General features: G+C 72.8%; 37 protein-coding genes and 1 pseudogene (1 of these 38 cut by a window edge). 16 read left to right on the forward strand and 22 right to left on the reverse strand.

Annotated elements, in window-relative coordinates:
* Both AC5L34_RS26490 and AC5L34_RS26495 read right to left on the reverse strand, forming a co-directional pair.
* Positions 1-898 carry the 5' portion of an MDR family MFS transporter gene (locus tag AC5L34_RS26490; RefSeq protein ID WP_441176726.1) on the reverse strand. 743 nt of this gene lie to the left of the window's left edge, so 898 of the gene's 1,641 nt are visible here — the first part of the coding sequence; it begins with the start codon at positions 896-898; its stop codon lies off the left edge, out of view.
* Positions 895-1,362, reverse strand: a complete 468-nt coding sequence (locus AC5L34_RS26495) for a MarR family winged helix-turn-helix transcriptional regulator (RefSeq protein ID WP_441176727.1) — start codon at positions 1,360-1,362, stop codon at positions 895-897. The genes AC5L34_RS26490 and AC5L34_RS26495 overlap by 4 nt, the downstream gene beginning before the upstream one ends.
* A 109-nt stretch (positions 1,363-1,471) precedes the next feature.
* Between AC5L34_RS26495 and AC5L34_RS26500 the strand changes: the two genes are divergently transcribed.
* The 4 genes from AC5L34_RS26500 (at position 1,472) to AC5L34_RS26515 (ending at position 4,605) form a co-directional block, all read left to right on the forward strand.
* A complete protein-coding gene (locus tag AC5L34_RS26500) occupies positions 1,472-2,089 on the forward strand; it encodes a TetR/AcrR family transcriptional regulator (protein ID WP_494827452.1) in 618 nt (205 codons plus the stop codon).
* A 202-nt stretch (positions 2,090-2,291) separates the two neighbouring features.
* The gene (locus tag AC5L34_RS26505; RefSeq protein ID WP_494827454.1) at positions 2,292-2,960 is read left to right on the forward strand and encodes a HEAT repeat domain-containing protein; all 669 of its coding nucleotides are present in this window, start codon (positions 2,292-2,294) and stop codon (positions 2,958-2,960) included.
* A 6-nt stretch (positions 2,961-2,966) separates the two neighbouring features.
* Positions 2,967-3,971 carry a HEAT repeat domain-containing protein gene (locus AC5L34_RS26510; RefSeq protein WP_494827456.1) on the forward strand — a complete coding sequence of 335 codons (1,005 nt, stop codon included), beginning with the start codon at positions 2,967-2,969 and terminating at the stop codon, positions 3,969-3,971.
* A gap of 205 nt (positions 3,972-4,176) precedes the next feature.
* Positions 4,177-4,605, forward strand: a complete 429-nt coding sequence (locus AC5L34_RS26515) for a GNAT family N-acetyltransferase (RefSeq protein ID WP_494827458.1) — start codon at positions 4,177-4,179, stop codon at positions 4,603-4,605.
* Between the two features lie 106 nt (positions 4,606-4,711).
* Here the strand turns inward: AC5L34_RS26515 and AC5L34_RS26520 are convergent, their stop codons facing one another.
* Positions 4,712-7,270, reverse strand: coding sequence for a glycosyl hydrolase family 18 protein (locus AC5L34_RS26520; protein WP_494827460.1), 2,559 nt, complete (start codon positions 7,268-7,270; stop codon positions 4,712-4,714).
* A 175-nt stretch (positions 7,271-7,445) separates the two neighbouring features.
* On the opposite strand from AC5L34_RS26520, the gene AC5L34_RS26525 reads away from it, so the two are divergent.
* On the forward strand, positions 7,446-8,426 hold the full coding sequence (locus tag AC5L34_RS26525) for a GlxA family transcriptional regulator (protein ID WP_494827462.1): 981 nt from the start codon (positions 7,446-7,448) through the stop codon (positions 8,424-8,426).
* Entirely contained in the window at positions 8,423-9,187 is a 765-nt protein-coding gene (locus tag AC5L34_RS26530; protein ID WP_494827464.1) for an HD domain-containing protein, read from the forward strand. Before AC5L34_RS26525 ends, AC5L34_RS26530 begins: the two co-directional genes overlap by 4 nt.
* 144 nt (positions 9,188-9,331) lie before the next feature.
* Here AC5L34_RS26530 and AC5L34_RS26535 read toward each other — a convergent pair whose 3' ends face one another.
* Genes AC5L34_RS26535 through AC5L34_RS26560 form a run of 6 tightly spaced genes read right to left on the reverse strand, consistent with a single transcriptional unit; the run spans position 9,332 to position 15,234 of the window.
* The gene (locus AC5L34_RS26535; RefSeq protein ID WP_494827466.1) at positions 9,332-10,909 is read right to left on the reverse strand and encodes a hypothetical protein; all 1,578 of its coding nucleotides are present in this window, start codon (positions 10,907-10,909) and stop codon (positions 9,332-9,334) included.
* Positions 10,909-11,208 carry a YciI family protein gene (locus AC5L34_RS26540; RefSeq protein WP_101409390.1) on the reverse strand — a complete coding sequence of 100 codons (300 nt, stop codon included), beginning with the start codon at positions 11,206-11,208 and terminating at the stop codon, positions 10,909-10,911. Before AC5L34_RS26540 ends, AC5L34_RS26535 begins: the two co-directional genes overlap by 1 nt.
* Positions 11,205-12,527 carry a hypothetical protein gene (locus AC5L34_RS26545; RefSeq protein WP_494827468.1) on the reverse strand — a complete coding sequence of 441 codons (1,323 nt, stop codon included), beginning with the start codon at positions 12,525-12,527 and terminating at the stop codon, positions 11,205-11,207. Before AC5L34_RS26545 ends, AC5L34_RS26540 begins: the two co-directional genes overlap by 4 nt.
* A 40-nt stretch (positions 12,528-12,567) precedes the next feature.
* Entirely contained in the window at positions 12,568-13,329 is a 762-nt protein-coding gene (locus AC5L34_RS26550; RefSeq protein WP_441176739.1) for an SDR family NAD(P)-dependent oxidoreductase, read from the reverse strand.
* The gene (locus AC5L34_RS26555) at positions 13,326-14,306 is read right to left on the reverse strand and encodes an alpha-ketoacid dehydrogenase subunit beta (protein WP_494827470.1); all 981 of its coding nucleotides are present in this window, start codon (positions 14,304-14,306) and stop codon (positions 13,326-13,328) included. Before AC5L34_RS26555 ends, AC5L34_RS26550 begins: the two co-directional genes overlap by 4 nt.
* Entirely contained in the window at positions 14,299-15,234 is a 936-nt protein-coding gene (locus AC5L34_RS26560) for a thiamine pyrophosphate-dependent dehydrogenase E1 component subunit alpha (protein WP_441176741.1), read from the reverse strand. Before AC5L34_RS26560 ends, AC5L34_RS26555 begins: the two co-directional genes overlap by 8 nt.
* A gap of 130 nt (positions 15,235-15,364) precedes the next feature.
* On the opposite strand from AC5L34_RS26560, the gene AC5L34_RS26565 reads away from it, so the two are divergent.
* The gene (locus AC5L34_RS26565; protein ID WP_441176742.1) at positions 15,365-16,495 is read left to right on the forward strand and encodes a mandelate racemase/muconate lactonizing enzyme family protein; all 1,131 of its coding nucleotides are present in this window, start codon (positions 15,365-15,367) and stop codon (positions 16,493-16,495) included.
* A 62-nt stretch (positions 16,496-16,557) separates the two neighbouring features.
* Here the strand turns inward: AC5L34_RS26565 and AC5L34_RS26570 are convergent, their stop codons facing one another.
* Genes AC5L34_RS26570 through AC5L34_RS26595 form a run of 6 tightly spaced genes read right to left on the reverse strand, consistent with a single transcriptional unit; the run spans position 16,558 to position 22,376 of the window.
* A complete protein-coding gene (locus AC5L34_RS26570; RefSeq protein ID WP_494827473.1) occupies positions 16,558-16,998 on the reverse strand; it encodes an L-rhamnose mutarotase in 441 nt (146 codons plus the stop codon).
* Positions 16,995-17,828, reverse strand: a complete 834-nt coding sequence (locus AC5L34_RS26575; protein WP_363901345.1) for a carbohydrate ABC transporter permease — start codon at positions 17,826-17,828, stop codon at positions 16,995-16,997. Before AC5L34_RS26575 ends, AC5L34_RS26570 begins: the two co-directional genes overlap by 4 nt.
* A complete protein-coding gene (locus AC5L34_RS26580) occupies positions 17,825-18,784 on the reverse strand; it encodes a carbohydrate ABC transporter permease (protein WP_089000831.1) in 960 nt (319 codons plus the stop codon). Before AC5L34_RS26580 ends, AC5L34_RS26575 begins: the two co-directional genes overlap by 4 nt.
* A gap of 55 nt (positions 18,785-18,839) precedes the next feature.
* Positions 18,840-20,138, reverse strand: coding sequence for an ABC transporter substrate-binding protein (locus AC5L34_RS26585; RefSeq protein ID WP_441176745.1), 1,299 nt, complete (start codon positions 20,136-20,138; stop codon positions 18,840-18,842).
* The gene (locus tag AC5L34_RS26590; protein WP_441176746.1) at positions 20,125-21,156 is read right to left on the reverse strand and encodes a Gfo/Idh/MocA family protein; all 1,032 of its coding nucleotides are present in this window, start codon (positions 21,154-21,156) and stop codon (positions 20,125-20,127) included. The genes AC5L34_RS26585 and AC5L34_RS26590 overlap by 14 nt, the downstream gene beginning before the upstream one ends.
* Entirely contained in the window at positions 21,153-22,376 is a 1,224-nt protein-coding gene (locus AC5L34_RS26595; protein ID WP_494827475.1) for a M20 metallopeptidase family protein, read from the reverse strand. Before AC5L34_RS26595 ends, AC5L34_RS26590 begins: the two co-directional genes overlap by 4 nt.
* A 102-nt stretch (positions 22,377-22,478) precedes the next feature.
* Here AC5L34_RS26595 and AC5L34_RS26600 point away from each other — a divergent pair, with 102 nt between their 5' ends.
* From AC5L34_RS26600 to AC5L34_RS26610, 3 genes are all read left to right on the forward strand, one after another.
* Positions 22,479-23,375, forward strand: coding sequence for an amidohydrolase family protein (locus AC5L34_RS26600; RefSeq protein WP_441176749.1), 897 nt, complete (start codon positions 22,479-22,481; stop codon positions 23,373-23,375).
* The gene (locus tag AC5L34_RS26605; protein ID WP_494827477.1) at positions 23,372-24,352 is read left to right on the forward strand and encodes a DUF2804 domain-containing protein; all 981 of its coding nucleotides are present in this window, start codon (positions 23,372-23,374) and stop codon (positions 24,350-24,352) included. Before AC5L34_RS26600 ends, AC5L34_RS26605 begins: the two co-directional genes overlap by 4 nt.
* 99 nt (positions 24,353-24,451) lie before the next feature.
* Positions 24,452-25,693, forward strand: a complete 1,242-nt coding sequence (locus AC5L34_RS26610; RefSeq protein WP_441176751.1) for a MalY/PatB family protein — start codon at positions 24,452-24,454, stop codon at positions 25,691-25,693.
* A 102-nt stretch (positions 25,694-25,795) separates the two neighbouring features.
* Here AC5L34_RS26610 and AC5L34_RS26615 read toward each other — a convergent pair whose 3' ends face one another.
* Complete coding sequence (locus AC5L34_RS26615; protein WP_441176752.1) at positions 25,796-26,950, reverse strand: hypothetical protein; 1,155 nt, start codon at positions 26,948-26,950, stop codon at positions 25,796-25,798.
* Between the two features lie 193 nt (positions 26,951-27,143).
* Here AC5L34_RS26615 and AC5L34_RS26620 point away from each other — a divergent pair, with 193 nt between their 5' ends.
* Together AC5L34_RS26620 and AC5L34_RS26625 are read left to right on the forward strand one after the other, a co-directional pair.
* The gene (locus AC5L34_RS26620; protein ID WP_494827480.1) at positions 27,144-27,656 is read left to right on the forward strand and encodes a MarR family winged helix-turn-helix transcriptional regulator; all 513 of its coding nucleotides are present in this window, start codon (positions 27,144-27,146) and stop codon (positions 27,654-27,656) included.
* Positions 27,656-28,915, forward strand: a complete 1,260-nt coding sequence (locus AC5L34_RS26625) for an MFS transporter (RefSeq protein ID WP_494827482.1) — start codon at positions 27,656-27,658, stop codon at positions 28,913-28,915. Before AC5L34_RS26620 ends, AC5L34_RS26625 begins: the two co-directional genes overlap by 1 nt.
* A 60-nt stretch (positions 28,916-28,975) precedes the next feature.
* Here AC5L34_RS26625 and AC5L34_RS26630 read toward each other — a convergent pair whose 3' ends face one another.
* The 3 genes from AC5L34_RS26630 to AC5L34_RS26640 all read right to left on the reverse strand — a co-directional run bounded on the left by AC5L34_RS26630 (position 28,976) and on the right by AC5L34_RS26640 (position 33,125).
* Complete coding sequence (locus AC5L34_RS26630) at positions 28,976-29,884, reverse strand: hypothetical protein (protein WP_494827484.1); 909 nt, start codon at positions 29,882-29,884, stop codon at positions 28,976-28,978.
* Between the two features lie 37 nt (positions 29,885-29,921).
* Positions 29,922-31,955 (reverse strand): hypothetical protein, encoded by a 2,034-nt coding sequence (locus AC5L34_RS26635; RefSeq protein WP_494827486.1) that lies wholly within the window; start codon positions 31,953-31,955, stop codon positions 29,922-29,924.
* A gap of 315 nt (positions 31,956-32,270) precedes the next feature.
* The gene (locus tag AC5L34_RS26640) at positions 32,271-33,125 is read right to left on the reverse strand and encodes an alpha/beta fold hydrolase (RefSeq protein WP_494827488.1); all 855 of its coding nucleotides are present in this window, start codon (positions 33,123-33,125) and stop codon (positions 32,271-32,273) included.
* A 247-nt stretch (positions 33,126-33,372) separates the two neighbouring features.
* Between AC5L34_RS26640 and AC5L34_RS26645 the strand changes: the two genes are divergently transcribed.
* From AC5L34_RS26645 to AC5L34_RS26655, 3 genes are all read left to right on the forward strand, one after another.
* Positions 33,373-34,413, forward strand: coding sequence for a DUF4034 domain-containing protein (locus tag AC5L34_RS26645; protein ID WP_494827490.1), 1,041 nt, complete (start codon positions 33,373-33,375; stop codon positions 34,411-34,413).
* A gap of 372 nt (positions 34,414-34,785) precedes the next feature.
* Positions 34,786-35,919 carry an SMI1/KNR4 family protein gene (locus AC5L34_RS26650; RefSeq protein ID WP_494827492.1) on the forward strand — a complete coding sequence of 378 codons (1,134 nt, stop codon included), beginning with the start codon at positions 34,786-34,788 and terminating at the stop codon, positions 35,917-35,919.
* Between the two features lie 212 nt (positions 35,920-36,131).
* Positions 36,132-39,227 carry a hypothetical protein gene (locus tag AC5L34_RS26655; protein WP_494827494.1) on the forward strand — a complete coding sequence of 1,032 codons (3,096 nt, stop codon included), beginning with the start codon at positions 36,132-36,134 and terminating at the stop codon, positions 39,225-39,227.
* A 130-nt stretch (positions 39,228-39,357) separates the two neighbouring features.
* Here the strand turns inward: AC5L34_RS26655 and AC5L34_RS26660 are convergent, their stop codons facing one another.
* Together AC5L34_RS26660 and AC5L34_RS26665 are read right to left on the reverse strand one after the other, a co-directional pair.
* Entirely contained in the window at positions 39,358-42,543 is a 3,186-nt protein-coding gene (locus AC5L34_RS26660; protein ID WP_494827498.1) for a penicillin acylase family protein, read from the reverse strand.
* 225 nt (positions 42,544-42,768) lie between these two features.
* Positions 42,769-43,127 (reverse strand): annotated as a pseudogene (locus AC5L34_RS26665) (IS5 family transposase); the annotation flags it as partial.
* A gap of 135 nt (positions 43,128-43,262) precedes the next feature.
* On the opposite strand from AC5L34_RS26665, the gene AC5L34_RS26670 reads away from it, so the two are divergent.
* Positions 43,263-44,431 (forward strand): IS3 family transposase gene (locus AC5L34_RS26670; protein ID WP_494827495.1). Its coding sequence is split into 2 segments (ribosomal slippage): positions 43,263-43,547 and positions 43,550-44,431, totalling 1,167 coding nucleotides; the frame shifts between segments, so codons are not numbered across the junction.
* Positions 44,432-44,511: 80 nt separating this feature from the next.
* Here the strand turns inward: AC5L34_RS26670 and AC5L34_RS26675 are convergent.
* Entirely contained in the window at positions 44,512-44,970 is a 459-nt protein-coding gene (locus AC5L34_RS26675; protein ID WP_474609444.1) for an immunity protein CdiI family protein, read from the reverse strand.
* Between the last annotated feature and the right edge of the window lie 297 nt (positions 44,971-45,267).

The raw sequence follows: 45,267 nt of genomic DNA on the forward strand, positions 1-45,267 counted from the left end.
CGAGGAAGACGGCGCCGCCGAACATCGCCATGCCGACCGCCAGACTGCCCAGGATGGCCAGGGCGGTGGTCCGCTGCCGGACGAGGTCGAGCGGGACGACCGGCTCCTCGGCCCGGGACTCCACCCGCACGGCCAGGGCGAGCAGAGCCACCGAGCCGCCCACCATGGCGGCCGACTGCCAGGAGAGCCAGGCGAACGAGTCGTCGACGAAGGAGATCCAGATGAGCAGCACGCTGACGCCGGCGGCGATCAGGGCCGCGCCCAGATAGTCGATCTTGACGTTCTCGCGGCGGGCCGTCGGCAGGCGCAGGGTGAACTGGAGCAGGACCAGCGCGATGGCGGCGACGGGGACCCCGACGAAGAAGCACCAGCGCCAGCCGAGCCAGGACGTGTCGACGATGAGCCCGCCCAGCAGCGGACCACCGACCGTCGCCACCGCCATGACGCCGCCGAGGTAGCCGTTGTACCGGCCGCGCTCCCGGGGCGGGATCATCGCGGCGATGGCGACCTGGACGAGGGCCTGGAGGCCCCCGACGCCGATGCCCTGGAACGCACGGGCGGCGATGAGCTGGCCGGCGGTCTGGGCGAAGCCGGCGATCACCGAGCCGACCAGGAAGACGACGATGGCGATCTGGACCAGCAGCTTCTTGTTGAACAGGTCGGCGAGCTTGCCCCAGATCGGGGTGGTCGCGGTCGCGGTGAGCAGGGTGGCGGTGACCACCCAGGTGTACTGGGTCTGCGACCCGTCCAACGCTCCGATGATCTTCGGCAGCGCCGTCGAGACGACGGTGCCGCTGAGCATCGCGACGAACAGCACCAGCAGCAGGCCGCTGAGGGCCTCCAGCGTCTGCCGGTGTGTCATCGGCGCGTCGCCGGCCGTGGTGGTGGGTGCGCTCATCGCGCGGCCTCCAGGTTGTTGTGGTGTCCGAGGGCGGTCTCGACGTCGCGGGTGAACCGGCCGAGCGCGGCGGCGAACGCCGCCACCTCCGTCGGGGTCCAGTCGGCGAGCGCGGTGTCGAGGATCCGGCCGTACCAGTCGTAGGTGTCGGTCAGGGCGGCCCGCCCGGCCGGGGTGACGGTCAGCAGGCTCGCCCGCTTGTCGGCGGGGTCGGCGCGCCGCTCGACCAGCCCGTGGCTGACGAGCGAGGCGATGGAGCGGCTGACGGTCGACGGGTCCAGTCCGCTGCGGGCCGCCAACTCGCGGGCGTGACAGTCGGCGGGCAGCCGTTCGATCTGCATGAGGAGACCGGCCAGGCCGATCGGCACGGCCGGCCGGACGTCGGCCCGGTGCCGCCTGATCAGCCGCACGCTCCGGACCAGCTCCGACAGCCTCGTACCGAGTTCGCGACCGGCGTTCTCCACGCTGCCCTCCCCTGACGCAGATGGTTGCCGCACACAAGCATCTGCCGATCTTGCCCAGAGTGCAACTTTGCGCGATGAGAACTGAATCACGGACCCGTAGGCTGTCGCCATGGAGGAGACCACCGGGCTGCGGGAACGCAAGAAGGCGGCCACCCGCCTCGCCCTGCACGAGGCGGCCCTGCGCCTCGCCACCGAGCACGGGCTCGACCGCGTCACCGTGGAGGCCGTCGCCGACGCCGCGAACGTCTCGCGCCGGACGTTCTCCAACTACTTCTCCAGCAAGGAGGAGGCGATCTTCCACGGCGACGCGGTGCGGCTGCGCCGGCTGCTGGAACTGGTCCGCCGCCAGCCGGCCGACGCGCCGCCGTGGGCCGCGCTCAGCGGGGCCGCCGAGCGCCTCGCCGTCGAGGCGTACGGCAACGCCCCGCCCTCCTGGCTGGTCCACCGCCGTCAGCTACGCGGACACCCGGGCCTCGTCGCGCACCAGGTCGCGGCCTACACCGCCATCGAGCGCGAACTCGCCGACGACATCGCCCACCGGCTGACGGGCCCCGACCGGGTGCTGCGGTCCCGGGTCCTCGCGGCGACCTTCCTGGCGTCGCTGCGCGTCGCCATCCAGCACTGGATCGACCACCCCGACGGGCCGCTGCTCGACGTCCTGCGGACGGCGCTCGCCGAGGCCACCTCCGCCCGGCCCGGCGCCCCCACCCCGCAGACGGCCGGCTGACGCCCGGCAGGAGGCCGGGCGGCTCCAGGGTGGCCGGGGCCATGGTCCGTCGCCACGCCGCCGCGTACCCGCCGGCGTCGGCACGGGATGGGCCGCGGGGTCGGTCGGCACCGGGCTCGCCGCCCCGGCCGGTTCACGGCGCGGCGCCGCTTGACCTTGACACGGTGACAAGGTCTCCACTGTTGCCAAGGAGGTGGTCCCAATGACCATGCCGGACGAGGGCACGAACGCCTTGCGGGCTCTCCGCGCGCTGGAGAACACCAATTCGTCGGTGCGGCTACGGGCAGCGCTGGCGGTCGGCACGACCCCGGACCCGTGGTTCATCGACAAGCTCATCGAACGATGCGCGATCGAGCCCGAGTTCCACGTGCGCGAAATGCTCACCTGGGCCCTCACCCGCCACTCGTCGTCGATGACGGTCCCGAGACTCGTCGATGAGCTCCGCTCGGATCGTGCGCAGGCACGAAGCCAGGCGTTGCACACCCTGTCCAAGATCGGGGATCGGCAAGCGTGGCCGGCGATCACACGAGCGCTGCTGACCGACGCCGACGACGAGGTGGCGCGCAGCGCCTGGCGGGCAGCGGTCGTACTCGTGCCCGAAGGTGACGAAGCCGAGTTGGCCGGAGTGCTGGCGACACAGCTCGGGCGCGGCGAGCAGGGCACACGGTTGAGCCTCAGCCGGGCGCTGACCGCGCTCGGCGAGGTGATCATGCCGACCCTGCGCACGGCGATGACGGATGCCGACCCGCGCGTACGTCAGCACGCGAGCGCCACGGAACGGCTGCTGCGCGACCCGGATGCCGGATTCGAGTTCGCGTTCGAGGAGGCGAAACGCATCGTGGCCCTCGGCACGACCGGCCAGGAGGGGTGACAGGCGGTGTTGATCGGTGAGGTGGCACGACGGTCCGGGGTCAGCGCCCGCATGCTCAGGCACTACGAGTCGCTCGGCCTGCTGCGGCCGACGGGTCGTACCGGGGCCGGCTATCGGGAGTACGCCAGCGACGACATCCGGCGAATCTTCCATATCGAGAGCCTGCGGTCGTTGGGGCTGTCGCTGCGTGAAGTCGGGCGCGCGCTGGATGATCCCGGCTTCACGCCCTCGGACCTCGTCGGCGACCTGATCCGCCAGGCGCGAGAACGCATCGCGTATGAGACGGAGCTGCTCACGCGACTCCGTCGGATCGGTGCCTCGGAACCCGCCGGTTGGGAGGACGTCCTCCAGATCGTGGCGCTCCTCCAGGCGTTGGTGTCGGAGAGCGCCGGGAAGCGTCAGCGCGCGGCCCTGTCCTCGGTCAGGGAGGTTCCGGTGCCGGTGGAGGCTCTGGTCGAGGCAGCGTTGAGCGAGACGGACCCGAACGTCGCCGGAGCCCTCCGATGGGCTCTGGCGCGCTCGGGCGATGGCGGACTGGCACTGCTGGCGGAGGGCCTCGGCTCGCCGACAGCCGAGGTGCGGCAACGTGCCGTCCAGTCCATCGCCGAGATTCCGAACGGTGCGGCGACCGCCCTGCTGCGGGACACCCTCACCAACTCCGACCTCGCCGTCCGCAGGTGTGCGGCTCTGGCGCTCGGGGCCCGTGGGGTGGCCGACGCGGTCCCCACACTCATCGACATGATCGTCGAGCAGGCGAACGACGCCGATGCGGCGGATGCACTGAGCGCGCTGGCGAGTGATCCCGCGTTGGCGGATCAGATCGCCACCGGGCTCGTCGACCGCCTCGCTCACGGCGCCGTCGAATCGTCTGCACGTCGACGGCTGACACAGGCGCTCGCGGACATCCCGGGGACCACGACGTCACGCGCCCTCGCAGCTCTGGCACGGGACGAAGACCGTGCCGTCGCGCTCACCGCGACATACGTCCTCCAGCTACGCAACACGCCTTGACGGATCTTTCCCCGGAGTGAGCTCTCCCCCTGGCCGGAGGCCGGGGTTGCACGCTGTGCGGGTGTGCAGCGTCACCGGGCACCAGCCACCACCAAGCGGAACTGACGGTACGCACGAAGCCCCGTTCCTCGCCACGACGCGCTGCTGGCCGGCATGCCCCTCAAGGAGGTCAGTCCATGCCAGGACGTGCCGGTAGTGTGCCAACGTGTCGATCGAGATGGTGTCGCGCTTCCCTGTCGATGACGTGGAGCTCAGTGCTCTTCATGCCCGGGCCTTCGGTGGCACGGTCGGGCAGGTGACGCCGTGGGCCGAGCGGCTGGAGCGGCACGCGCTGACGTGGGTGGGTGCCTTCGACGCCGGTCGCCTGGTGGGCTTCGTGCAGGTCTGCTGGGACGGCGGGGCGCACGCCTTCCTGCTCGACACCGCGGTGGACCCCGGATCGCAGCACCGGGGAATCGGCGCGGGCCTGGTTCGGGCCGCGGTCGACGACGCTGCGACTGCGGGCTGCGAGTGGCTGCACGTCGACTATGAGGCGCACCTGGAGCCGTTCTACCTTGATCGGTGCGGGTTCCGCCCCACATCGGCAGGCCTGCTGCACCTCGCTGGGCGTCGACGCGCCGAGGGGACGTGGTGACCCGGCGGCTCATCGAGATGACGTAGCACGGCCACGGACCGCCTCCACCGGTACGCCGTCGCCGCTCGGGCGGGGCCGCCGCTCACCGGCGACCCCGCCCTTGGGTTCAGCAGGGACCGTTGTCGGTCCAGACGCCCTGTGCGTCGGCTCCCGGCACGTCGCCCCGGGTCCACCACCTCGCGGTCCACCGGTGCCGGTCGTGGGAGACCACCGCGCCGCCGGAGTACGCGGTACCCGCCGACCAGGCCGGCACGGTGCAGGCACCGCCGGTCGGGGTCGGGCCGACGGTCGGGGACGCGGTGGGCGAGGTCGTCGGGGACGGCGTCGCGGCGCACGCCCCCTCGTCGGCCCAGACGGCCGCGCTGCCCGGGGTGTCACCCTGGGTCCACCACTTCGCACTCCAGGTACGCCCGGCGTGGGACACCCGCGCGCCACCGGAGTACGCCGTGCCCGCCGACCAGGCCGGCGCGGTGCACGTCCCGCCGCCCGGCGGGGTGGAGCCGCTCGGGCTGGGCGTCGGGTCGACCGGCACGGCCCCACGGGCCTGGTCGCTGGCCAGCGAGTACGTCTGCCCGCCGAAGCTGAGGGTGAAGTTGGCCGGTCCGGAGATCGGCAGCTGGTAGTTGAGGGTCACCTCCGCGTACGCGCCCGGGGCGATGGCGGCCGGTACGGTGAGCCGCACCCGGTTGTAGTCGCCCCTGAGCCCGCCGACGTTGCTGCCGGTGTGCCCCGTGGACACGGTGGTCAGGGCCCAGCCGGACTGCTGGGTGAGGGTCGGTGTGGTGGTCGGGTAGTCGAACTCCAGCTGCGCGCCGGCCGGGATCGGGCTGCCGGTGTTGTTGGTGAGCCGCAGTTCGGGGTTGATCGGGTAGTTGTTGTCGCCGAGGGCGAAGCCCCCGACCGTGGCGGTCACGTCGATGGTCCGGGTCGGCAGGGTGACGGCGGCGCGACGGGCACCGTACGCGGGCGCCGTCCGGAACTTGTCGTAGAGCAGGGTGGTGAGCGTCTCGCCCATGCCGTACTGGCCCTTGGCCTGGTCGTACGCGTAGTCGCCGGCGAGTTCCCAGATCATCACGCCGCCGATGCCCTTGTCCACCACGTAGTCCGCCTTGGCGCCGAGGGACTGCTCGTCCTCGGTGGAGAGGAAGACGCCCTTCTGCGCGTTCCACAGCCAGGGCGCGACCAGCGCGGCGGAGTAGTGGCGGGCGTAGCTGCCGCTGATCCGGTCGGTCGGGTCGGTGGCCGGCGTGAGGCCGTACGCGGACAGGTAGTCCGGGGTGATGCCGCGTTCCAGGTTCTTGGCGTGCCACATCGGGTTGGCCCCGGCGGGCACCTCCCCGCCGGCGTCGTCCAGGTCGTGCCAGAGGTTGTCGATGCCGACCGCCCCGTTCCCGCAGGGGGTGGTGGAGCCGATCGAGGTGCCGGTGCCCGGCGGGCACTTGCTCTGGTCGGGCAGGGCGGCGCGGCCCCACAGCCCGTTGGTGCCGCCGGTGACGCCCTGCCAGCCCCGCGTGTAGTAGGGGACGCCGATGTTGACCCGCCCGCTGGGCAGCGCGCCACGGAAGTAGTGGTAGGCCCAGTCGGTGTTCAGGTAGCCGATGTTGCCGTACGCGCCGTAGACGCCGCCGGCGGCCAGCTCGGCGTCGTCGCCGTTGTCGTAGAGGGCCGCGTTCGGGCCGACGTGGTGGTTCCAGGACCCGTGCAGGTCGTACGACATGATGTTGACGTAGTCGAGGTACCGCAGCGCCTGCGAGGACTCCATCCCCCGCAGCAGCCAGCCCGAGGCGGGCGCGGCCACCGTGAGCAGGTAGTGCTTGCCGTCCGTGGCGGCAGCCGCGTCGAGCTTCTCCCGCAACGTCTTCATCAGCACCTGGTAGGAGGCGTTGAGCCCGGCCCGCTTGGCGTCCGCCTGCGCGAAGTCCAGCGGGTTGCCGGCCTTGTTGTTGGAGGTGGGGTACTCGTAGTCGATGTCCACCCCGTCGAAGCCGTAGGTACGCAGGAAGGCGACCACGGAGTCGGCGAAGGTGGCGATGCCGGCGGTGTTGACGGTGTTGCCGCCGGTGGTGGTCATCCGGTAGAAGCCGCCGGCGTCGACCCGGTCGCCGTTGTCGTCGAAGTAGCCGCCGGTCTCGGCCCAGCCGCCGACGCTGATCAGCGTACGGACGTTCGGGTTCTGCTTCTTGTACTTGTTGAGCAGGTTGAAGTGCCCGGTGTAGGCGTACTGCGGATCCATCTCGGCGCCGGCGACGCCCGGCCAGGTCATGTTGGTGGCCGGGTTGTCCGCCGCCGTCGGGTTGCCGACCGAGATCTTGTTGGCCGCGTCGACGTGGGCGAAGGCGTAGTTGATGTGGGTGACCTTGCCCCAGGGGATCTGGTTGGCCAGGTACGCCGGCGAGCCGTTGCGTCCGGTGCGCCAACTGGTGAAGTAGCCGATGATGCGCCGGGAATGGTCGGCGCCCAGCTTCTCCCGGCCGTCGGTGTCGTAGACGGTGCAGTACGGCACCGCCACGCCTGGCGTCCGGTACAGCCCGTCCGGGCGGCACGCCTCGTCCTGCCCGACGGAGGAATGTGCGGCGGGGGCCACGGTCAGCGCCGTCGCCACGGCCAGCAGAGCGACCGCGCCCCCGACGAGGAGCTTGCTCAACGGCTTCCGCAACGCGTCCACCTCCAATTCTAAAGAAACTTTACTATTTACGGTCCTGAATGTATACCTGTCCCTGGCCCCTCGGCGCAAGGGCGCGGCACGGCCGTACGGTCGTTCGTGGGCGGGGCCCCGGATGGCCGGATGTGCGGTGCGGCCGTCCTTGTGGCCCTCGGCAGGGGGTGACCAGACTTCTGGTGTGGAGATCCTCCGGACCCGCGAGGTGGTCGTGGTGGTGCACGACGGCGTCGTGCTGCTCGACGTGGCGGGGCCCGTGCAGGTGCTGCACGGCAGCGGCGGCTACCGGATCCGACTGGCCTCGGTGGACGGTCGCGCGGTGCGCACCGACGTGGGCGTACCGCTCGACGTGGAGCTGACCCTGCACCAGGTGCGGCACCGCTTCGACACGCTCCTGGTGCCCGGCCTCCCCCTCGCCACGGCGCAGCCGCCGCCGGCCATCGTCGCCGAACTCCCCCGCCTCAGCGCGCTCGCCCGCCGTACCGCGGCCATCTGCACCGGCGCGTTCCTGCTCGCGGCGGCGCGGCTGCTCGACGGCCGCCGGGCCACCACCCACTGGGCGGCCTGCGCGGAACTCGCGGCGCGGTTCCCCGCGGTCCGGGTCCGGCCCGACGCCCTCTACGTGCGGGACGGGCCGCTGTTCACCTCGGCCGGCGTGACCGCGGGCATCGACCTGACGTTGACGCTGGTCGAGGACGACCACGGCCCCGAGCGCGCCCGCACCACCGCGAAGTACCTGGTGGTCTTCCTGCACCGCCCCGGCGGCCAGTCCCAGTTCACCGTGCGGGGCAGCGCCACGGCCGCCCCCGGCAGCGCCCTGCGCCGCGTCCTGGACGCCGTCGCCGCCGACCCGGCCGCCCCGCACACGCTCGCCACGATGGCGGCGCACGCGTCGCTCAGCGAACGGCACCTCACCCGCCTGTTCCGCCGCACGGTCGGGACCACCCCCACCCGGTACGTCGAGCAGGTCCGGGTGGAGGCGGCGAAGACCCTGCTCGAGGCGACCCACGACGGCGTGGACCGCATCGCCCGCGTCTGCGGCTTCGGCTCGGACGACACCATGCGCCGCGCCTTCCTGCGCGGCATCGGCACCACCCCGGCCGAGTACCGCCAGCGCTTCCGCTCGGCACACCCCACCCCTGAGAGACGAGGTACCCCGTGACCCCTTCCTTCTCCCGACGCACCGCCCTCGGCACGGGCCTGGCCGCCGGCGCCGGCGTACTCACCGGGCTGGTGGCCGCCACCCCGGCCGCCGCGCACGACCAACCGGAGGCCGACCTGTCCTTCCCGTCCACCCGGCTGGCCCGCGAGGCGATCCGGCTGATCGAGGACGCGCAGGAGGCCTTCCTGCGCAACCACAGCCTGCGCAGCTTCCTCTTCGCCCGCGAGGCCGCCGCGCGGGCCGGCCGGCGCCCCGGGCGCGACTACGACGAGGAGGTCGTGTTCCTGATCTGCGCCCTGCACGACGTGGGCCTGACCGGGCACGCCAACTCCGACCAGCGCTTCGAGATGGACGGTGCGGACTTCGCCGCCCGGTTCCTCGAGGAACGGGGCGTCACCGACCGCCGGGTCGACACCGTGTGGGACGCGATCGCCATGCACACCACGCGCGGCTTCCGCGACTCACCGGTCTTCCAGCGCCGCCGACCGCCCGAGATCGGCATCGCCCAGACCGGGATCGGCATCGACCTCATGGGCACCGACAGCCCGGTGCCGCCCGCGTACGCCGAGCGCGTCCACCGACGCCACCCCCGCCTCGGCGGTGCCCGGGCCGTCACCGACGCGATCGAGGCGCAGGCGCTGGCGAACCCCCGCAAGGCGCCGGCCGCCACCCTGCCCGGCGAGATCCTGCACCAGCGCCACCCCGAGCTGCCCTACCTGACCTGGGACATGCTCCTGGATGCCAACGCCTGGGGCGACTGACCCACCGGGGCGCGAGACTCGACGGCCCTCGCACGACCCCCTCCCGCACGGCTTCGCCTTCCTCGACGCCCGGGGCCCCTTTACCGCGGTTCTCGGCCCGCGACCCGGTGCGCTCCTCCGGGCGCCGGCTCGGGCGTCGCCCGATCAGCCGGCGGAGTGGGCGTGGCGGGCGGCCCGCTCCGCCAGCCACAGCCACCGGCGCTGCACCTCGCCACCGGTGGCGGCGACCATCGCCAGGGCGTCCCCGCGCACCGCGGCGAGGGCGTCCGCCGTGGCCACGCCGTCGTCGAGCACGGCCGCCGCGTCGCGGAACGCCTCGGCCTCGGCCGCGCCGCCGAAGCGGGGAACGACCTCGTCGCGCCAGAAGTCGGCCCAGGCCAGGTCGGGGTTCCAGGTGAAGCGGGCGTACGCCAGGTAGCTGATCTCGTTGGTGGGGTGGTACGCGGACGCCTCGGCGAAGATCGTCAGCCCGCGCAGCCCGGCGTCGCCGGCCCGGATGCCCATGTCGGCGTACATGTCGGGCACCCAGGAGTGCCGCTGCCGGTTCCACTGGGAGCCGGCGTGGGTGCGCAGCACGTTGGTGGTGTGCGGGAGCTGCTCGACGTGCGCGGCGGTGAGCCGGTGCCGGTTGTCGTACCAGAAGCCCCGGTTGACGCAGTACTGGTAGGCCACGTCGTCGGGCAGCTCGGCCAGCGGCTTCTGCGCCTCCAGGTCGAAGATGTTGTCCCAGTAGACCTCGACCAGGTGCCGCAGCGGTACGCCCGCCGGGCCGGTGCGCCGAGCCGTCTCCAGCAGCGTCGGGTAGACCGAGCGCATCGCCTCGTACGACCAGGAGGTCCGCTCGCCGCCCGTGCGGGCGGCGCAGCGCCGGCAGGCGCAGCTGCCGTAGTCGCCGGTCTCGAAGTTGATGCCCCCGACGGGCAGGGTGTCCAGCAGCCAGTCGACGGCGTCGCGGTGCCAGGCGAGGTTGTCCGGCTGCGAGGGGCAGGCGGCCATCATGTACTCGCTGGCCGGGAAGTGCAGGTCGCCGAAGTCGTCGATGTCGAAGCCCACCTTCTTGGGCAGCTCGGCGGCCAGGTCGGGCCGCTGGCGCAGCCAGGTGGCGAGGTTGTAGCGGTGCCGGCCGTCGAAGTAGATGCCCCCGTAGGCGTTGACGCCGATGCCGGCGATGATGCGTACGCCCCGGGCGTTGGCGTACTCGCACAGCTCGCGGGCCGCCTCGACGCCGCCGTGGGCGTCGCGCAGCAACCCGTAGACCACGATGCCGCCGATCCGCTCGCGGCTGCAGAAGTCGACCAGCCGGCGGTAGTCGGCGCCGAAGGCGTCGGCGCCCTTGGCGTACGGGTTGAGCGCGCCGATCTCCTGCTGGCCGAGCTGGCGCAGGTCCCAGTTGGTGGAGTGGTCCCAGGTCCACAGTGTCCGCAGCGGCAACCCGGGCGAGTCGGTCCGCACGCCAACGGGCAGACCGGCCGGCGTGGCCAGGGTGGTCAGCTCCCGGGCGGCGTAGATCAGGCCGGCGAAGGGGTCACCGGTGAGCCGGATGTCGCCCCGTTCGGGCACCTCGATGCGGTAGCCGCCCTCGGGCAGGGCCGGGTCGACGTCCAGGTCGACCGTCACCGCGTCGGGGCGCTCCCCCCATGCCTGGGTCAGCAGCTGGGCGGCGTACGGCGCGGACGCGGCGCCCCGCACCCGGATTCCGGTGATCTGACGGTACTGCGACATCATGACCTTCCATGGGGTGGCGGGATGGCGGCCAGGTAGTCGGCCACGTCGATGGCCGTCCACACCCCGTGCCGCCAGTAGGGATCCTCTTCGCAGAGGGCGCGGGCGGCGGTGGCGTCGGCGGCCCGCAGGACGAGGACGGAGGCGCCGAGGTCGGCCCGTGCCCCGGCGATCAGGGCGGTGCCGTCGGCGAGCAGGGCCTCGACGCGGGCGAGGTGCTCCTGCCGGTGGGGTTCGCGTCGGACGGCGGCGTCGGCGGCGAACGTGGCGGTGACCAGGAAGGTGGGTTCGAATCTCACACCCCGCCGCCGATCTCGTCGAACAGCCGCTGCATCTCCACCCGGTAGACGGTCTGCGGCCGGCCCGCGCCGGTGCTGACGTGCACGCCGATCTCCTCGGCGTAGCCCGCGGCACGCAGGGAGTTGAGCAGCCGGCGTGCCGAGCGGACCTCCACCCCGTACGCGTCGGCCAGGCCCCGCGCGGTCACCTCGTTCGGGTCCGTCTGGCGCAGCGCCTCCAGCAGCCGGCGGGTGGACAGCGGCCCGAGCCGCAACTGCTCGGAGATGCGTAGCACCCCGGACGCGGTCTCGCGGAGCCGTTGCTTCACCGGGCTCTCGCGGCTGGAGTAGATCTCCCCGTCGGGGAAGACCACGTGGGTGTCGCCGCTGCCCCGGCCGAGTGCCAGTGCCTTGCGGGCGTTGTCCTCGGCGGCGGCGATGGTGGTGCCCGCGCCGAAGCCGAGGGTGTGCTCGACGTCGACGCCGCGCAGAGTGAGCAGCGTCGCGTGCCCGGAGCGCTGCCGGGCGATGGCGCTCTCCACGGTGCCCCGGGTGGTGGTGATGAGCAGCGTACGGTCGTCGATCGTGCTCAGCCGGCCGCGCATCCGCTCGGCATGTTCCAGCAGGGCCTCGCGCAGCCGCAGCCGCTGCCGCTCCACCTGGTACGTGTCGTGCCCGCGGCCGCCCTGCTCGGCCACCTCGATCATCATGACCGCGATCTGGGTGGCCCGGGACTGCCGGATCTCCGCGGCGAGCCAGGCCCGGCGCAGGGCGTCGCGGACCGAGGCGCGGGTGTGCTCGACACGCCAGACCGGCACCCCGCTCTCGCGCAGGTCGCGGTGGACCGCACCGAGGCAGGTCAGGCACGCCTCGACGGCGCCCGAGGCGTACCGCTCGCGGTGGAAGGCGACGATCTCGTCGAGGCCGGAGAAGAGCAGCCCCGAGGAGTCGGCGATGGGCAGGATCTCGGTGGGCGGGGTCAGCTCGATGTCGTGGTAGGTCTCCCGGACGATGTCGGCCTCGATGGTGTCCACGCTGACCGTGGGCAGCCGCCCACCGCTGGCCAGCAGCATCCGCGACAGCGTGCGGTAGAGGTCGATGCCGGCGTGCGGCATGTAGTCGATCTCGGCGCGCAGCCCCCCGGCGGAGGCCGCGAAGGCGTGCGGGATGCGCCCGGTGAACAGCAGCACCTGGCACAGTTCGTCGAGTTCGCGGGCCAGCTCGGGGGCCTGCTCGGGTCGGGTGTAGGCGCGGACCGTGAGGTCCCCGGCCCGCCCCTCCCCGGCGGAGACCTCCTGCACGAGCCGGATCGAGTCCTCCGGTCCGATGATGCCGATCACCTTGTCGCCTCCACGTCGTCGCCGTCCTCGGGTCGGCTGCTCAGCCGGTGTGGACGGTGCCCACGACACCGTCGCTGACCGGCGATGCCAGCAGGACCAGCGTGGACGCGACGTCCTCCGGCCGACCAAGGGCGGCCTCGATCTCCGCGACCCGCTCCCCGTCCGCGCCGTTGGTCCGCGCCTCGGCCAACGACCTGCGCATCAGCGGCGTGTCGATGTCGCCGGGGCAGAGCGCGTGCACACGGATCCCCTGTGGACGGAGCTGTCGGGCCAGGGTGAGCGCCAGGCCGTGCAGCCCTCCCTTGCTCGCGCCGTAGGGTACCGACCCCGATCCGTTCAGCACGCCCGCCTTGGACCCGACGAGCACGAGGACGCCGGACCGGCCGGCGAGGTGTCGTACGGCGTGCTTGGCGACGAGGAACGGCCCGGTCAGGTTGACGGCGAGCACCTGGGACCACAGCTCGGCGGTGACCTCCCGGACGTCCAGACCCTGCCCGCGCATGACGCCCGCCACGTGCAGCACGGCGTCGATGCCGCCGAGGTCGGTGGCGGCGCCGTCGACGGCGGCGGCGACCTCGGCCTCGACGGTCACGTCGACCCGCCGGGCGCAGGCGCTCGCACCGGCGGCGCGCGCCTGCTCGGCGGCGCTGGCCGCGCCGTCGCCGTCGGCGTCCAGCACGGCCACCGCCGCGCCGGCGGCGGCCGCGGCCCGGACGGTGGCGAGGCCGATGCCGGAGGCGCCGCCGACGACGACCACCCGCCGGCCGGCCAGCAGGCCGGCCTGCGGGGTGTCGACGCTCACGGACGGACCGTCCGGCGCACCGCCGCCACCACGTCGGCGGCCTCGGGCACCACGGCGGCCTGGAGGGCGGGGGCGGCGGGCATCGGCACGTCCGGGGCGGCCACCCGGGCGACCGGGGCGCGCAGGTCGGCGAAGCACTCGGCGGCGGCCCGGGCGGCGATCTCCGCGCCGAACCCTCCGGTCAGGTTCGCCTCGTGGGCGACGACCAGGCGGCCCGTGCGCGCCACGGAGGCGGCGACCGTGTCGAAGTCGAGCGGGTTGAGCCAGCGCAGGTCGATCACCTCGGCCTCGATGCCCTCCTCGACCAGCTGGCCCGCCGCGTCGAGCGCGGCACCGACCATCCGGGACCAGGCGACCACGGTGACGTCGCCGCCCGGGCGGACCACGCGGGCGCCGCCGACGGGTTCGACCGGGGCGTCGGTGCGCACGGGCCCGCGCGTCGGGTAGAGCATCCGCGCCTCGGCGACGACCACGGGATCGTCGCTGACCACGGCGGTGCGCAGCATCTGGTACGCGTCGTCGGGGGTGGCCGGCAGCGCGACGCGCAGGCCCGGGGTGTGCGCGAAGTACGCCTCCGGCGAGTGGGAGTGCTGGGCGCAGGCGCCGGGCGAGTAGCCCTGCTGCATCCGGATCACCAGCGGCGCCCTCCACCGGCCGTTGCTGGAGTAGTGGATGGTCGAGATCTGGTTGACGAACTGGTCCATCGCCACGAACGAGAAGTCGGCGTACATGATCTCGGCGATCGGGCGCAGGCCGGTCATCGCCGCGCCGAGGGCCATGCCGAGGAAGCCGGTCTCGGAGATGGGGGTGTCGAAGATGCGGGCGGAGCCGAACCGCTTGTGCAGCCCCTTGGTGGCGCCGAACGGCCCGCCGGGCAGGGCGACGTCCTCGCCGAAGTAGACGGTGTCGTCGCGGCTGTCCAGGGCCCAGGTGAGTGCGGCGTTGACGGCCTGGATGTAGCGCAGGGACTCAGACATGGACGTGCTCCTTGGCGGTCGCCGGGTCCGGGAACGGCACGGCGCGGGCGGCGGTGACGGCGGCCTCGACCTCGGCGGCCACCTCGGCGTCGATGGCGTCGAGCCGGGCGGCGAGCGTGGCGTCAGCGGCCTGCCGGATCCGGGCCAGGGGCTCGCGCGTGCGGGCGGCGGCGATCTCGCCGGCCGGCCGGTAGTGCTGCACGTCGCCGCTGTAGTGGCCGACCAGCCGTTCGGTCATCGCCTCCACGATGGAGGGGCCGGCACCCTCGCGGGCCCGGGTGACGGCCTCGCCGACGGCCTCGGCCACGGCGTCGGGGTCGTTGCCGTCGACGACCCGGCCGGGAATGCCGTAGCCGGCGGCGCGCTCGGCGAGCTGGCGTACGCGGACCATGTCCTCGATGCGGGACATCTCGGAGTAGACGTTGTTCTCCACGACCAGCACCAGCGGCAGGTCCAGCACGGCGGCGAGGTTGATCGCCTCGTGCACGTTGCCCTGATTCATCGCGCCGTCGCCGATGCTGACCAGCGAGACCGCGCCGCTGCCGGTGCGCTGCGCGGTCAGCGCGGCGCCGGCGGCGACCGGCACTCCGGCGCCGACGATGGAGTTCTCCCCCAGGAACCAGCGGCTCGGGTCGGACAGGTACGGCGAGGCGGCCCGGCCGCCGCAGAGCGCGGAGTCGCGCCCCATCATCTCGGCGAAGAGCCCGGTCATGTCGACGCCCCGGGCGACCGCCCAGCCGTGGCCACGGTAGGTGGCGGTCACGTGGTCGCCGTCGCGTAGCGCCCGGCAGGCGCCGACCGGGATCGCCTCCTGGCCGTTGCACAGGTGGATCGAGCCCGGGATCTCGCCGTCGTCCTTGAGGGCGGCCAGCCGCTCCTCGAACCGGCGGATCCGGGCCATGAGCCGATAGTCGTCCGGCAGACCCATCACACCCCCAATAGCAGTTAGAGCCTTATTGCGGCTCGTTCGTTCCGAAGCCTAGACCAGGTCCGTAAGGCTATGGAAGAGTGCACTAGCAAGTTTCTGGCCGTTATTGGTCTCTAATTTGGGGGCAAGTATGGAGATCACCGCCGTCGAGTCGGTGGTGCTGGGCGACGCGCACTTCGTCCAGCTGCACACGTCGGACGGGCTGGTCGGCGTCGGCCAGTCCGCGTGCTGGGGCTACCCCGCCGCGGTGCACGCCGTGGTGGAGGCGTTCCGTCCCCACCTGCTCGGCGCCGACCCCCGCCGCATCGAGCACCACTGGCACCACCTCTACCGGATGGGCCCGTTCCGGGGCTCGGTGCTCTCCGCCGCCGTGGCCGCGGTGGACATCGCCCTGTGGGACCTGCTCGGCAAGCGGCTCGGGGTCCCGGTCTGGCAGTTGCTGGGCGGGCGCGTACGCGAACGGATCCGCCTGCACCTGCTGCTGCCCGGCACCGGCGCCGACGCGCTGGCGGCGCAGGCGGCGGCGGCCGTGGCCGACGGCTTCACCGCGGTCAAGTTCGATCCGCTGCCGGCCGACTACGCCGACCTGTCGCTGGCCCGCCTGGTCACCGCCACCGAGGCCACCACGGCGGCGGTACGCGACACCGTCGGCCCCGACGTGGACCTGCTCGTCGAGCTGCACCGCAAGCTCACCCCGTTGCAGGCCGAAGCGGTCGTGCCCGCGCTGGCCCGGCACCTGCCGTTGCTGGTGGAGGACCCGATCCAGATCGACAGCGTCAGCAGCCAGGCCGACGTCGCCCGGCGGGCCCTCGGCGTGCCGATGGCCAACGGCGAACGGCTGCACACCATCTGGGAGTTCAAGGAACTGCTCGCCCAGGGCGGGGCCCAGTACGTCCGCCCCGACCTGGGCCTGGCCGGCGGCATCAGTCACGCCCGCAAGATCGCCGCCCTGGCGGAGGCACACCACGCCGCCGTCGTCAGCCACAACTGCCTCGGCCCGCTGCTGACGATGGCCTCGGTACACCTCGACACCGCGATCCCCAACTTCGTGGTGCAGGAGTACTCCCCCCTCGACGACCAGCTGGCCGAGGGCCCGGCGCGGGCGTGCGTACGGCGCGAGGGCGGCTTCCTGCCGGTGCCCGAGGAGCCCGGGCTCGGCGTGACGCTCGACCTCACCGACGCCGCGCCCCTGGACCTGACGGGCCGGCCCCTGCACCGCATCCCGCTGCGCGCGGACGGCTCCGTCGCCTACGCGGTCTGAGCACACGCGACGGTTGCCCGGCGGCGTGCGCCGCCGGGCAACCGTCGTACGGGCCGTCCCGCTCACGCCGGGGGCGGCCGGCCCGCGTGGTGGAAGACCGGGTACGCCCACAGCGGCTCGCCGTCGGCGTCGGCGATCTCGGCGAACAGGTGCGCCAGCGACCGCGTCCAGCGCGCCTGCACGGCGGATGCCCCGGTGACCCGGCGCGCCCGCGGGTAGCCGTCGCGGGTGCGCAGCACGCAGATCAGCAGCAGCCCGTGCCGGTAGATGTGGTAGTCGTAGACGCCCGCCTCGTCCAGCAACGCCGACATCTCCGGCCAGATCTCGGCGTGCCGGCGCTCGTACTCCCCCTCGGCACCCGGCCGCAGCCGGTAGAGGTGGCACAGCTGCTCCCCCGGCCCCGCAGCCCCGGGATCGGCCGCCGGCGCGACCCCGCCGGGGCGGGCCGGGCCGGGGCCGGCGGGAACGGGGCCGGAGCCGGAGCCGGCCACCGGGCGGATCACTTGCCGGAGCCGGCGAGCGCGCCGGAGACGAGCTGGCGCTGGAAGACCAGGTAGATGATCAGCACCGGCAGCAGGGCGACGATCAGGCCGGCGCTGACCAGCGGCACCGACACGTCGTACTGGCCGCTGAGCAGGCTGACGCCCACCATCAGGGTCTTGCTGTCCGAACCGCCCATGATGACCAGGGGCAGCAGCAGGTCGTTCCACATCCAGACGAAGTTGAAGATGGCCAGCGCCGCGAGTGCCGGCGCGGCGATCGGGGCCAGCAGCCGGAACAGGATGGTGAAGTGGCCCGCGCCGTCGACCCGGGCCGCCTCGATCAGCTCGTCGGGCACCTGTTGGAAGTAGCCGGCGAGCTGGTAGGTGCCCAGGGGCAGCCCGAACGCCGCGTACGCCAGGATCAGCCCCTGGTACTCGCCGGACATGCCCAGGTCCAGCACGGTCTGGTAGAGCGGGTAGATGATCGCCTGACCGGGGATGGTCAGGGTGATGATGATCAGCAGGAAGACCACCTTGCCGCCGCGGAAGCGCAGCTTCGTCACCGCGTACGCGACCAGCAGCGCGGCGAGCACCGACAGCACCAGCCCGCCCACGGTGGTGATCAGCGAGTTGAGCAGCAGCCGGGGCATGTCCATCCGGCGGAACGCCTCGAGGTAGTTGTCGAGGGTGATCCCGCTCGGCAGCCCCAGCGGGTCCTGGGCGAAGCCCGTCTGCGTCTTCAGCGAGCTGACCACCGTGAACAGCAGCGGGTAGACCGCCGCGACCGCGACGACGACCAGCGCGAACGTGAGCAGGTAGCGCCCGGCCCGGGCGAAGTGGCGCTGGTTCATCGCGGCTTCCTGGTCCCCTCTGTGAACATGTGCCGCACGCTGAAGATGGAGAGCACGGCGACGAAGACGAACAGCGCGATGCCGATGGCGGAGCCGTAGCCCCGGTCCAGGAACTGGAAGGTGGTCAGGAAGACCAGGTACTCCGGCAGCATCGTGGCGTCGCCCGGCCCGCCCTGGGTCAACGCGTAGATCAGCGGGAAGAGCCAGATCAGGACGCCAGAGGCGCACAGCACGCTCCAGTACGCCACGGTGGGCCGCAGCATCGGCACCACCACGGAGAGCAGCCGACGCCAGAACCCGGCGCCGTCGAGGTAGGCCGCCTCGAGCGTCTCCTCGGGGATGGTGGCCAGGCCTGCCAGGTAGGTCATCACGCCCAGGCCGAAGAAGCTCCACAGGGCGACCGCGACCAGCGAGAACAGCGCGCTGTACCGGCCGTTGAGCCACTGGATCGCCAGCGGTTCGAGGCCGACCGTACGCAGCAGGGCGTTGAGCGGACCGTCCGGGGCGAGGATCTGCCGGAACATGATGCCGACGACGATCGGGGCGATGGTGTACGGGACGAAGTAGACGGCCCGGAAGAACTTCCAGCCCGGCGAGCGCTGGTGGATCAGCAGCGCCAGCACCAGCGGCAGCACGATCCACACCGGCAGGGTGGCCACCACCAGCAGGGCGTTGCGGAAGCTGGTGAGCACCATCGGGTCGTCGAGCATGCGGGTGTAGTTGTCGGCCCCGGCGAACGAGCTGCCACCGAACCCGCTGGACGACTCGGTGCTGGTGATCACGCCCCGGATCAGGGGCACCACCTTGAACATCACGGCCAGGACCAGCGCGGGCAGCACCAGCACGGCACCCAGCCACCACTCGCGGGCCCGGCCGGGGCGCGGGGGCCGCCGGGCGGATCGGGTCGGCTTGTCGGCGGCCACCGGCTCCGGCACCGGCGCGGTGGAGATCGTCATCTGGCTTCCTTCTCCGGCTGGCGGGGCGGGGCGTGTCCCGCCCCGCCCCGTACGGCTACTTGGCCTGCTTCTTGGTGGGGCTGCGCTCCAGCGCCTGCTGCATCTGCTCGGCCCACTTGTCGACGGTCAGCTGACCGAGGCTCACCTGCTGCCAGCCGCGCGCCAGCGCGTCGGCCTCGGGCCCGGAGAGCATCACCCCGGCGTGCAGGGTCGGCTCGGCGACCAGCTCCTGGATCTTCTGGAAGGCCGGCGAGGAGGGCAGCAGCGCCTTGTCGACGTTCTTGTTCAGCGGCTGGCCCTTGGCGTGCTTCACCCACAGCTCGCCGTTCTCCTTGCCGGCGAGCCAGGTGATGAACTCCAGCCCGGCCTGCTTCTTCTCGCTCCACTTCGTCACGCCGTAGACGGCGCCCTCGATGCCGGAGAACTTCTGCGCCAGCGGGGCGCCCGGGTCGGCGGCCGGCCAGCGGGTCACGCCGAGCTTGTCGTCGCCGAGGGCCTTGCCGAACGCCTCCCAGTTCACCGCGTCGGAGATGATCGTCCCGGCGAATGCGGCGTCGCCGCGCTGGAAGATGTCCGCGCCGTCGGGGAGCATCGTGATCGACGGGGCGTTGCTGTTCGCCCAGCCCTTGGTGGTGATCTCGGCGAGCTTGCCCAGCACCGCGACCAGCTTCGGGTCCTTCCACGACAGGGTGCCGGCCAGCAGGCCGCGGATGTCGTCCTCGCTCAGGTAGCTGCGGGCGATCTCGGGGAAGTCCCAGTAGGCGGGGAAGGTCCCCGACAGTCCGAGGGCCAGGCAGGTCTTGCCGGCCTTCTTCACGGCGTCGCAGGCGGCGCTGAACTCGGTCCAGGTCGCCGGCGGCTTCTCCGGGTCGAGCCCCGCGGCGGTCAGGATGCTCTTGTTGTAGTAGAGGACGTTGCCCTGGTACGAGAAGGGCACGCCGTAACAGGGCTTGGCGGTGTCGAAGCCCTCGCAGGCGCCGCTGTAGGTGACGAGGTCCTTGTTGATCTCGGCCGCCTTGTCGCCCAGCGGCTCGTACGCGCCGCGCCGGTCGAACAGCTCCAGGCCGGCGTTGTTGGCCATCACGTCCGGGCCCGACTGGGAGGTGATGTAGGGGCCCTGCACCTCGGGGTACTTGTCGAAGGGCACCGACTGCATGTCCAGCTTGATGTCCGGGTGGGTGGCCTCGAAGCTGGTCTTGACCTGCTTCCAGTACTCGGTGCCGCCCGGCTCCCAGGTCAGCACCTTGAGGGTGACCGGTCCGGATGAGGCGTCGTCTCCTCCGCAACCGGTCAGCAACGCGGCGGCGGCCATGCCGGCGGCGACGATGCCGGCGGCCAATCTACGTCGAGTCATCGGCAGAAGCTCCTGTCAGCGAGGGGGATGGGGGAACTCGGCGGGGGGCGCCGTCGGCGGCGGCGCTGTCGGCGACGGCGGCGGCGATCTGCACCACGTGCAGCCCGTCGGCGAGGGGGACGACCGGCGTGGGCTCGCTGCCGTCCAGCCGGCGCAGGAAGTGCCGGATCTCGGCGGCGAGCGCGCCACCGCCGTCGGCCGGGGAGAGCAGCCAGTCCGGCGCTTCGGTCCGCTCGGCCTGCACGAGCAGGGCGGGGTGGGCGAGGTCGACATGGCCGATGCCGTCGGTGCCGTACACCTCGACCAGGTCGGCGGTGTGGTTGGGCGTGTCTTCGGGAAGGAGGTAGCTGTTGCGGACCGACGACACGACGCCGTTGGCATGTCGAAGCTCCGCCCACACCAGCACCGGCGTCGCCGATCCCGGGCGGGTCCGGGCCGCCGCGCGCACCTGCACCACCGGTGACTGCGCGTACCACAGCGCCAGGTCGATGTCGTGCACGGCGGTCAGCAGGGCGGGATGCTCCCCGGGGAAGAGCCGGGTCAGGGTGCGGGGGCGGTCCCGGCGGGAGGAGACCGCCAGCACCTGACCCAGCCGGCCGGCGCGCACGGCGTCGTGCAGCGCCCGGTGGGCCGGGCTGTAGCGCAGGAGGTGCCCCGGCTGGCAGAGCACCCCGTACGCCTCGGCGGCGGCGACGATGGCGGCGGCGTCCGCGACGGTCGCGGCCAGCGGCTTCTCGACCAGGACGGGCACCCCGGCGGTGATCAGGTCGACGGCGACGGCGCGGTGGGCGGAGCCGGGCACGCACACGGAGGCGGCGTCCGGCGCGCCCGCGTCGAGCAGTTCGGCGACGGTGGCGAAGGTGCGCGGGACGTCGTGACGGGCGGCGACCCGGTGCCGGGTGGCCGCGTCGGGATCGACCAGCGCGTCGACCCTGATCCCCAGCGCCTGGTAGGCGGCGACGTGCCGCACGCCGAACGCGCCGCCGCCGATCACCGCCACCCGCGGCCCGTGGCTCATGCGTCCACCGCCCCGGCCGGCGCCGGCACGGCGTCGGCGACGCCGGCACGCAGCCGGCCGTCGAGGACCGCCCGCGTGAGCCGCTCCAGTGCGGCCACCCCCGTCACGAGGCACCGCTCGTCGACGTCGAACGCGCCGGAGTGCAGCGGAGCGCCCCCGCGCTCGCCGGTGACGCCCAGCTTGACGTAGAGGCTCGGGCCGAGCGCGCCGAGCAACGCGAAGTCGTCGGTGGTCAGCGGCGGTACGGGCAGGTCGACGACGTCGACGATGCCGGGCAGTTCGGCGTGCGCCAGGGTGACCAGCTCGGCGGCGTTGCGCACCGGGGGCATCTCGTTGGCCCAGGTGAAGCGCACCCCGAGGTCGAGCGCGGCGGCCTGCTGGCGGGTGACGCGTTCGATCACCGTCTTGAGTCGCTCCCGCACGGCCGGGTCGTGGGTGCGCAGGGTCCCGGTCGCCTCGGCGCTGGCGGCGACCTGGCTCTGGCTCGCCCCGCCGGAGATGGTGCCGATGTTGAAGGCGACCAACTCCTCGGGGTTGCGGGCCCGGGCGACGGCGGCGTGCAGGGTGGTGACCATGGCGGTGAGGCCGAGGATGGCGTCGCGCCCCAGCGCCGGGGTCGCGGCGTGCGCGGCCAGCCCGAGCACCTCGACGCGGAACGCGTCCTTCGCGGCCATCGCGGTGCTCCGGTCGACGCCGAGCGAGCCCGCCGGCAGGTCGGGCCAGCAGTGCAGGCCGAGCACGGCGGCGTACCGGCGGTCGCGGAACGCCTCGTGGGCGAGCACCGCGGCGGCGCCGGAGTCCGCGCCGAACGGGATCTCCTCGGCGGGCTGAAACAGCAGGGTCACCGAGCCGCGGGCCGGCGGGTCGGCCGCGAGCCGGGCGGCGACTCCGTAGGCGACGGTCATGTGTACGTCGTGCCCGCAGGCGTGGCAGACGCCGGGGTTGCGGGAGGCGTACGGCTGTTGCTTGGCGTCCTGGACGGGATAGGCGTCCATATCGGCCCGAAGGAGAACTTCGGGTCCGGATGCGGCTCCATCGATCTCCAGGGCCAAGCCGGTCCCGGCGATTCCGGTCCGGATCCGGCCCAGCGGCCGCAGCAACCCTTCGAGAGTAGCGGCCGTCTGCCTTTCGGTGAACCGCAGCTCAGGGTGTTGATGTAGCTGGCGCCGCAGCCGGACCAGTTCATCAACGTTGTCGCCTTCCAGCGTCACGCGGTTCACCCCTTGCTCGCGCCCTAGAATCCGGACCTAATTGAGACAAGAACCTAAGTCAGGGGTGCCGCCGCGTCAATGGCCTGCGGAAATTTGGGTTAGGGTCCGACCATGCGACGCGCCGACGCCCACCTGCACCTGTTCGCCGACGGCTACCCCGGCCGCTACGGCCACTCCCCCGCCGGCGGCGACGAACTGGCCGTCTACCAGGCACTACGCCGCGAGCACGGCATCGAACGGGCCCTGGTGGTCGGCTACGAGGGCGAGCCTCGCTTCGCCGGCAACAACGCCCACGTCGCCCGCCTGGCCGCCGCGCACGACTGGATCGCCGCGGTCGCCTACGTCCCAGCAGGCGGACCGGCGCGGGCGGGCGAGATCGCGCGGCGACTGTCCCGCGACTTCGTCGGCGTCGCCGCGTACCTGCCGGACGAGGCGGCGGCGGAGGCGTTCACCGTCTGGGCGACGCGCGAAGCGCCGGCACTGAACCGCGCCGGGGCGGTGGTCAGCCTCAACGCCACGCCCACGGCGACCGCGGGGCTCGGCCCGGCCCTGGCTGCCCTGGACGGCTGCACGGTGCTGTTCAGCCACCTCGGCCTGCCCGGGGAACGGGCCGGGGTGCCGACCCGCGAGACGGCGGAGGCCGTCCTCACCCCCCTGGCGCGGCTGGCCCGGCTACCCCACGTCGGGGTCAAGGTCTCCGGCCTGTACGCGGTCAGCCGCCCCGCGCACGCCTACCCGCACCACGCGGCCCGACCCTTCGTCGACCTGCTGCTCGACCGCTTCGGCCCACGCCGGCTGTACTGGGGCTCCGACTTCTCCCCCAGCCTCGACCACGTCTCCTTCGCCCAGGCGGCGGACCCGATCGGCCTGGACGGGCTTTCGCCCGGGGACCGCGACGCCGTCCTCGGCGGCAACCTCCTGCGCGCCCTCGACCGCCAGGCCGCCGCGACGGGGCGGCAGCCGTCGGCGTCCACGCCGCAGGCGGGCCGGCTACCCTCGCCGTCGTGACCCACGAGAACGAGATCACCGAGCCGGTCGACCTGTGTCTCGTGGGTGGGCGGCTCAATCCCGCCGCCGTGGGCTGGAGCCGCCGCCCGCTGCACCGGGCGAACCTGCGCGGCTGGGGCCGCAACAAGCGCTGGGAGTACTGGGGAGTCGTCACGCCGACCCACGTCGTCGGCCTGGTCGCCTCGTCGCTGGACTACACGGGGGTGCACAGCCTCTACGTGCTCGACCGCACGACGAAGGTCGAGATCGACAGGGGCGCGGTGGTCCCCCTCGCCCGGGGCACGACCTTCCCGCCGGTCAGCGGGGCGGGCGCCGTACGGGCCCGCGGCGGTGGGCTCTCGATCGACATCGACCAGGCGGCGACCGGCACCAGGATCCGCGCCAGCGCCCCCAACCTGGAGGTCGACCTCGTGGTGCCGCTGCCGGCGGGGCACGAGTCGCTCGGCGTGGTGGTGCCCTGGAGCACCCGCCGGTTCCAGTACACCGTCAAGGACCTCGGCCGACCGGTACGCGGCACGCTGCGGGTCGACGGGGTGCGGCATGCCGTCGCCGAGGCGGACTCCTTCGCCGTCCTCGACCACGGCCGCGGCAAATGGCCGTACGCCGTCCGCTGGAACTGGGCCGCCGGCAGCGGCCCGGGCCGGGCGATCCAGCTCGGCGGCAGGTGGACCGACGGCACCGGCTCGACCGAGAACGGCGTCTTCGTCGACGGCCGGCTGCACAAGATCGGCAACGAGCTGCGCTGGGAGTACGACCGCGCCGACTGGCTGCGGCCGTGGCGGATCGACGGCGAACGGGTGGCGGTGCGGTTCCACCCGTTCCACGAGAAGATCTCCCGGACCAACGTCGGGGTGCTCGCCAACGAGACGCACCAGTGCTTCGGGCACTTCACGGGCTGGGCGGCGGCCGACGACGGCGAGCGGATCGACCTGGACGGCCTGGTCGGCTGGGCCGAGGAGGCACGCAACCGCTGGTAGCGGCACACGCCGACGCCGAGGCGTCGGCCCTGGCGGCGGGTGCCGGGCGGCGATGCCGCCGGTCGCCGGGGCGGCGACGGACGGCCTAGGGTGGGCGGCATGGCAAGCCCCGGCCCCTCCGCCGACGCCTCGGCGACCCGCAACCCGCTGACCCTGCTCACGGTGGACGAACTCCGGCAGCGCACCAGCGTGAAGTGGCGCATGTACCCGCCGGACGTGCTCCCGCTGTGGGTCGCGGAGATGGACGTACCCCTCGCGCCCCCGGTGGCCGACGCCCTGCGCCGCGCGGTCGACCTCGGCGACACCGGTTACGCGTACGGCACGGCGTACGCCGAGGCGCTCGGCGACTTCGCCGCCCGGCGCTGGGGGTGGCACGACTTCCGCGTCGAGCGCACCACGCTCGTGCCCGACGTGATGATGGGCGTCGTCGAGGTGCTGCGGCTCGTCACCGATCCCGGCGACGCGGTCGTGCTCTGCTCCCCCGTCTACCCGCCCTTCTACGCCTTCGCCACCCACGCCGACCGGCAGGTGATCGAGGCCCCGCTCGGGCCCGACCGGCGCATGGACCCCGCCGCCCTCGACGAGGCCTTCCGCCGCGCGCGTTCCCGCGGTCGCCGGCCGGCATTCCTGCTGTGCAACCCGCACAACCCGACCGGCGTCGTGCACCGGCGCGACGAGCTGGAGACCGTCGCCGAGCTGGCCGACCGGCACGGCGTACGGGTGATCTCCGACGAGATCCACGCCCCCCTGGTGCTGCCGGGGACGCACTTCACCCCGTACCTGACGGTGGCCGGCGCCGAGAACGGGTTCGCGCTGACCTCCGCCTCGAAGGCGTGGAACCTCGCCGGGCTCAAGGCCGCGCTCGCGGTCGCCGGGCCACGGGCCGTCGCCGACCTGCGCCGCATGCCGGAGGAGGTCAGCCACGGGCCGAGCCACCTCGGGGTCGTCGCCCACACCGCCGCGTTCCGCGCCGGCGGGCCGTGGCTCGACCTCCTGCTTGACGGTCTCGACGGCAACCGCACGCTGCTCGCGACGCTGCTGGCGAAGCACCTTCCGTCCGTCGCGCACCGCCGCCCCGAGGGCACCTACCTCGCCTGGCTGGACTGCACCGCGCTGGGCATCGCCACGGAGCAGCCGGACGAGCCCGGCGTGGTCAGCGACGTCGCCGGGCCGGCGAGGATGTTCCTCGACCGGGCACGGGTCGCCCTCAGCTCCGGGCACGTCTTCGGCACCGGCGGGGCGGGCTTCGTACGACTGAACTTCGCCACCTCGCCGGCCGTTCTCACCGAGGCCGTCACCCGCATGGGTCAGGCCGTCGAGGCGCACCGGTCGGCCCCCTGACCCGCTCCCCCGGGAAGCTGCCGGTGGCGCGTCGACTCACCGCCAGGATCGTGCTTGTCGTCCCCCGAGGGCGACCTCGGCGCCGGACGGGTAGCCGCTCGTTCAGGCGCCGTCGGGCCCGCCGGACCGGTCGTCCCGCGCCGGCTGGTCGACCAGCCGTTGGTAGCGCCGCACCGCGAGCAGGACCGTCAGCTGACCCAGCGCGCTGACGGCGGCGGCGAACTGGTCGAGGTAGAACACCAGCAGGTTCACCACGCTCAGGGAGGTGAGCAGGCCGGCCTGGGCGATCTCGACGGCCCGACGCGCCACTCCGCGCAGCAGCAGCCCGGCGGCCACGATGAGCGCGGCACCCACGCAGACGTCCAGCAGCGCCCGGACGAGCAGGAGCAGCACCCCGCGGCGGTCCTGGATGTCGACGCGGGCGTACTCGTTGGCGGTGGTGAGCACCCCACCGGTGGTGCCGTCGCGCAGGTCGACGGCCACCGCGACGATCGTGGTGAGGTCGCTGAGGGCGGCGACGCCCAGCAGCCCGAGTGCCACGACCAGCCCGACGCGCAGCCGAACCGGGGTCAGCGAACGCGCCAGCCACGCCCGTACGGCCACCGCCGTCCGGAAGAACCACCCCGACCGGTGCTCGTACGGCGGCAGCGTCCCGGGCCGGCTCAGCTCCAGCAGCGCGACGGCCAGCGGCCGCAGATGGTCGCCGTCCGGACCCGCGGCGGCCATGCCGAGCCGTCGCCGCAGCTGCGCCCGGTCGCGGTTGCCGAGCCTGCCGTCGACCGCCTCGCCGAGCAGCTCCAGCGCGGCGTGCAGTTGCGCCCGCCTGCCCTCGACGCGCGTGCTGCGGGCGCGCACGTACAGCCACACCGAGATGAGGAAGGCCGCGTAGGCGATGGGCGCGGCGGCGGGGAAGAAGTAGTCGTTGTCGGCGGTGATGAACTTGCCGACCTCGTCGATGAAGAGCCCCGCACCGACCCCGGCCAGCAGCGCCGCCCAGAGCAGCGCCGCCCGGTCGACCACGAGCAGCGGGACGAGCGAGGCGACGAACAACGACAGGCCGCCCCACAGGGCGTGCGAGATGTGCAACGTGCCGCCGCCGACCTGCGGATAGCCGGTCAGCGCCAGGAACGCGCGGGTGCCGAGGACCGCACCGCCGAAGCCGATCAGCATCACCAGCATGTACCGGTCGGCGTCCAGCCGCGCCACCGGTCGCCGGGACTGCCGACGGCGACGCTGCCGGTGCGACGGGAAGCTCATGGGGACAGCAAACACCGGGCGACCACGTGCCGGCGGCGCCTCCGCCGAACGCGGGCTCCGGGCGATCGACCACCGGCGACGCCTGCGCCGGGGTGCGGGCGCCGGACGGCCGGCTGCCGGCGGCGCCGGCGCCCCATCCGGACTCCCGGCGACCGTTGTAACAGTTCTTATATATCTCCGGTACAGTGCCGGGGTGGCAGACGGTGATGGACAGCCCGACAACCCCGATCTCCTCGACAGTCACTGGCGTCCGCTGTGGCAGATGTTGCACGCGATGGATCAGGACATCGCGCAGTTGTACGACCAGGCCGGCATCACCGGGCTGCGCAACCGTTTCGTGGGCCCCCTGATCCAGTTGGGCCGGCACGGGTCGATGACGATCCAGGAGTTGGCGACCGCCGTCGAGGTGACCCACTCGGCGATGAGCCAGACGGCCGCCGCGATGCGCGCCGCCGGTTTCGTGGACAGCGCGGAGGGCAGCGACGGCCGGACCCGGCGCATCCGGCTCAGTGCACGAGGACGCGAACTCCTGCCACTTCTCCAGGCGGAGTGGAGGGCGACCGAGGCGACGGTGCGGGATCTGGAGGCGGAGATCCCGTACCCGCTCACCCAGGTCGTCAAGGACATCAACGCCGCTCTGGCCAGGCGCTCCTTCCGGCAGCGGCTCGACGACAACCTGACCCGGGCCCTCAAGGAAGACCCCTGATGAGTCTCCTCGGCGCACTGGTCGACATCCGCCCGCTGCGGGGGCACCCCACCTTCCGCCGTCTGTGGCTGGGCACCACCGCGTCCGGCTTCGGCAGCCAACTGGGCGGCTTCGCCGCCACCTTCTACGTCTGGGACCGCACCCACGACCCCCTGATGGTCGGGCTCCTCGGGCTGTTCACCGCCGTCCCGCTCATCGCGGTCGCGCTGCTCGGCAGCGCCTTCGTCGACCACGTCGACCGGCGACGGCTGGCCATGACCACCACCTGCGGCCTGATCGTGACCAGTCTGCTCATGACCGGGATCGCCCTGTGGCCCGGCGACGGGGTGTGGGCCATGTTCGGCCTGGTCGCCGTCGCATCGAGCCTCTCCGCGCTGGGCGGGCCCGCCCGGCGGTCCTTCATCCCGCAACTGCTGCCCCCCGAGCGTCTCGCGGCGGGACTGGCCCTCAACCACCTGTCCTTCCAGGTCGCGGTGCTGCTCGGCCCGGCGGTCGCGGGAGTCCTCACCGCACGGTGGGGCACCACCGTCTGCTTCGCCGTCGACGCCGTCACGTTCGTCGCCGCGCTGATCGGGCTTGCGGGGCTGCCCGAGTCGAACGTACCCACGGGGGCCGGGCGAGCCGGCGCCGCCGCGGTCCGGGAAGGCATCGGCTTCGCCGTGCGCACCCCGGCCGTACGGGGCGCCTTCCTCGTGGACCTGGCCGCGACGGTGCTGGCCATGCCGGTGGCCCTGTTCCCGGTCATCAACCAGGAGAGGTTCGGCGGATCCCCGCAGATCCTCGGACTGCTCACCTCGGCGCTCGCCGTCGGCGGCGTACTCGCCTCGGCGCTGTCGGGGCTGATCACCCGACGCAACCGCCCCGGCCTCGTGCTCCTGGCCTGCGCCGCCGCCTGGGGCGCGTCGCTGGCCGGAGTCGGCCTGATCAGCCAACTCCCCGTCGTGCTCGCCCTGATCGCCCTCGCCGGCGCCGCGGACACCTGGTCCGTCGTGTCACGTGGCACCATCGTGCAGTCGTCGACGCCGGAAACCCACCGCGGACGAATCGCCTCCCTCGAACACATCGTCGGCGCCGCCGGGCCACACCTCGGTGGCCTCCGTGCGGGACTGGTCGCGACGGGGGCGTCCGGCGGCACCGCTCTGCTCGTGGGCGGGCTCACCTGCCTCGCCGGAGTGGGGCTGGTCTCCGCGCTCGTTCCCCAACTCCGCCGCTTCACGATCACCCGGCAGGCTCCAGCCCGACCCGAGGCCCACGTGTGAAGCCGCGCGGAACGGCGTCGGGGTCGCCGCCCCGGCCTCAGCGCCCGGCGCCAACCGGCCTCAGCGCCGGGCGCCGCCCGGTCGGTCCCGGCCGGTCCCGGAGGCCCGGTGACCGATGCGCGGAGCCCGTACCACCGTGGCGTTGCCCGCTCCCGAGCGGAAGTTGCGCGCCGCGCCGGCAACCATCTCGTCGGGGTCGCGGCCGAGCGCCTGCCGGATGTGCGGCGGAACCAGCTCCGACGTCGCCATCGCCATCCGCACCTGTACCGAACGGTCGTCGACCAGGCGTCGCAGATCCGCCTCGTCCAGCTCGACCGCGAGCACCAGCGCGACCCGGACGTCCACCACGGGATCCTGGGCGAGTGCGCTGCGCTGGGCGGTGGTGGTCCGCGGGTTGCGGGCGAGCCCCTTGCGTACGCGCGCGGTGCGATCGGCCATCAGCACGGTGATCACGTCGGGGTCGTGGGTGTGGGTGGCGAGTCTCTCCCGTACCTCGGGTGAGACGTCGTCGGCCAGCCGCGCGGCCAGCTCTGGCTCCAGTTCGCGCGTCTCCGCGAGGAGACCGCGAAGCTCCTTGTCGGGAGCCTCCGCCATCACCCGGCGAATCGACTCGTTGCAGGCCGGGTTACCGGCGACCGCCCAGCGGACCCACCGGTCGGCGTCCTTCACGAGGAGCATGAGGTTGCCGATCGAGGTCGAGGGGTTCCTCGCCACCGCCTCCCGGACATGACGGTCACGGTCCCGGGTCAGCGGTCGCAGTGCCTGCGCGGGCGCGTCGGTGCGGCTCGCCACCGCCTTGCGGACCACGGCCGACGGATCGGACGCCAGGTCGATGAGGGTCATCTGTGGCGTCGCGGGGTCCTGCGCGACGACGAGCCGCGCGTCGACGCTGCCACCCGCCGCATCGTCCCCGGCGGTACCTGACCCACTGTGACGGTCGGTTCCGCCGGTGTCCTGCTGTCTGCCCATGGGCGGAATCATGTCACGGGCCGACAGGGTCACCGCGTCACGCGCAGGGCTTCCGCCCACAGACATCGATCACCTTGCCGGTGAGCAGGAAGACCGCCTTCTGTCGCTGGGCCGCGGCCTGGGCGCGCGGGAACTCGTGCGAGTCGTCGCCGTACTCCGGGCCGGCCGGGGCGAGGTTCGTCGGCGGTGGCGCGTACGCCGCGCCGCTGTTCCAGACCACCATCGCCGAGCCGGCGTACGGGTACCTGCGGATCGGCGTGATCCCCCAGTACGGCCGCACGTCCGGTGACCAGCCGTCGGCGAGCGCGGGGGTGTGCAGGCGGGCGCCGATGGTGCGCGCCTGGACCTCCGCCGCGACCGTGGAGACCTGCTGGTCGCCGAAGGCCACGTGCATCAGCACCTGGTGCGCCGGGGTGCCCGGCAACGGCCGGTCGGTCATGTGCTGGGCGTACCCGTTGGCCTCCGAGCGGTCCCACAACATCTGCAACAGCGCGAGGATCAGCTGCTGGTCGACCTTGTCCGGGTAGTGGCCGTCCATGATCGTCTGGAACGGGGTGAAGGCCACGCTGCGTTGCAGCAGCGTGGAGTAGTTCATTCCCGGCACGCCGAGCACCGACCGGGTCCAGTCCTGGGCGATGGCGGTGAGCGCGCCGCCGTTGATGCCGCCCTGGCTATTGCCGTCGTAGTGCAGCCCGCCGGCCACGTCGATCAGCGGCCGTCCGGTGGCGTCCCGGAACGCCGGGTGGGCGGCGAACCCGCCCGGGTGGATCATCGTCCGGCCCAGGAAGAGGAAGTTCAGGTAGCTCTGCTGCAACCGGTCGACCACCGCGGGGAAGGCACTGAGGTCGGTGAAGGCGCCGGCCACGTAGGGGACGTCGGCGGCGGCCATGCCGATCCAGCTGGTCGCGCAGAAGGTGAAGTCGTACGTGTGCGACATCGTCCTGACGTTGCCGGCGTTGATCTCTGTCGGCCTGCCGAGCAGGCCGTGGCCGTAGAGCGAGAGGTGCGCCGGCCTCGCGGCGGACGCGCTGCGCGGGATGTTGCAGACGAAGTCGGCCGCCACCGTCGTGCCGGACGGTGTGGGCAGGGCGTTCGGCGTCGGTGGCGTCCCACCGCCGCCGGCCGGCCCGTAGTGCAGCCGGGAGCCGGGCCCGCCGTCACCGGTCAGGTAGGACGGTACGCCGATGGTGCCGGTCACCTGCCGGGCGATCAGCGGCTCCTGCTCCGGCGGGTAGTCGGTCACCTGGGTGACGGTGAACGAGGGTGCGGCGCGGCGCAGGGAGGCGAACGCGCCGTCGCGGATCGCCAGCATCCGCCCGGTCAGACCGTGCCGGCTGGCCACGGTGAAGTCCCAGGCCAGGTAGAGGCTGTGCCGCTTGACGCCGGCCCGGCCCAGGTCGGCGAGGATCCGCTTCATCTGCGGGGCGCGACGGTCCCTGCGGTCGAGGCCGGCGCCGGTCACGTACGCCGTGAATCCCTCCGGTGCCGGGATCAGCGCACCGGTGCCGTCGCGCAGGCCGCGCAGGCCGACGACGTAGCGGGTGCCCTCGGTCAGCGCCACCGCCGGCCGGATGATCAGCACCTGCCGCTCCGGCTGGCCGGCCGCGTGCGCGTCCAGCTCGGCCCAGTACGGCGTGCGCCTGCCGGTGCGTGCGTCGAGCAGCACGATCGGCGCGTCCGGCGCCAGCGAGCGACCGATGTCGGTGACCGGCGCGATGCCGCTCGCTGCGGCGTCGAGGCCGGGCACCCGCACCAGTATCGGCGAGCCGGGACTGAACCCGTCCTGCCGGTTCCACTCCGTCGGGTCGATCGCGGTCCCCTGCGCGTTGGCGGGCATGGCGGAGGCCGCGAACCGCACCCGCTTGCCGGTCGGGCTGCTCCGGTCCGGCACGGTGAAGTAGTCGTTCGGGAACGGCAGCAGGCAGGCCGTCGGGTCGATCGGGTCGCAGTCCTGGGGTCCGGCCGGTGCGGGAGACGCGGGTGGCGCCGCGGCGGCGGCCGCGCCGAGCAGGACGGCGCCTGCGGTCACCAGCACGGACACGGCGAGACGGAGCCGTCTGGGTGTGGTCACGCGCATCTCCTTCGACACCGGACCGTGGTCCGATGCAGGGGCCGACGACGGTGGGTGGAGCGTGCTGTCCTTCCTACGCTCGTGAACGGGTCTCGGCAAGAGGGCTGCTACTCCCCGGACCTGGCAGCGAGGCCGGACAGGTACGCGTGCACCTCGTACCGCGCCCAGGCGTCCTCCACGCCGCGCCGGTGCTCCCGCCGTGCGCCAACCGTGGGAGCCTGGAGATCCCGCCGGGTGTCCGGTCTCAGGACCTGGTGATCGCCGGTTTGGCGTACGCCGGTAGCCGTGGTGGCGGCGGTGGCGGCGCGAAGACGTCTACAGCGCGAGCATCGCCGCCGCGACCTCACCGGCGGCCGCGTCGGGGATCGCGGTCGCGGCCTGTTCGAGCACGAGCAACCGCGCGCCGGGGATCTCGCGCGCGAGCGCCTCGCCGTTGCCGACCGGGAAGAACGGGTCGCGACGACCGTGCACCACGAGCACCGGTATCGCGAGTTCGGGCAGGCGCTCGCGCCAGCGCGGCTTGCAGTCCAGCTTGGCGAACACCAGGCCCATCTGGTTGGCCATCTGGACCGCGGGCTCCCTGCCCGGCGTACGGTCGAAGATGCGCTCGGCCTTCGCGCGCGCCGCGGCGGGGTCGTCGCCGAGGATCCCTGCGCCGACGGCGGCGAATTCCGCGACGGCAGCGCGGTCGGACCAGTCGGGCATCGGGAGCGCGAACCGCCGGCCCATCGTCGCCGCGTCGTGGTCGGGCAGGTCGTCGTCGACCGGGCCCGGTGCGACGGGCCGCGTCCCGGCGAGGGCGAGTGCCGAGAACGCCTCCGGGTGGTCGAGCGCGGCGACCTGGGCGACCATGCCGCCGACGCCGATGCCCGCCAGGTGCGCCGGCCGGCCGTCGAGTCCGCGGGCGAGCGCGGCGGCGTCGGCGGCGAGGTCGCGCAGCGTGTACGCCGGCGCCTCGGGGTCGATCGTCGTCGACGCGCCGGAGTCGCGCAGGTCGTAGCGCACGACGTGACGTCCGCCGCGAGCGAGCGTCTCGCAGAGCGCGTCGGGCCAGGAGAGCATGGTCGGGCCGCCCACGAGCAGCACGAGGGGCGCCGCCGCATCGCCGAAGTGCTCGACCCCGAGCGTCACGCCGTCGGGCGTACGGAACGAGCGGACCGTCGTTGGCATCGTCGACCTCCAGGACAGTTGCGTGCCGCGGCACATCCTGAGGATCCCCCGGTTTGCCGGAGGGTTGTTACCTGGTGCCGGTGGGCTCAGGCTGAACGATAGTGGTCTCGGTCTGTCGGGGCTGGTGGGCTCCATCAGAGCATGATCTTGACCTGAGCCGCATTCAGCTGTTCGGGGCGTGCCAGGCCCGCGCGGGACCAGGTCCAGGCCCGAGGTGGACGGCAGCCGACGCTTACCATCCTTGATTGTGATCTCGACCGTGTGGCGGCTGCTCACCCGCCAGATCGATACCAACCTGGCGCAGGACGACGCCGTGCTGCGCGAGGCGTGCACGCAGGCGCGGTACGGCTCCGACATCGAACCGGCCCGCAAGGCCCTGGCCGCCACCCGAGGTGACTACGACCGTCGGGCACGCTACGTCCGCGTGCTGGCCGAATCGACCGCTGGCGGGCTGGGATCCAGAGTCGACCCTACGACCGGCCGGGTCGACACCGCGGCCGCCTGGACCGACCGCTGGGCAGCGCGCACGCCCACCAATCCGGACGCTCAACTCGTACGCGCCCGGTCACTGATGGCACGAGCCTGGGAGGTGCGCGGCGGGGACTGGGCCGCCAGCGTCCGTCGAGAGCAGTGGGCCGAATTCAACCGCCTGCTGGAGCTGGCCCGGCAGGTGAACGACCTGGCAACGCGGCTCGCACCCGAGGATCCCACTCCGTGGGTGAACCGGCTGGACCTCATGATCGGCCAGAGCACGCCACCGGGGGACGTCGAAGAGACGTGGCGTGAGCTGACCCGGCGCGACCCCTGGCATCGGGAGGGGCACGTACTCAAGCTGACGTACCACTGCAGGAAGTGGAGCGGCTCGCACGAGGCGATGTTCGGCTTCGCCCGGTCGGTCGCCGCCGCGGCGCCCGCGGGCTCGCCGCTGCATGTACTGCCGGTACAGGCCGCCGCCGAGTGGGCACTGTGGGAACAGGAGCGCGCATCCCAGGACAGCACGGGCGACGACATCAGCCAGCGGTGGCGGCAGGACCCGGCCATGCAGTCCGACCTCGACAACGCGCTGTCCCGCTGGTTCCACCAACCGGCCACCCGCCACGCCGACTGGCTCAACGACGCCAACATTCTGGCGTACGGGCTGGCACGCACCGGCCGCGACGCCGACGCCGCGCCGGTCTTCGCATCGATCGGCCGGTACATGACCAGCGTTCCATGGTCCTGGTGGGACCGCGTACGCGGCGACACAGCCTTCATGCAAGCCCGCCGCCGCGCCCGCCGCGCTGCCTGACCGCCAGCGACACCTCGTGGCTACCCCGCTGACGCGTCAGTCCTGTGAGCGCCAGCACAACGCCGACATTCAATGGCGTCGACGGCGTGGCAGCCGACCGATCGGGCAGCAGCACTCCATCGGCTGGGTCCGGCCGTCTCCGACGCGCGGTCAGCGGCAGAAGATCGCATCGTCAGCGGAGGGGATGATTGTGGGAAGAGATGGCGCAGGGACCGAGATGACCTCGTCACCAAAGACGGCGGCGGCCACCCGGAACCGCAACGCCGTTACCGGGCGACCGTACCGCCGGGCGCGGTCGGCGGCTCGATCACCTACGACGGCGACCACCGCCTCCTCGGGCTGGACCTGGAGCGGGGTGAGCGGCCGACGGACATGCTCAGATCGCCGGTCGAGCTGACCGGCGGGCAGGCCGTCGCGGTGCGCGGCGTCACGACGCGCTCCGGGGCAGCGGCGGTGAGCGTCGTCCCCAGCGCGCTGCAGGTTTCGTTCGGGATGGGCAGCGACCTGCTGGAGGACGTGCACCTGGTCGCCGGAGCGCATCCGGAGCCGTACCGCCGCGAGCCGGTCCGCTACGACGTGGCCTCCTCTGCCGGCGCCGACGCGGCCACGGTCACCGCGCTGGTCCGACAGCTGCTGCCGGACGCGCGGCCGGCCGACCCGTCGGAGCTGGCCGCAGCGGAGGCGGACCTCGGCGTCGCGCTGCCCGATGACGTCCGGGCGCTCTTCCTCGCCGCGGCCGAGGGCACCCTGGTCCTGCAGCCCGCCGACGGGAAGCGTTTCTACGGCTTGCGGATCGTGCCGCTGGCCGACGCCGCCGCCCGCGCCTATCTGGAACCGCAGGCCCGGTACCTGTCCTGGAAGTACGGTGCGACCGAGGTCGTCGCGCCCGATCCGCACAGCCGGATGCAGCAGTTGGCGGCCTCGCCGGCGTGGTTCGTGGTCGGAGAGGACGGTGGCGGCAACCTGTACGTCGTCGACCTCGCCCCCGGGCCGCAGGGGACGTTCGGCCAGGTGCTGTTCGTGGACCACGAGATGTCGGCTGGTGCCCGCTGGCTGGCGCCCTCGCTGACCGAGCTGCTCACCGAGCGGCCCGCCACCCTGGCGAAGTCGGGTCCAGAAGGCGGGCTGCTGGTGCGGGTCGGATCGCACAGCGGCAAGACGCTCGCCGATGTCCAGCCGACGACCGAGGTGCTGTACATCAGAGCCGGAGCCGTGCCCTCCGACCTGTCCGCGCTGGCCGGCCACCGGCTGCGCACCCTGCTCACCGAATCCGCCGTCGTCGCCAATCTTCCCGCCGTCACCGAACTGCCCGCGCTGGAATACCTGCAGCTCGACGTCGCGGGCTGGCAGCAGCTGCTGCGCGCCGGGCAGGTCCCGTCGACCCTGCTGGCCGCCGGTCTGAGTGGCCGTGCCGGCTGGACGGACACGGTCGAAGTGGTCAACGGTCTGCTGGCGGCCTGGAAACAGGAGCCGATCCAGGTGATCGACGTTCCGGTGCAGCTCTGATCGCCGGTCCGGGTCAGGCGAAGACCAGCCGGACGTAGCCAGCAACGATCGCGACGGCGGCGACCCGATGCGCGACGCCAGGCACTACTCGGCGTTGCCCATCTGCCGGACGACTCGCCTGGTGACAGTCGCGCTGGCCCCACAGTTCGCTGCTACTGAGGGAGCCCTTCCGCACGTCGAGGACGGGGCCGGTGGGCCACTACCATGCGAGCGTGACTCACGTTGCTCGGGCCCGCAGGCCGTACCCGCTGCTCGTCGCCGCGGCGGTCCTGTTGGCGCTCGGCGCGGCCACGGCCTGGGGGGTCGGTCACACGCTGGGGCTGAGCCACACCCCCGCCGCCGTGCCGCGCGAGGACGCCGTCGCCGCGCCGGTGCGGGCGCCCGCACCGGTCCCGCCGTTGGCGTCCCTCATCGTGCCCGACGAGCCGCGCGTCAGGAAGGCCGCGGCCGCCGTGGCCGACGCGGTCGTCTCCCGCGGCCTGCCCCGGCCGGTGCTCACCCCCGCCGCGCCGCGCCCGGCCAGGGCCGCGACGGCCGCGCCGGGCACCGGCGCGGCCGTCGCGGCCCCGGACCTGTCGGCGGTGACCACGCTGCGGGCGCGCGTGCTGGCCACCCTCGGCGGGGCGCCCGAGTCGTACCGGCTCGACGTGCATGGCGCCGAGCTGGCCGTCCAGGGCGGCGACGTCGCGGGCGTGGCGGCCGGGATGTACCGGCTGGCCGACCGGATCCGCTCCGGTGCCGAGGCGCTCCCCGCGGCGGACGCGGGTCGGGTGGTCATTCCCCGGCTCGGCCTGCGGCTGACCGACGCGGGCTCGGTGGGGCGCGAGCCCGACCCGGCCGCCTTCGCCGCCGGCGACGACTATGGCCTGAACACCGACGTGGTCGGGTCGGCGGTGTTGCCTGACGCGCCGTGGGTGGACGCCGACGCGGTGGCCCGCATCGACGCGCAGTTCCGGCAGTTCGTCGACCACTCGGTGGCGCAGGGATTCAACGGGATCGTCGTGCCCGGCTTCCTGGAGTACGTCACGTTCGCGAAGGTCGGCGACGGGCGCGCGGTCTACCCGCCCGGCGACCCGCACGTCGACCGCGCGCGGGCGATGGTCGCGGCGTTCGGCCCCGTCTTCCGGTACGCCGAGGACATGGGCGTGCGGGTCTTCCTGCTGACCGACATGCTCGCGGTGTCGCCCCCGCTGGAGGCGTACCTGACGCGGACCGTCGGCGGCCTCGACGTGGCCGACCCTCGGCTGTGGGCGGTCTACCAGGCCGGTCTGGCCGAGCTGTTCGAGAGCATGCCCTTCATCGACGGCCTGATGGTCCGAGTCGGCGAGGGCGGCGAGGTGTACGCCGGGACCGGCTGGGACTACTCGTCAAGGCTCGCGGTCACCACGGAAACGTCCGTGCGCGCGATGCTGCGGGCGCTGCTGGACACCGCGGGCCCGGCCGGCAAGGAGATCATCTTCCGCACCTGGACGGTGGGCGTCGGCGCCGTCGGCGACCTGCACACCAACCCGGAGTCGTACGCGCAGGTGCTCGGCGGGCTCGACGACCCGCACCTGATCGTGTCCACCAAGTACACCCTTGGCGACTTCTACAGCCACCTGCCGCTGAACACCACCCTGCTGAGCGGCGGGCACCGCCGCATCGTGGAGTTCCAGGCCCGGCGCGAGTTCGAGGCGTTCGGCTCGCTGCCCAACGACCTCGGCCCGCTGCACCGCCAGGCGCTGCGCGCGTTCCTCGCCGCCAACCCGAACGTCGAGGGCGTGTGGAACTGGACCCAGGACGGCGGGCCGCTGCGCGCCGGGCCCATGTCGCTGTACCTGCGCGCCGGCTTCTGGCAGCTCTACGACCTCAACACGTACGCCGTCGGCCGGCTGGCCTGGGACCCGCACTCCGACCCGGCGCAGGTCACGGCGGACTGGGCGTACCGCACGTTCTCCGGCGACCCGGCCACCGTCGCCGCGATCGGGCAGGCCATGGCGCTGTCCCGGCCGGCGGTCACCAAGGGCCTCTACATCGGCCCGTACGCCGACCGGTCGGTGCGGGCGCTCGGGCTGGAACCACCGCCCATGATGTGGATCTTCGAGTGGGACATCCCGACCGGCGACTCCGCCGCGCTGGACAGCATCTACGCGGTGACCGGCGGCCGCGTCGACGAGGCGATCGAGGAGGGCACGCAGGCCGTCGCGCTGGCCCGGCGCATGCGCGACCTGGTCGCCGCGACCGACCCGGCGACGTGGCGCGACGCCGAACTGCGCGGGCGCTTCACCACGACGCTCGACTACCAGGTCGACCTGTTCGAGACGCTGGGCGCGTACCGGGCCATGGTGCTGCGGCACGCGCAGTGGCTGGACACCGGCTCCCCGGCCGCCCGCCACGACTGGCGGCTGGCCGCGGCGGCGTACCACGACGCACGCGACGCGCACCGCCAGCGCTACGGCGCCGACCTGGACCTGCCCGCGTACAACTTCACCGCCGCCGACCTCGGGGCGCGGCGCGCCGACCGGGACCCGGCGATGGCCTGGGCGGCCCGGGCGTTGCTCGGGGCGATCCTGCTCGTGGTGCTGCTCGGCCTGCGCGGGCGCGGGTTCGGCGCGGCCGCCGCGCGCGGGTTGCTGCTCGGCGCGCTCCGGCCGTGGCGGGTCGCCGCGCTGCCGACGCCCGGGGCGCGGGCGGACCGGGTGTTGGTGTGGCTGGTCCCGGCCGTGGTGCTGGTGGCGAGCCGGCTCGTGCTGACCTGGTTCGCCGCGCCGGCGCACCTGCTGGTCACCCTCGGTGGGTGGGCGCTGTTCGCCCTCGTCGTACGCCTCGTCGTCGGCCGGCGGGACCCGTTCCACCTGTGGGCCGTGGTCGGCGGCGTCGCGCTGCTGCGCAGCGTGCTGTTGCTGGCCGCGCTCGCCGGGCGCGGACCGGGCGGGTACTGGTTCGCCTTCTGGACCGCGCCGGGTCTGCGCGCGGCGTACGTCACCGTCGCGTTCGCGGCGTTCTGCTGGCTGTTCGTGGCCGCGGCCGTGGTCCTGCGGGACCGGTACGGCCTGCGCTGCCGAAGCGCCATCGGGCTGACGCTCACCGCCGCGGGCGTGCCCCTCGGCGTCTTGTCCGCCCTGGTCTCGGTGGTGGGCCTGGAACGCGCGCTGACGGTGTGGAACGACCACCTCGCGCTGCTGCCCTGGGGCCTGTCCCGCATCCTCGGCATCACCGTCCACCTGGGCATCCCCGCCCAACTCCCCGCGTACACCGCCGCCGCCGGAGCCGCCCTCGCCGCCGCCGGCCTGCTCCTGGCACTCGGCTGCGGCCGGCAGTCCACCTGACCGCCCCACTTTGACCCCGCCCCGACGTCGTAGAGCCCTGTCCGATGAGGCGAGGGTGAGCACGAGCGGCTGTCGACCTGCCCTGACGGTGGCCGGCCGGCGGGGGGCTCCCGCCGGCCGGCCTTCGGCATCACCGGCCGTAGACCTCGAACTCGTAGAGCGAGAACCCGTACGAGGTGGCCCGCTCGACCCCGTACACCCGCACGTAGCGGGCGGCGACCGGGGCGAAGGTGGCGTTGTCGACGCCGCCGTTGCCGGTGGTGGTGGCGAACACCGGCGTCCAGGAGCTGCCGTCGCCGGACACCTCGATCCGGTACGACGTGCCGTACGCGGACTCCCAGCGCAGCACCGCCCGGCTGACGGTGCGGGCCGCCCCGAGGTCGACCCGGAGCCACTGGTTGTCGTTGTAGCTGCTGGCCCAGCGACTGCTCAGGCTGCCGTCGACCGCCTTGCCCGGGGTGTGGCTGGTGAGGAACTGGGTGCTCGACGCGGTGGCCGGGCGCCCCTGGGCCAGGTTGGTGACGTCGTCGCCCCGGCGGGCCGGGAACGAGACGACCTGCTGGTAGGTGGGGCGGTTCTGCCAGGCGATCACCGGGTGGGTGATGCCGCCGAGCCCGGAGTGGGCGATCGAGTCGGCGCACCACTGGTCGCCGGCGGAGCAGGACTTGTCGCCCGGGTAGACGGTGCTGGCCGGCACGGCCACCGCCTGTCCGAGCGCGCCGAGCAGCGCCGTCCGGCACGCGGCCAGGGCGCCGCCGCCGCAGTACGCCCGCCCGAGGCCGCCGGCCACCGGGTCGCCGAGCACGGTGCGTAGGTCCTTGTCGACGTAGCCCCACCAGCCGTACTGGAACGCCGAGCCCTTGTGCGCCTGACCCTGCAACGCCCAGCTCGCGGCGCCGTCGCGCCCGCCGTTCTGGCCACCCGACGGCGCCTCGTTGACCTCGATGGCGTCCACCAGCGCGGCGTAGAGGTCCGGCCCGAGGCCGGGGCGGAACTGCGCCGAGGCGAGCAGCGGCCACCACGCGTCGAAGATCCGGATGGCGTCGGCGTGCTGGTAGACCTTGGAGCCGGGCGTGGTCTCCACCCGCCGGGCGCCGGCCTGCTGCCAGGTCCGCAGCTTGCCGATCACGTCGGCCAGCGCCGGGTCGGTGACCGGCGCGCTGTCGAGCACCCGCAGCAGGTCGCCGAGGACCTGCTGGCCGCGCAGGTCGGTCACCGCCGCGTCCGCCATGATCTTGACGACGTCGGCGCGGCCGAGCTTGCGCTGGGCGATCGCCGCGCGCACCGGACCGTCGAGCAGCTGACCCCGGTGTACGGAGCCGAAGCTGAAGTTGCCGTCCGCCGCCCCGAAGTCCCGCGCCTGCTTGTTGTTCCAGCTCACGTAGTAGTCCTGGTTGACCGACTGCGGGTGGGTCGAGGGCGGGGCGTAGGTGGCGTCGTTGGTGTCCGGGTTCCAGCCGACCCACTCGTACGCCGGTTCGGCCTTCGCCGGCAGGTTCGGGTCGAGGGTGGCCGGGCGGACCGGGTTCGAGCCGGAGTTGTAGTACGCCGCCTCGGTGGAGTTGACGTAGAACCAGTTGAAGGCGTACCCGACGCTCGCGGCGGACGCCTGGAACGCCGCCGCGCTGCCCATCGCCGACGGGTCGTTGTATGCCTGGAAGCCGATCGCCGAGTCGGCCTCGTGCCGGTAGGTGGAGCGCAGCTTGGTGAACGCGGTCGGCTGCCCGTTCACCAGCCCCCGGTAGGCGACCAGCCCGTACTTGGTGCGCAGCGCGCGCAGCGTGTAGGACCCGGCCGGGGTGGAGTCGGCCAGCGTCGGCGACCAGGAGTTGCGCTGCTCCAGCGTCTCCATGGCGAGGCACTGTCCGTGGTAGAGGTAGCGGTTGGTGCGCAGCGTCGGAGCGCTGCCGTCGGTGGTGCACAGCGGCACCGCGTACGTGTCGGTGAGGTCCTGGGAAGCCGACGTCGCGCTCCAGGCGTAGTCCTGGCCGCGGCCGAGCAGCACGTAGAGGTTCAGCCCGGCGAACGCGGCGCCGCGCGCGCTGATGCCCGGGCCCTGCAACTCCTGGAGCATCAGCAGTTGCGGGGCGAAGTAGCCGGTCTGCGGGCCGAACACGGCGACCGGGTTGCCGGTGGTGGTGTGCCGTCCGGAGACCACGACCGCGTTGGACATGCCGTGTGCGCGCAGGTTGGCCAGGCCGCCGATCAGCTCCTGGGTGGCGGTGCTGGCGCCGGTGCGCGCGGCGGCCCCGCCGGTCTGGTCGTAGGCGAGCGGCTCGGCGACCACCGTGCCGGCGTCGGGGAGCACCGCGCTGGTCGCACCGGGCGGCGTCGCGCCGTACGGGAAGCTCTGCCCGTCGTGCAGGGTGAGCACGGTCTCCGGATCGTTCTGCGACCGGAACGCCGCCCACACCCGGTCGCCCTCGGTGGCGCCGTACTTGGCCCGGGCGGCCACCCGGACCAGCGCGGACTGGATCTCGCTGCCGCCGCCCCCGCCGAAGAGGCCGCCGATCACGCCGGCGGTGGCGATCAGATCGGTCGTGGTGAAGTGCTTCGGTTTGCCGGCGCCGGCGAGCACGTACTCGCCGGGGTAGTTGTCGTCGGCGATCGACTTGTCGATGTAGGCGTTGATGCCGGCGATGTAGTCGACCACATCGGTGTAGAGCTGCTGGCCCCGGGCGCCCTTGGTACGCAGCGCGTCCACCTGGGCCTGGAGGTCCGCCTCGGTGTAGGGCGAGTTGGCCCAGACGCTCTGCTCCAGCTCCCGGTTGCCGGGGGCGCCGCCGGCGAACGAGGTGACCTTGCCGCGGCCGACGTGCCGCAGCAGATCCATCACCCAGAGCCGGTCCTGGGCCCCGGCGTAGCCGGCGCCGAACATGGTGCCGGCGCGGGTGGTGCCGGTGACGTGCGGGACGCCGGTGGCCTTGTCCCGCACGATGGTGACGTCGGCGCGCGGCGAGACGGTGCTCTCGACCTGCGCGGCGGGGACGCCGAAGGAGGCGTCGTTGAAGAAGTGGGCGATCTGCTCGTCGGTCAGCCCGGCGTAGTTGTAGACCAGGTTCGCGTACTCGTCGAGCTGGTCGCTGGAGTGCGCGGGGCGGGTGCCGAGCGCCTGGTGGGCCAGGATGGCGGCCAGCGTGGCGTTGCCGTTCTGCCCTGGGGGCAGGATGTCGGCGCACTGGCCGAGGCAGTAGTCGTTGGCGGCGAACGTGCTGGCGGCCAGCGCCGGTGACGGCGGGGTGACGGTCAGTACGCTCGCGGTCAGGGCCGCGGCGGTGAGCGCCGCGAGCCGGGCGCGGAGTGGGGGACGGGGCATGAGAGTTCCTCCGGGGACGCGGAGTCGGGCCTTCGGTACGCCCGGCTGCCGTGCCGACATCTCGCCCTCCGCGCCCGGGCGTTCCACCCAGAGGTGAGAGTGACTCATATCTATCTCCGGGCAATGATCTGCGGCCGACCGCCGCCCGGGATAGCAGTCGTTCACCAACCGCCAATGCCGACGTTTCGCTCCGCCGGCGTCGCTTCCCGGACGTGACAGTGGGGGCGGCGACGCCGTCGCCCCCACCGCGCCTCCTCGCTGGCGCGCCGTCAGTACTTGTGGAACGACTGGCGCACCACACCCGTCCACTGCACCGGTGTGCCGTCGTCGTACACCTGCGCGGCGGCGAGGATCCGATCCCACGTCCCGTCGGCCATCCAGCGGCGCAGCCGTTCGTGGCAGGTCTTCCACGGCCCGAAGCGTTCCGGCAGGTCACGCCATGGCGCACCCGTGCGCAGCTTCCACAAGATCCCGTTGATGACCTGTCGGTGATCCCGCCACCGCCCCCGCGAACCACCCGGCTCGGGAAGCAGCGGCGCGATCACCGCCCACGCCTCGTCGGTGAGTTCACCACGACGTACCACCGGCGCATCGTCAACGATCAACCACTACGAGATCGACAGGACACGTCCTAGCCGCGCTCCATCAGCTGGGTCTGCTGCACCGATAGGTGACATCTGAGATGGCTTGCCCTGACGGCGGGCTGGAAGGATGTTGCTGTGCCCAAGCCCTACCCCCGGGAGTTCCGCGACGATGTCGTGCGGGTGGCCCGTGACCGCGAGCCAGGCGTAACGGTCGAGCAGATCGCGAAGGACTTCGGGGTGCACCCGATGACGTTGTTCAAGTGGCTGCGCCAAGCCGACATCGACACCGGCGCCACGCCCGGGACGGCCGGCAGCGAGTCCGTCGAGCTGCGCGAGGCGCGCAAGCGGATCAGGTTGTTGGAACAGGAGAACGAGGTCCTGCGCCGGGCCGCTGCCTACTTGTCGCAGGCGCACCTGCCGGGAAAAGGCTCTACCCGCTCGTGAGCGAGCTGGCCGCCGACGGGATCCCCGTGGCGGTGACGTGCCGGGTATTGAACATCGCTCGTCAGCCCTACTACCGGTGGCTGGCCCGACCCGTCACCAGCGCCGAGCAGGTGGCGGCGTATCGGGCCAACGCGTTGTTCGACGCCCACCGTGATGATCCGGAGTTCGGCTACCGATTCCTGGTCGACGAGGCCCGCGATGCGGGACAGCCGATGGCCGACCGCACCGCGTGGCGGATCTGCTCCGGTAACGGCTGGTGGAGCACGTTCGGCAAGCGCAAGCGTCGCGGCAAGGGCGGCAAGCCAGGCCCACCGGTGCACGACGATCTCGTGCGCCGGGACTTCACCGCCGACGGCCCGAACCGACTGTGGCTGGCCGACATCACCGAGCACCACACCGCCGAGGGCAAGCTCTACCTGTGCGCGATCAAGGACGTCTGGTCCCACCGCATCGTCGGCTACTCCATCGACTCGCGGATGAAGTCCCGCCTGGCCGTCGCCGCGCTGGACAACGCCGCCGCCAGACGCGGTGACCTGGCCGGCTGCATCCTGCACACCGACCGCGGATCCCAATTCCGGTCCAGGAAGTTCGTCCGGGCCCTCAACCGTCACCACATGGTCGGATCGATGGGCCGCGTCGGCGCCGCCGGCGACAACGCCGCCATGGAGTCCTTCTTCGGACTCCTGCAGAACAACGTCCTAAACCGCCGATCGTGGACCACCCGCGAGCAACTACGGATCGCGATCGTGACCTGGATCGAACGGACCTACCACCGCCGCCGACGCCAGCGGTCACTGTCCCGGTTGACCCCTGTTGAATTCGAGACCATCATGCACCCACCGGCCAATCAGGCCGCGTGACTACACCTGTCACCTGCCGGTGCAGCAGACCCAGCAGCGGAAACGGCTCTCGACGTCTCACACCACTTCCTCGCCTTCCGTCACCCTCTTGCGGACTGGATGCGGACCGTGCGAGAGCCGCCGGTTCCGCAATAGGTGCACTCCGGATCTCTGCCGTCTGAGGGCCACTGGTAAACGACCTCATCGCCGGTCTCTCGCGCCAAGCGTTCAGCGAGAATCCGGCCGTTGGCACGCCAACGCGCCTGATCTTCGTCGGTCGAGGGCTCCGGTTTGTCGCTCGGTCCACGCCATGCGGCGTGTTGGTGTTGGTCTTGCCAGCTCGCCCAGGCCTGCAGGTCGGCAGCCAGCTCGGCGGAGATCTGTAGGTGCTCGGGGCCAACGGAGGCACACACCTCTCTCGGCGGCCGGCCATGCACCGGGGGCAGCGTGACCCGGGTCCAGACCGGGAAGGCGCCGTAGTCGGTGTCGATGTCGAGCCGGCGCACCCCATCGGGCTGGCCGTGAGGGCAGTGGCGTGAATGAAGCCGGAACTCCTTCATGGGCTTTGACTCAACACGCTGGCAGGGCTGAACGCCAGACGGCACAAGGGCCTTCAGATTAGAAGGAGATCGTGGATGGCTGGTCAGGTGATGGCGCTCCTGGTCAGCCCGTCCGTCGTTGTCGGGCAACGTCGGCGTCAGTGGGCGGCCTTGGCTGTACGAAGGGCTGTACAGCCAAGGCGGCCCCTCATGATCTGCAATCGTTGCTGTCCACCGCTGCTAGCCCGTGTTTCATATGTCCCGGAGGTACTGGTTGATGGCCGCGATGGTCAGGGTGGCCTCGTAGCGCACGGCTAG

Source organism: Micromonospora sp. ZG13 (genome assembly GCF_059359355.1).

What these genes read in the sequence shown, in the direction of transcription:
- AC5L34_RS26500 (WP_494827452.1), top strand. Translation starts at nt 1,472, where the DNA reads ATGGAGGAGACCACCGGGCTGCGGGAACGCAAGAAGGCGGCCACCCGC.
- AC5L34_RS26505 (WP_494827454.1), top strand. Translation starts at nt 2,292, where the DNA reads ATGACCATGCCGGACGAGGGCACGAACGCCTTGCGGGCTCTCCGCGCG.
- AC5L34_RS26535 (WP_494827466.1), bottom strand. Translation starts at nt 10,909, where the DNA reads ATGTCGCAGTACCGTCAGATCACCGGAATCCGGGTGCGGGGCGCCGCG.
- AC5L34_RS26555 (WP_494827470.1), bottom strand. Translation starts at nt 14,306, where the DNA reads ATGTCTGAGTCCCTGCGCTACATCCAGGCCGTCAACGCCGCACTCACC.
- AC5L34_RS26560 (WP_441176741.1), bottom strand. Translation starts at nt 15,234, where the DNA reads ATGGGTCTGCCGGACGACTATCGGCTCATGGCCCGGATCCGCCGGTTC.
- AC5L34_RS26565 (WP_441176742.1), top strand. Translation starts at nt 15,365, where the DNA reads ATGGAGATCACCGCCGTCGAGTCGGTGGTGCTGGGCGACGCGCACTTC.
- AC5L34_RS26575 (WP_363901345.1), bottom strand. Translation starts at nt 17,828, where the DNA reads ATGAACCAGCGCCACTTCGCCCGGGCCGGGCGCTACCTGCTCACGTTC.
- AC5L34_RS26580 (WP_089000831.1), bottom strand. Translation starts at nt 18,784, where the DNA reads ATGACGATCTCCACCGCGCCGGTGCCGGAGCCGGTGGCCGCCGACAAG.
- AC5L34_RS26585 (WP_441176745.1), bottom strand. Translation starts at nt 20,138, where the DNA reads ATGACTCGACGTAGATTGGCCGCCGGCATCGTCGCCGCCGGCATGGCC.
- AC5L34_RS26590 (WP_441176746.1), bottom strand. Translation starts at nt 21,156, where the DNA reads ATGAGCCACGGGCCGCGGGTGGCGGTGATCGGCGGCGGCGCGTTCGGC.
- AC5L34_RS26600 (WP_441176749.1), top strand. Translation starts at nt 22,479, where the DNA reads ATGCGACGCGCCGACGCCCACCTGCACCTGTTCGCCGACGGCTACCCC.
- AC5L34_RS26610 (WP_441176751.1), top strand. Translation starts at nt 24,452, where the DNA reads ATGGCAAGCCCCGGCCCCTCCGCCGACGCCTCGGCGACCCGCAACCCG.
- AC5L34_RS26615 (WP_441176752.1), bottom strand. Translation starts at nt 26,950, where the DNA reads ATGAGCTTCCCGTCGCACCGGCAGCGTCGCCGTCGGCAGTCCCGGCGA.
- AC5L34_RS26625 (WP_494827482.1), top strand. Translation starts at nt 27,656, where the DNA reads ATGAGTCTCCTCGGCGCACTGGTCGACATCCGCCCGCTGCGGGGGCAC.
- AC5L34_RS26630 (WP_494827484.1), bottom strand. Translation starts at nt 29,884, where the DNA reads ATGGGCAGACAGCAGGACACCGGCGGAACCGACCGTCACAGTGGGTCA.
- AC5L34_RS26640 (WP_494827488.1), bottom strand. Translation starts at nt 33,125, where the DNA reads ATGCCAACGACGGTCCGCTCGTTCCGTACGCCCGACGGCGTGACGCTC.
- AC5L34_RS26650 (WP_494827492.1), top strand. Translation starts at nt 34,786, where the DNA reads ATGCTCAGATCGCCGGTCGAGCTGACCGGCGGGCAGGCCGTCGCGGTG.
- AC5L34_RS26660 (WP_494827498.1), bottom strand. Translation starts at nt 42,543, where the DNA reads ATGCCCCGTCCCCCACTCCGCGCCCGGCTCGCGGCGCTCACCGCCGCG.
- AC5L34_RS26675 (WP_474609444.1), bottom strand. Translation starts at nt 44,970, where the DNA reads ATGAAGGAGTTCCGGCTTCATTCACGCCACTGCCCTCACGGCCAGCCC.